Origin of the sequence: Nocardia mexicana NBRC 108244 (assembly GCF_001613165.1) — a bacterium.
GTDB lineage: Bacteria > Actinomycetota > Actinomycetes > Mycobacteriales > Mycobacteriaceae > Nocardia > Nocardia mexicana.
In genome coordinates, this window is the sequence record NZ_BDBV01000076.1 from 1 (window position 1) to 57671 (window position 57671).

At 68.5% G+C, this 57671-nt stretch carries 53 protein-coding genes, 1 tRNA gene and 1 pseudogene (1 of these 55 running past the window's edge); 16 read left to right on the plus strand and 39 right to left on the minus strand.

What is annotated here, in order from left to right; translation table 11 throughout:
• Window positions 1-32 precede the first annotated feature (32 nt).
• Complete coding sequence (gene purM, locus NM1_RS28235) at window positions 33-1133, minus strand: phosphoribosylformylglycinamidine cyclo-ligase (protein WP_068026439.1); 1101 nt, start codon at window positions 1131-1133, stop codon at window positions 33-35.
• A gap of 193 nt (window positions 1134-1326) precedes the next feature.
• Between purM and NM1_RS28240 the strand changes: the two genes are divergently transcribed.
• Together NM1_RS28240 and NM1_RS28245 are read left to right on the plus strand one after the other, a co-directional pair.
• Entirely contained in the window at window positions 1327-2193 is an 867-nt protein-coding gene (locus NM1_RS28240) for an alpha/beta fold hydrolase (protein ID WP_068026442.1), read from the plus strand.
• Window positions 2180-2812: a TetR/AcrR family transcriptional regulator gene (locus NM1_RS28245; protein WP_068026444.1), complete on the plus strand. Its 633-nt coding sequence runs from the start codon at window positions 2180-2182 to the stop codon at window positions 2810-2812. Before NM1_RS28240 ends, NM1_RS28245 begins: the two co-directional genes overlap by 14 nt.
• A gap of 124 nt (window positions 2813-2936) precedes the next feature.
• Here the strand turns inward: NM1_RS28245 and NM1_RS28250 are convergent, their stop codons facing one another.
• The 5 genes from NM1_RS28250 to purF form a co-directional block, all read right to left on the minus strand.
• Window positions 2937-4694 carry an ABC transporter ATP-binding protein gene (locus NM1_RS28250; protein ID WP_068026448.1) on the minus strand — a complete coding sequence of 586 codons (1758 nt, stop codon included), beginning with the start codon at window positions 4692-4694 and terminating at the stop codon, window positions 2937-2939.
• Window positions 4687-5673 carry an ABC transporter permease gene (locus NM1_RS28255; protein ID WP_068026451.1) on the minus strand — a complete coding sequence of 329 codons (987 nt, stop codon included), beginning with the start codon at window positions 5671-5673 and terminating at the stop codon, window positions 4687-4689. Before NM1_RS28255 ends, NM1_RS28250 begins: the two co-directional genes overlap by 8 nt.
• A complete protein-coding gene (locus NM1_RS28260) occupies window positions 5674-6684 on the minus strand; it encodes an ABC transporter permease (RefSeq protein WP_174556927.1) in 1011 nt (336 codons plus the stop codon).
• 86 nt (window positions 6685-6770) lie between these two features.
• On the minus strand, window positions 6771-8327 hold the full coding sequence (locus tag NM1_RS28265) for an ABC transporter substrate-binding protein (protein ID WP_068026454.1): 1557 nt from the start codon (window positions 8325-8327) through the stop codon (window positions 6771-6773).
• 350 nt (window positions 8328-8677) lie between these two features.
• Entirely contained in the window at window positions 8678-10285 is a 1608-nt protein-coding gene (gene purF, locus NM1_RS28270; protein ID WP_068026457.1) for an amidophosphoribosyltransferase, read from the minus strand.
• A gap of 61 nt (window positions 10286-10346) precedes the next feature.
• Here purF and NM1_RS28275 point away from each other — a divergent pair, with 61 nt between their 5' ends.
• Window positions 10347-11678, plus strand: a complete 1332-nt coding sequence (locus NM1_RS28275) for a YhgE/Pip domain-containing protein (protein WP_255286235.1) — start codon at window positions 10347-10349, stop codon at window positions 11676-11678.
• Between the two features lie 10 nt (window positions 11679-11688).
• Here the strand turns inward: NM1_RS28275 and NM1_RS28280 are convergent, their stop codons facing one another.
• From NM1_RS28280 to NM1_RS28290, 3 genes are all read right to left on the minus strand, one after another.
• Window positions 11689-12075 (minus strand): sterol carrier family protein, encoded by a 387-nt coding sequence (locus NM1_RS28280; RefSeq protein ID WP_068026460.1) that lies wholly within the window; start codon window positions 12073-12075, stop codon window positions 11689-11691.
• Window positions 12076-12147: 72 nt separating this feature from the next.
• Window positions 12148-12762: a CPBP family intramembrane glutamic endopeptidase gene (locus NM1_RS28285; protein WP_246011508.1), complete on the minus strand. Its 615-nt coding sequence runs from the start codon at window positions 12760-12762 to the stop codon at window positions 12148-12150.
• A 77-nt stretch (window positions 12763-12839) separates the two neighbouring features.
• Window positions 12840-14597 (minus strand): alpha/beta hydrolase, encoded by a 1758-nt coding sequence (locus NM1_RS28290; protein WP_068026463.1) that lies wholly within the window; start codon window positions 14595-14597, stop codon window positions 12840-12842.
• Between the two features lie 138 nt (window positions 14598-14735).
• Between NM1_RS28290 and NM1_RS28295 the strand changes: the two genes are divergently transcribed.
• Window positions 14736-15026 carry a YiaA/YiaB family inner membrane protein gene (locus tag NM1_RS28295; RefSeq protein WP_068026466.1) on the plus strand — a complete coding sequence of 97 codons (291 nt, stop codon included), beginning with the start codon at window positions 14736-14738 and terminating at the stop codon, window positions 15024-15026.
• 25 nt (window positions 15027-15051) lie between these two features.
• Here NM1_RS28295 and purL read toward each other — a convergent pair whose 3' ends face one another.
• Window positions 15052-17343: a phosphoribosylformylglycinamidine synthase subunit PurL gene (gene purL / locus NM1_RS28300; RefSeq protein WP_068026469.1), complete on the minus strand. Its 2292-nt coding sequence runs from the start codon at window positions 17341-17343 to the stop codon at window positions 15052-15054.
• A 160-nt stretch (window positions 17344-17503) separates the two neighbouring features.
• On the opposite strand from purL, the gene NM1_RS28305 reads away from it, so the two are divergent.
• On the plus strand, window positions 17504-18844 hold the full coding sequence (locus NM1_RS28305) for a glycosyltransferase 87 family protein (protein WP_246011507.1): 1341 nt from the start codon (window positions 17504-17506) through the stop codon (window positions 18842-18844).
• Between the two features lie 15 nt (window positions 18845-18859).
• Here the strand turns inward: NM1_RS28305 and NM1_RS28310 are convergent, their stop codons facing one another.
• The 3 genes from NM1_RS28310 to NM1_RS28320 all read right to left on the minus strand — a co-directional run bounded on the left by NM1_RS28310 (window position 18860) and on the right by NM1_RS28320 (window position 21697).
• Entirely contained in the window at window positions 18860-20149 is a 1290-nt protein-coding gene (locus NM1_RS28310; protein ID WP_068026471.1) for a M18 family aminopeptidase, read from the minus strand.
• Between the two features lie 10 nt (window positions 20150-20159).
• The gene (locus NM1_RS28315; protein ID WP_068026474.1) at window positions 20160-21137 is read right to left on the minus strand and encodes an aliphatic amidase; all 978 of its coding nucleotides are present in this window, start codon (window positions 21135-21137) and stop codon (window positions 20160-20162) included.
• A gap of 104 nt (window positions 21138-21241) precedes the next feature.
• Window positions 21242-21697, minus strand: coding sequence for a MarR family winged helix-turn-helix transcriptional regulator (locus NM1_RS28320; protein WP_307719339.1), 456 nt, complete (start codon window positions 21695-21697; stop codon window positions 21242-21244).
• 29 nt (window positions 21698-21726) lie between these two features.
• Between NM1_RS28320 and NM1_RS28325 the strand changes: the two genes are divergently transcribed.
• Window positions 21727-22785: a substrate-binding domain-containing protein gene (locus NM1_RS28325; RefSeq protein WP_068026476.1), complete on the plus strand. Its 1059-nt coding sequence runs from the start codon at window positions 21727-21729 to the stop codon at window positions 22783-22785.
• A 135-nt stretch (window positions 22786-22920) separates the two neighbouring features.
• Window positions 22921-23991 (plus strand): ABC transporter substrate-binding protein, encoded by a 1071-nt coding sequence (locus NM1_RS28330; RefSeq protein ID WP_068026479.1) that lies wholly within the window; start codon window positions 22921-22923, stop codon window positions 23989-23991.
• Between the two features lie 39 nt (window positions 23992-24030).
• Here NM1_RS28330 and purQ read toward each other — a convergent pair whose 3' ends face one another.
• On the minus strand, window positions 24031-24708 hold the full coding sequence (purQ, locus tag NM1_RS28335) for a phosphoribosylformylglycinamidine synthase subunit PurQ (RefSeq protein WP_068026482.1): 678 nt from the start codon (window positions 24706-24708) through the stop codon (window positions 24031-24033).
• Window positions 24705-24941 carry a phosphoribosylformylglycinamidine synthase subunit PurS gene (purS, locus tag NM1_RS28340; protein ID WP_068026485.1) on the minus strand — a complete coding sequence of 79 codons (237 nt, stop codon included), beginning with the start codon at window positions 24939-24941 and terminating at the stop codon, window positions 24705-24707. The genes purQ and purS overlap by 4 nt, the downstream gene beginning before the upstream one ends.
• Before the next feature lie 94 nt (window positions 24942-25035).
• On the opposite strand from purS, the gene NM1_RS28345 reads away from it, so the two are divergent.
• Window positions 25036-25680 (plus strand): MBL fold metallo-hydrolase, encoded by a 645-nt coding sequence (locus tag NM1_RS28345; protein ID WP_068026488.1) that lies wholly within the window; start codon window positions 25036-25038, stop codon window positions 25678-25680.
• 27 nt (window positions 25681-25707) lie between these two features.
• Here the strand turns inward: NM1_RS28345 and NM1_RS28350 are convergent, their stop codons facing one another.
• The 4 genes and pseudogenes from NM1_RS28350 to glsA form a co-directional block, all read right to left on the minus strand.
• Complete coding sequence (locus NM1_RS28350) at window positions 25708-27078, minus strand: dipeptidase (protein WP_068026491.1); 1371 nt, start codon at window positions 27076-27078, stop codon at window positions 25708-25710.
• Window positions 27079-27084: 6 nt separating this feature from the next.
• Entirely contained in the window at window positions 27085-27531 is a 447-nt protein-coding gene (locus NM1_RS28355; RefSeq protein WP_068026495.1) for a hypothetical protein, read from the minus strand.
• On the minus strand, window positions 27528-28967 hold the full coding sequence (gadC, locus tag NM1_RS28360; RefSeq protein WP_068026498.1) for a glutamate/gamma-aminobutyrate antiporter GadC: 1440 nt from the start codon (window positions 28965-28967) through the stop codon (window positions 27528-27530). The genes NM1_RS28355 and gadC overlap by 4 nt, the downstream gene beginning before the upstream one ends.
• A 283-nt stretch (window positions 28968-29250) precedes the next feature.
• Window positions 29251-30252 (minus strand): annotated as a pseudogene (gene glsA, locus NM1_RS44690) (glutaminase A); the annotation flags it as partial.
• Here glsA and gad point away from each other — a divergent pair.
• Together gad and NM1_RS28375 are read left to right on the plus strand one after the other, a co-directional pair.
• Window positions 30169-31584 (plus strand): glutamate decarboxylase, encoded by a 1416-nt coding sequence (gene gad / locus NM1_RS28370; RefSeq protein ID WP_068026505.1) that lies wholly within the window; start codon window positions 30169-30171, stop codon window positions 31582-31584. The pseudogene glsA and the gene gad overlap by 84 nt on opposite strands.
• The gene (locus NM1_RS28375) at window positions 31581-33110 is read left to right on the plus strand and encodes an amino acid permease (protein ID WP_068026507.1); all 1530 of its coding nucleotides are present in this window, start codon (window positions 31581-31583) and stop codon (window positions 33108-33110) included. The genes gad and NM1_RS28375 overlap by 4 nt, the downstream gene beginning before the upstream one ends.
• A gap of 87 nt (window positions 33111-33197) precedes the next feature.
• Here NM1_RS28375 and NM1_RS28380 read toward each other — a convergent pair whose 3' ends face one another.
• Window positions 33198-34094, minus strand: a complete 897-nt coding sequence (locus NM1_RS28380; protein ID WP_068026510.1) for a LysR family transcriptional regulator ArgP — start codon at window positions 34092-34094, stop codon at window positions 33198-33200.
• 73 nt (window positions 34095-34167) lie between these two features.
• Here NM1_RS28380 and NM1_RS28385 point away from each other — a divergent pair, with 73 nt between their 5' ends.
• On the plus strand, window positions 34168-34932 hold the full coding sequence (locus tag NM1_RS28385) for a LysE/ArgO family amino acid transporter (RefSeq protein ID WP_246011503.1): 765 nt from the start codon (window positions 34168-34170) through the stop codon (window positions 34930-34932).
• 81 nt (window positions 34933-35013) lie between these two features.
• On the opposite strand, the gene NM1_RS28390 is transcribed toward NM1_RS28385, so the two are convergent.
• From NM1_RS28390 to NM1_RS28400, 3 genes are all read right to left on the minus strand, one after another.
• A complete protein-coding gene (locus NM1_RS28390; RefSeq protein WP_068026513.1) occupies window positions 35014-35715 on the minus strand; it encodes a DUF2334 domain-containing protein in 702 nt (233 codons plus the stop codon).
• Between the two features lie 144 nt (window positions 35716-35859).
• The gene (locus NM1_RS28395) at window positions 35860-37986 is read right to left on the minus strand and encodes a S9 family peptidase (protein WP_068026642.1); all 2127 of its coding nucleotides are present in this window, start codon (window positions 37984-37986) and stop codon (window positions 35860-35862) included.
• 136 nt (window positions 37987-38122) lie between these two features.
• Window positions 38123-38335 (minus strand): hypothetical protein, encoded by a 213-nt coding sequence (locus NM1_RS28400; RefSeq protein ID WP_147289055.1) that lies wholly within the window; start codon window positions 38333-38335, stop codon window positions 38123-38125.
• A gap of 489 nt (window positions 38336-38824) precedes the next feature.
• Here NM1_RS28400 and NM1_RS44210 point away from each other — a divergent pair, with 489 nt between their 5' ends.
• Window positions 38825-39037, plus strand: coding sequence for a DUF397 domain-containing protein (locus NM1_RS44210; RefSeq protein WP_246011502.1), 213 nt, complete (start codon window positions 38825-38827; stop codon window positions 39035-39037).
• 6 nt (window positions 39038-39043) lie between these two features.
• Here NM1_RS44210 and NM1_RS28410 read toward each other — a convergent pair whose 3' ends face one another.
• The 5 genes from NM1_RS28410 to NM1_RS28430 all read right to left on the minus strand — a co-directional run bounded on the left by NM1_RS28410 (window position 39044) and on the right by NM1_RS28430 (window position 44202).
• A complete protein-coding gene (locus NM1_RS28410) occupies window positions 39044-40003 on the minus strand; it encodes an alpha/beta hydrolase (protein WP_068026517.1) in 960 nt (319 codons plus the stop codon).
• A gap of 123 nt (window positions 40004-40126) precedes the next feature.
• Window positions 40127-40564, minus strand: coding sequence for an HIT family protein (locus tag NM1_RS28415; RefSeq protein ID WP_068026521.1), 438 nt, complete (start codon window positions 40562-40564; stop codon window positions 40127-40129).
• A gap of 60 nt (window positions 40565-40624) precedes the next feature.
• The gene (gene purB / locus NM1_RS28420) at window positions 40625-42046 is read right to left on the minus strand and encodes an adenylosuccinate lyase (protein WP_068026524.1); all 1422 of its coding nucleotides are present in this window, start codon (window positions 42044-42046) and stop codon (window positions 40625-40627) included.
• 96 nt (window positions 42047-42142) lie between these two features.
• Window positions 42143-42847 (minus strand): TetR/AcrR family transcriptional regulator, encoded by a 705-nt coding sequence (locus NM1_RS28425; protein WP_246011501.1) that lies wholly within the window; start codon window positions 42845-42847, stop codon window positions 42143-42145.
• Window positions 42848-43041: 194 nt separating this feature from the next.
• Window positions 43042-44202, minus strand: coding sequence for a pyridoxal phosphate-dependent aminotransferase (locus tag NM1_RS28430; RefSeq protein ID WP_068026527.1), 1161 nt, complete (start codon window positions 44200-44202; stop codon window positions 43042-43044).
• 220 nt (window positions 44203-44422) lie between these two features.
• Here NM1_RS28430 and NM1_RS28435 point away from each other — a divergent pair, with 220 nt between their 5' ends.
• On the plus strand, window positions 44423-45424 hold the full coding sequence (locus NM1_RS28435; protein ID WP_084520137.1) for a M23 family metallopeptidase: 1002 nt from the start codon (window positions 44423-44425) through the stop codon (window positions 45422-45424).
• A 15-nt stretch (window positions 45425-45439) separates the two neighbouring features.
• Here NM1_RS28435 and purD read toward each other — a convergent pair whose 3' ends face one another.
• Window positions 45440-46741, minus strand: a complete 1302-nt coding sequence (gene purD, locus NM1_RS28440) for a phosphoribosylamine--glycine ligase (protein ID WP_068026532.1) — start codon at window positions 46739-46741, stop codon at window positions 45440-45442.
• 101 nt (window positions 46742-46842) lie between these two features.
• Here purD and NM1_RS28445 point away from each other — a divergent pair, with 101 nt between their 5' ends.
• A complete protein-coding gene (locus NM1_RS28445) occupies window positions 46843-47268 on the plus strand; it encodes an HIT family protein (protein ID WP_068026535.1) in 426 nt (141 codons plus the stop codon).
• Between the two features lie 95 nt (window positions 47269-47363).
• Here NM1_RS28445 and NM1_RS28450 read toward each other — a convergent pair whose 3' ends face one another.
• The 5 genes from NM1_RS28450 to NM1_RS28470 all read right to left on the minus strand — a co-directional run bounded on the left by NM1_RS28450 (window position 47364) and on the right by NM1_RS28470 (window position 51140).
• Window positions 47364-48860 carry a sensor histidine kinase gene (locus NM1_RS28450; RefSeq protein ID WP_084520138.1) on the minus strand — a complete coding sequence of 499 codons (1497 nt, stop codon included), beginning with the start codon at window positions 48858-48860 and terminating at the stop codon, window positions 47364-47366.
• A complete protein-coding gene (locus NM1_RS28455; RefSeq protein ID WP_373864075.1) occupies window positions 48857-49594 on the minus strand; it encodes a response regulator transcription factor in 738 nt (245 codons plus the stop codon). Before NM1_RS28455 ends, NM1_RS28450 begins: the two co-directional genes overlap by 4 nt.
• Before the next feature lie 138 nt (window positions 49595-49732).
• A tRNA-Thr gene (locus NM1_RS28460) sits at window positions 49733-49804 on the minus strand.
• A gap of 149 nt (window positions 49805-49953) precedes the next feature.
• On the minus strand, window positions 49954-50196 hold the full coding sequence (locus NM1_RS28465) for an MbtH family protein (RefSeq protein ID WP_019931522.1): 243 nt from the start codon (window positions 50194-50196) through the stop codon (window positions 49954-49956).
• 104 nt (window positions 50197-50300) lie between these two features.
• The gene (locus tag NM1_RS28470; protein ID WP_068026541.1) at window positions 50301-51140 is read right to left on the minus strand and encodes an alpha/beta fold hydrolase; all 840 of its coding nucleotides are present in this window, start codon (window positions 51138-51140) and stop codon (window positions 50301-50303) included.
• 281 nt (window positions 51141-51421) lie between these two features.
• On the opposite strand from NM1_RS28470, the gene NM1_RS43150 reads away from it, so the two are divergent.
• The gene (locus tag NM1_RS43150; protein ID WP_169814336.1) at window positions 51422-51589 is read left to right on the plus strand and encodes a hypothetical protein; all 168 of its coding nucleotides are present in this window, start codon (window positions 51422-51424) and stop codon (window positions 51587-51589) included.
• 132 nt (window positions 51590-51721) lie between these two features.
• On the plus strand, window positions 51722-53197 hold the full coding sequence (locus NM1_RS28475) for an alpha,alpha-trehalose-phosphate synthase (UDP-forming) (RefSeq protein ID WP_068026651.1): 1476 nt from the start codon (window positions 51722-51724) through the stop codon (window positions 53195-53197).
• A gap of 15 nt (window positions 53198-53212) precedes the next feature.
• On the opposite strand, the gene NM1_RS28480 is transcribed toward NM1_RS28475, so the two are convergent.
• The 5 genes in view from NM1_RS28480 to NM1_RS28500 are tightly spaced (each overlapping or abutting the next) and all read right to left on the minus strand, a layout consistent with a single transcriptional unit that may run on beyond the window.
• Window positions 53213-53701, minus strand: coding sequence for an Rv1363c family protein (locus NM1_RS28480; RefSeq protein ID WP_068026545.1), 489 nt, complete (start codon window positions 53699-53701; stop codon window positions 53213-53215).
• Window positions 53698-54573, minus strand: coding sequence for an Rv1363c family protein (locus NM1_RS28485; RefSeq protein ID WP_068026548.1), 876 nt, complete (start codon window positions 54571-54573; stop codon window positions 53698-53700). Before NM1_RS28485 ends, NM1_RS28480 begins: the two co-directional genes overlap by 4 nt.
• The gene (locus NM1_RS28490; protein ID WP_068026551.1) at window positions 54570-55979 is read right to left on the minus strand and encodes an MCE family protein; all 1410 of its coding nucleotides are present in this window, start codon (window positions 55977-55979) and stop codon (window positions 54570-54572) included. The genes NM1_RS28485 and NM1_RS28490 overlap by 4 nt, the downstream gene beginning before the upstream one ends.
• Complete coding sequence (locus NM1_RS28495) at window positions 55976-57211, minus strand: MCE family protein (RefSeq protein ID WP_068026554.1); 1236 nt, start codon at window positions 57209-57211, stop codon at window positions 55976-55978. Before NM1_RS28495 ends, NM1_RS28490 begins: the two co-directional genes overlap by 4 nt.
• Window positions 57208-57671: the end of an MCE family protein gene (locus NM1_RS28500; protein ID WP_068026557.1), read on the minus strand. Its footprint extends 790 nt past the window's final position; only the last 464 of its 1254 coding nucleotides appear in the window; its start codon lies off the right edge, out of view; it ends in the stop codon at window positions 57208-57210. Before NM1_RS28500 ends, NM1_RS28495 begins: the two co-directional genes overlap by 4 nt.

The following is a 57671-nucleotide window of genomic DNA, read 5'->3' on the forward strand; positions in this document are numbered from 1 at the left end:
AAACCCGCCGGAGCGAAGCGGAGGCCAAAAACTCAGAACCGCGGATGCTCCCCCACCAGCGAGACCCGCTCCGCCCCACTCTCCTTGGCCTTCTTCACGGTCCCCAGCGTCCAGCACTCGATGTGCCGCGCGGTGAGCACCGCCAGCGCCCGCTCCGCATCCTCCGGCGCGACGATGGCCACCATGCCGACGCCCATGTTGAACGTCTTCTCCATCTCGACCCGCTCGACCCGTCCGCGCTGCGCGATCATCTTGAACACCGGCGCGGGATTCCAGGTGCCGCGGTCGATTTCGGCGACGAGTCCGGCGGGCAGCACCCGGGCCAGGTTGTTGGCGAGCCCACCGCCGGTGATGTGCGAGAAGGTGCGCACATCGGTCTCGGCGACCAGGGCCAGGCAGTCCTTGGCGTAGATGCGGGTCGGCTCGAGCAGTTCTTCGCCGAGGGTGCGGCCGAACTCCTCGACCTGTCCGGCCAGTGACATCCGGTCGATCTCGAGCAGGACGTGGCGGGCGAGGCTGTAGCCGTTGGAGTGCAGGCCCGAGGAGCCCATCGCGATCACGACGTCGCCGGGGCGCACCCGGTCCGGCCCGAGCACGGCGTCGGCCTCGACCACGCCGACGCCGGTGGCGGAGATGTCGTAGTCGTCGGCGCCCATCAGGCCCGGGTGTTCGGCCGTCTCGCCGCCCAGCAGCGCACAGCCGGCCTTCACGCATCCCTCCGCGATGCCGGACACGATCTGCGCCATCCGTTCCGGAACGACCTTGCCGACGGCGATGTAGTCCTGCAGGAACAGCGGTTCGGCGCCGCAGACCACCAGGTCGTCGACGACCATGGCGACCAGGTCCAGGCCCACGGTGTCGTGCTTGTCCATCGCCTGCGCGATCGCGATCTTGGTGCCGACCCCGTCGGTGGAGGAGGCGAGCAGGGGCTCGCGGTAGTCGCCCTTGAGCGCGAACAGTCCGGCGAAGCCGCCGAGTCCACCCTGCACCTCTGGCCTGGTGGCCTTCTTGGCCAGCGGCGCGTACAGCTCGACTGCGCGGTCACCGGCCTCGATGTCCACGCCGGCCGCGGCGTACGAAGCACCGGCGTCACGGCCGTCCACACCGGCACCAGTCGGGGTCTGCTCAGTCATTTTCGGGGAAAGCTCCAAACCGAATCGGCGGATAGATGCCTGATCACGCTACCGGAGCCGGATAACGGGACTGCACCGGTATTGGCTTGACCACTTGACAATCCGGGCAATTTCGAAGGCCAACCATTGACGTACATACTGTATGTATGTAAATCTGTGCGGACCTTGACAGCACGCATCCGGGAGGCACTCCATGGGAATCAGCAGCACACTCGGCCCGATCCACGAGCTGGACCTGCCGGGCGGCCGAATCCGCTATCACGACACCGGCTCCGGGGCACCGGTCGTCTTCGTGCACGGATTGCTGGTCAATGCGGATCTGTGGCGCGATGTGGTGCCCGGCGTCGCCGCGGCCGGTCATCGGTGCATCACCCCCGATCTGCCCTTCGGGGCGCATTCGATCCCGGTGCCCGATGCCGACCTCTCGCCGACCGGTGCCGCCGATATGATCGCGGCCTTCCTGGAACGGATGGACCTCGAGGACGTCACGCTGGTGGCGAACGACACCGGCGGCGCGATCACGCAGATCATGCTGACCCGCGACCGGTCCCGCGTCGGCCGCGTGGTGCTGACGAACTGCGATGCCTACGACAAGTTCCTGCCGCAGCCGTTCACGGCGCTGCCGCGGCTGGCCGCGATTCCCGGCCCCTTCCGGAGCCTGCTGGAACTGATGCGGTTCCGACCGGCGCAGCGGCTGCCGATCGCCTTCGGGCTGGTGACCAAGCGGCCGGTGCCGCCGGAGTTCGCCGACTCCTATCTCCTGCCCAGTCGGGGATCCGCGGCCATCCGGGCGGATCTGTACCGGTTCGTCCGGGGCATCCACAAGCGCTACACGCTGGCGGCCGCCGAGCGGTTCCCCACCCTCGACCTGCCGGTGCTGCTGGCCTGGGCGCCGGAGGACAAGGTGTTCAAGGTGTCGTTCGCGGAGCGGTTGGCCCGCGACCTGCCCGACGCCACGCTGCGGCTGATCGATGACTCGTACACCTTCAGCGCCGAGGACCGGCCGGAGTTGCTCACCGAGTTGATACTGGAGTTCACTCGGCTGCATGCCACGCCGTAGCCAGGAGGATCGTTCGCGCACCACCAGGGCCGCGCTCGAGGACGCCGGCCGCCGGTTGTTCGCCGAGCGCGGCTACGCGGGTGTCTCGGCCGAGGAGATCGTCTCCGCGGCCGGGGTCACCCGCGGCGCGCTGCACCACCACTACGGCGACAAGCGCGGGCTGTTCCTGGCCGTCCTCGAGCTGGTCGAGTCGGAGGCCACCGCGGAGGTGACCAGGGCCATCGAATCACTGTCCGAGACAACCGATCCGACCGATCCGGCCGCCAACCTCGCGGCCATGGCCGTCGGCCTCAACACCTTCCTGGAGGTGTGCCAGCGCCCCGAGGTCGCCCGGATCTCGATGTCGGACGCCCCCGCGGTGCTGGGCTGGCCCGCCTGGCGCGAGATGGAGGCGCGATACGGGCTGGGTTTGATCACCGACCAGCTCGAGCAGGCCCGCGAGGCCGGACTGATCGCCGACGTCCCGGTGCGGATACTCGCCCAACTCATCCTCAGCGCGGTAACGGAGGCAGGCATGATCGTCTCCCACGCCACCGACCCGGACTCCGCCCGCGCCGAGGCCCAGCAGTCCCTCATGCTCCTCATCAGCGGCCTACTCCGCCTCCCCCAGACCCCCTGAGAGACAAGCGGCGAGCACCCGGTCATATCGTCCGGCACCGACCGGCCGGGTGCTCGCCTAGGGTTGTGCCGTCAGTTCGTCGGCTCGCCCCCGACACGGCGCGACGACACAACCCGGCTCCGGATTACCCGCTGTGGTCCGTGGCGAAAAGTGCCGCCGTGGCCGCGCGGCGCCGGCGTTGTTCCACCGGGTCGGGGACCGGGACCGCGGCGACCAGACGCTGCGTGTATTCCTGGGTGGGATGGCGCAGGATTTCGTCACGGGTGCCCTGTTCGACCACGGAACCGTTGCACAGCACCGCGATTCGGTCCGCCAGCTGGTCCACCACGGCGAGGTCGTGGCTGACGAACAGGCAGGCCCAGCCGAATTCCCGCTGCAGCGCGGCGAACAGCTCGAGCACCCGCGCCTGCACCGAGACGTCCAGCGCACTGGTCGGCTCGTCGGCGATCAGCAGGTCCGGGTTGAGCACCAGCGCGCGGGCCAGGCTCGCCCGCTGCCGCTGGCCGCCCGACAGCTCGTGCGGGTAGCGCTGTTCGGTGCCGCCGGGCAGTTGCACGTCGTCGAGGAGCTTGCGCACCCGGGTCCGCAGCGCCTCACCGTTGGCGGCGCGGTGCACCACCAGCGGCTCGGCCACGCACTGTCCGACCGTCAGCCGGGGATTCAACGACGTTGCGGGATCCTGGAATACGAACCCCAGCCGTTTGCGCAGCGGCCGGAGCTGCCGCTCCGACAGCCCCGTCACCCGGGTGCCGAGCATGGTGATCGTCCCCGACGACGGCCGCTGCAGCGCCGCGACGCACCGCCCGATGGTGGTCTTGCCGGAGCCGGATTCGCCTACCAGCCCGAGGGTTTCGCCGCGGCCGATGCGCAGGCTCACGCCGTCCACCGCCCGGAAGGCCGAGCGGCCCAGGGCCCCGGGGAATTCCACCACCAGATCGGTCACCTCGAGCAACGAATCCTCGGCCGACTCCGGTCGTTCGGCCGTCTCCCCGGCGGGTCGTTCGGCCACCACCGTGGAGGCTTCCGAATCCACCTGTGGCGCAATGGGTGACACCGGTCCGGACGTCGGCCGCAGACCGGCGCCCAGATGCGGTACCGCGGCGAGCAGGTCCCGGGTGTACTGCTGCTGGGGATCGGCGAAGAGCTCGTCGACCGGCGCGGTTTCGACGACGCGCCCGGCGCGCATCACCACCACCCGGTCGGCGAGGTCGGCGACCACACCCATGTTGTGCGTGATGAGCACGATCGCGCTGCCGATGCGATCGCGCAGATCCCGCAGCAGTTCCAGGATCTCGGCCTGCACGGTGACGTCCAGGGCCGTCGTCGGTTCGTCGGCGATGATCACCTTCGGCTCGCAGGCGATGGCGATGGCGATCATCACGCGCTGTTTCTGCCCGCCGGACAGCTGATGCGGGTAGTAGTCGACGCGGTGCTCCGGATCGGGCAGCCCCACCGTGCGCAGCAGCTCGATCGCGCGGGCCCTGGCCTGTTTGCGGCCCGAACCATTGTGTGCGCGAAGGGCTTCGGTGAGCTGATAGCCGACGGTGAACAGTGGGTCCAGGGCGGCGCCCGGCTCCTGGAAGATCATCGAGATCTCGCCGCCGCGCAGCGCGGTCAGCTGCTTCTCGGTCATCGACGTGATCTTGTTGCTGCCCATCGTGACCAGGCCGGTGACCCGGGCGGTCGAGGGCAGCAGGCCGATCGCGGTGCGGGAGCTCACCGATTTGCCCGATCCGGACTCCCCGACGATGGCCAGCACCTCGCCGGGACATACCTCGTAGGACACATCGCACACCGCGTTCACCGGGCCCGCGTCGGTGGCGAAGGTGACCGACAGCGACTCGATGGCCAGGGCGGCCGCGCGGTCCAGGGTCTCAGTCACCGGTGGTCTCCTTCGGTGCGGCGGCGGTGGCCGCGCGGCGGGTGCGCAGCAGCGGATTGAGCACCTCGTTGAGGCTCTCCCCCACCAGCGTCATGCCGAGCACCACCAGAACGATTGCGACACCGGGGAATACGCCGGTCCACCAGATTCCGTTGGACACGTCGGCCAGCGCCTTGTTGAGGTCGTAGCCCCATTCGGCGGCCTGGGTGGGCTCGATGCCGTAACCCAGGAAGCCCAGGGCGGCCAGGGTGAGGATGGCCTCGGAACCGTTGAGCGTGATGATCACCGGCAGCGACTGGGTGACGTTGGGGAAGATGTGCCGGAACAGAATGCGCCCGACCGGCGCCCCGGTCACCCGGGCGGCGTCGACGTAGGGTTCGGTCTTCACCGCGAGCGTCGCGTTGCGCACCACCCGGAAGTACTGCGGCACGAAGATCACCGTGATCGCCACCGCGGCCGACAGCACGCCGCCGAAGCTCGACGAATTGCCCCCGGCCACCACGATCGACACCACGATCGCCAGCAGCAGCGTCGGAAACGCGTACATGGCGTCCATGAACAGCGTCAGCACCCGGTCGACCCAGCGCCCGACGTACCCGGACACCAAACCCAAGGGGACGCCGACGAACAGCGACAGCACCAGCGACACCGCGATGACCCACAGCGCGGTGCGCGCGCCGAACAGTACGCGGGAGAACACGTCCTCCCCGCGCACCGAGGTGCCGAACCAATGCTCCGCCGACGGGGCCTGCTGTCGCACGAAATCGACACCGTCCGAGGAGATCTGGGCGAATCCGTAGGGTGCGATCAGGGGTGCGAACAGCGCCACGATCACGAACATCGCGATGAGCGCGAGACCGAAGATCAGCGTCACCCGCTGCAGCCCCGACGTCATCGAGAACAACCGCAGGCCGGGGATGCCCCGGCGCGGCCCGGGCGGCACCACGACCGGGTCCGCCAGCAGTTCAGGTGCAGTCATCTAGAACCTCACCCTCGGATCGATCAGCGCCACGACGACGTCGACGAGGAAGCTCATCACCGCCACCACCAGCGCCAGGAAGGCCACGATCCCTTGCACCGCAACGAAATCGCGGGCCTGCAGATAACTCGCGAGCTGGTAGCCCAGGCCCTTCCACTCGAAGGTGATCTCGGTGAGCACGGCCCCGCCCAGCATCATGGCGATCTGCATGCCCATCACCGTGACGATCGGAATCATGGCGTTGCGGAAGGCATGTCGGCCGACCACCACCCGTTCGGTCAGCCCGCGCGCCCGTGCCGCGTCGACGAAATCGCTGTGCAGGGTCTGGATCAGGTTGATCCGCACCAACCGGAGGAAGATTCCCGCGGTGAGCAGGCCCAGCGCGATCGCGGGCAGGATGGCGTGTTCCAGCACGTCGGCCAGATAGCCCATGTCGCCGTACAGGATTGCGTCGATGGTGAGGATATTCGTCTTCGGCGAGACATGCTGCAGCGCCAGTTCGACATTGGTGCTGGCTCGACCCGCCACCGGCAGCCAGCCCAGCTGCACGGCGAAGATCAGCTTCAACAGCAGGCCGACGAAGAACACCGGGGCCGCGTAGACCAGGATGCCGAACAGCCGCAGCCCGACATCGGAGGCCTTGTCGCGGCGGCGGGCCGCGTAGCGCCCCAGGGGAACTCCGACCAGGAAGGCCACCAGCAGCGCCCAGAACACCAGCTCCAGCGTCGCCGCGCCGTAGCTGGCGACGATATCGCTGATGGCCCGATTGTCGGTGGAACGGCCGAAATCACCGCGCACCAGCCCGGTGAGGTAGTCCCAATACTGGCTCAGCACAGGCCGATTGAGCCCGGCGGCCTCCTTGCGGGCCTCGATCTGGTCCGGTGGTAGCCGCCCGCCCAGCGCGGCGCTGATCGGATCGCCCACGACCCGCATCAGGAAGAATACGACCGTCACCAGAATCCATGCCGTCGGCACGATCAGCAACAGCCGGACGGCCAGGTAGCGCAGCAGTACGCCGTAGCGAGATCGGCTGCGGCCCGGTGCATTCCGGGGAGCAGGAGCCGGGGCGGGCGGCTCCTGCTCGGTCACCACGGCTGTCACTTGCTCAGCACGCTGTAGCGGAACTTGGTGGACGGATCGAGCGTCGTCTCCGTGCCCTGGACGCCCTTGGTGGTGATCGCGATCTGCTTACCGGACAGCAGCGGCAGCGTCGAGATGTGCTTCTGCGCCAGGTCGCGCTGCACCTGCTCGAGGATCTTCACCCGCTTGGCCTCGTCGGGCTCGGTCACCTCCGCGGTCAGCTGTGCGGTGATGGCCGGATCCTCGAAGTGGTTCTGCAGGAAGTTGTTCGGCGCGAAGAACGGGGTCAGGTAGTCGTCCGGATCCGGATAGTCCGGGAACCAGCCCAGCTGGTACACCGGGTAGCCGTCGCGCGCCCGCTCGTGCTGGTAGGTCACCCACTCGGTGGACTGCAGGTTGATCTTGAACAGGCCGGTGGCATCCAGCTGGCTCTTGATGGCCGCGTACTCCTCGGAACTGGAGCCGCCGTAGTGGTCCGGGTTGTACTGGAGGTTGATCTCGACCGGCGCCGCGACGCCCGCGTCGGCGAGGAACTTCGCCGCCTGCTCCTTGTTCGGCTTGGCGCCGTAGATGTCCTTGAACGGCTCGGTCGCGCCGGTGAAACCCTGCGGGATAGGCGAATACGCGGGCGTGAAGGTGCCCTTGTACACATCTTTCGACAGCGCGTCGCGGTCGACGCTGGAGGCCATGGCCTTGCGGATCGCGAGCTTCTGCTCGGGGGTGCCGCCGGGCATGGTGTTCATGTTGAACACGATGTAGCGCAGCTCGCCGCCGAGCCCCTCGTGCACCGCCACCTTGTCGCTGCCGCGCAGCGACTCCATATCGGTGGGGCTCAGGCTGCGGTAGGCGACGTCGATATTGCCGTTCTGGATGTCGAGCTTCAGGTTCTCGCTGCTGGCGTAGTACTTCGTCGACACCGAACTGGTCTTCGGCTTGCCGAGGATGCCGTTGTAGTCCGGATTCGCCTGGTACTCGACGAGTTTGTTCTTGTCGTAGCTGGTGATCGTGTAGGGCCCGGAGTAGCCCTTGGCCTTGACGACCGAATCGTCGTCCACGAGCTTGTCGGGCGAGAACACCGTCTCGTCGACGATCGGACCGGCCTGCGTCGCCAGGATCGACGGGAAGGTCTGGTCGTTGGCGTTCTTCAGGGTGAACGTCACCGTGTAGTCGTCGACCACCTCGGTGCGGTCCAGGTGAGTCAGCAGCGCGGCGGGCCCGTTCGGATCGTTGATCTTGACCATTCGATCGAAGGAGAACTTGACGCTCTTGGCGGTCAACGGATTTCCGTTGGCGAACTTCAGCCCCTTCTTCAGCGTGCAGGTGTACACGGTGGGCTGGGTGAAGTCGCACTTCTCCGCGGCATCGGGCTCCGGCTTGGTCTGGCCGGGCGCGAAGTTCATGACGTGCTGGAAGATCTGCGTCTCCGGAACATAGGAGCCCTGGTCGTAGGCCGCCACCGGGTCCAGGGAGAAAATCTTGTCGGTGGTGCCGATCACCAATCCGCCGCCGTCGCCGCCGCCCCCGGTTCGCCCAGACCCGCACCCCGCCACCGCGAGTAGCGCTAGGCCCGCCATCCCCACTGCCGCAACACTTTTCACCCTGCCGCCGGGGCCGCGGCTCCTCCGAGCCGCCGACACCGCTGAAGCCGAAAACCGCATGAACTGTCCTCATCTCGCAACGCGGGCGCGCCCGGGGCCTGGATCACAGGCCGGGCGCGTACGCGGTGAACTTCGGTATGGCGGGGACAGTACCGCCGGGCCGTTGCAAATATGTTGCGTTTCGCAACAATTAATGGTCGCAAGTCCAAAAAGCGTCGGCGCAGGGGCATCCGCACCGGAACTATTGCAAGCTGCGCAATCCCGTGGCCTACCGCCTGCCGGGACAGCGCGCAACTATGTTGCAGGCAGGATCGGCGACCGAACCGTCAGGGCCGGCTGAGCGCGCTCGCATTCGCGTTGTCGCCCAACAGTTCCGACTCCCGCTTGCCGCCGAGGATGCCCTCCAGCACATTCTTGCCGATCGCCGCCTCGGTGGGCAGCGGAATCGGGTAGTTGCCGTCGAAGCAGGCGCTGCACAGCCGGGACCGGGGCTGCTCGGTCGCCGCGATCATGCCCTCCAGCGAGATGTAGCCGAGCGAATCGGCACCGATGGAACGCCGGACGTTCTCCACCATCTCGTCCACCGATTCGGTGTCGTCGGGGCCCGCGCCGTTCGCGATCAGCTCCGCCCGCGAGGCGAAGTCGATGCCGTAGAAGCAGGGCCACTTCACCGGCGGCGAGGCGATGCGGACGTGGATCTCCAGCGCGCCCGCCTCCCGCAGCATCCGGATCAGCGCGCGCTGGGTGTTGCCGCGCACGATCGAATCGTCGACCACGATCAGCCGCTTGCCGCGGATCACCTCGCGCAGCGGATTGAGCTTGAGCCGGATGCCGAGTTGGCGGATGGTCTGGCTGGGCTGTATGAAGGTGCGCCCCACATAGGCGTTCTTCATCAGGCCCTGGCCGTAGGGGATGTCCGAACCCTGCGCGTACCCGACCGCGGCGGGGGTACCCGACTCCGGCACCGGGATCACCAGATCGGCGTCGACCGGATGCTCCTTGGCGAGGCGGCGGCCGATCTCCACGCGGGTGCCGTGCACCGAGCGGCCCGCGATGGTGCTGTCGGGCCTGGCCAGATAGACGTATTCGAAGACACAGCCCTTGGGCTCTGGATTGGCGAAGCGCAGCGAGCGGACGCCGTCGGCATCGATCGCCAGGAGTTCGCCCGGTTCGATATCGCGCACGAACGAGGCGCCCACGATGTCGAGCGCCGCGGTCTCGCTGGCAACCACCCAGCCGCGGTCGAGGCGGCCCAGGCACAGCGGGCGCACCCCGTGCGGGTCGCGCGCGGCGTAGAGCGTGTGCTCGTCCATGAAGGTCAGGCAGAAGGCGCCGCGCAGCGTCGGCAGCAGCTCCATGGCCGCCTGCTCGATGCTCTTGTCGGCGGCGGTGTGCGCCAGCAGCGCGGTCATCACGTCGGAGTCGGAGGTGGCCGACATCGAGCCGTCGGATAGTCGGCCGCCGACCAGTCCGAGTTCGCGCACCCGGGTTGCGAGTTCGGCGGTGTTGACCAGATTTCCGTTGTGCCCCAGGGCAAGTCCGGTGCCGACGGCATTGGTGCGGAAGATCGGCTGGGCATTTTCCCAGGTGACCGAGCCGGTGGTGGAGTAGCGGCAGTGGCCGATGGCGACGTGGCCGGGCATGGCGGCCAGGGTCTGCTCATCGAATACCTGACTGACCAGGCCGAGGTCCTTGAACACCAGCACCTGCGAGCCGTCGGCGACGGCGATGCCCGCGGCCTCCTGGCCGCGGTGCTGCAAGGCATACAGCCCGTAGTAAGTGAGCTTGGATACATCCTCGCCCGGGGCCCAGACTCCGAAGACGCCGCACTCCTCGCGCGGCTCGTTCTCGGGCTGGTCCGCGGAGGGCGTATGTAGGGTCACCGTTTGCTCCCTGTTCGGCGGGCGGGGGGCACTGATCAGTCTACGGGTCATTCCGGCGAAACCTCGCGCGGGATCACCCGGTTGGCGGGCCGGTTGCTGCTACCGTTCGACCGTGGCGACGACCGACGGTTCGGAAGTGAGTCCTCCCCGGCGACACCTGACCCCGCTCAGGTGGGCATTCCCGGTGATCGTGATGACCCTGCTGGCCTCGCTGCTGGGCGTCATGTATCTCGACTACGTCGTCGATCCGGAAGAGAATCTGCACAACTTTCCGGTGGCGCTGGTCAATCAGGACGTCGGTGACAAGCTCGGCGCGCCGGGCCAGGAGAAGGTGGTCAACTTCGGCGACGAGGTCGCCCAGGGACTGCAGCAGGCGGTCCCGGCCGACAAGATCGATCTGCAGGTGCTGGGGCCGAGCGAGGCCCAGCTCGCGATGCAGTCGGCGCAGGTGTACGGCACCATCTACATCCCCAGCGACTTCTCCAAGCGGCTCGGCATCCTCGGCGTCGGCAGCATCGTGCCCGGGGATATCGAGCAACCGGTCATCACGCTGCAGACCAACCCCCGGACCGGCGCCTTCGCGACCGCCATTCTGGAGCGGTTCGGCGAGGAGGCGCTGACCCAGGTGCAGGCGCAGGTCGGCAAGCAGCTGACCGAACAGGTCCAGGCCCAGCTGCAGCCGCCGCCCGGCGGGCCGCCCGCGCCGGAGCTGTCCGGCGCCGCCCGGATCACGCTGGAACGTCCGCTGAACATCGTGGTCGAACAGTTCCGGCCGCTGCCGGGCGGCTCGGGCGAGGGCCTCACCGCCTTCTTCTACAGCCTGCTGCTCCTGCTGGTCGGGATGGTCGGCGCCATGATCATCCACCAGTTGATCGATGCGTCCCTGGGCTTCCTGCCGACCGAATGGGGCCCGTGGTACCTGCACTATCCGCGCGCCTCGATCTCCCGCACGACGACGCTGCTGATCAAATGGTCGGCCGTGGCGGCGATGGCGGTGATCGTCTCCGCGGCGCTGCTGGGCATCGGCAAGGCGCTGGGCATGCCGATCGACAAGCCGCTGGCGCTGTACCTCTACGGCGCCTTCGTCATGATCGCCGTGGGTTTCACCTGCACCTCGGTGCTGGCGGCCATCGGCACGTCGGGTCTGATCGTCAACCTGATCATCTTCGTCATCCTCGGCCTGCCCTCCTCCGGCGGCACCGTGCCGATCGAGGCGACGCCGAAGTATTTCGCCTGGCTGGCCGAATTCGAACCGATGCACCAGGTGTTCCTGGGCGTCCGCTCGCTGCTGTACTTCAACGGCAACGGCGCCGCCGGGATGACGCGCGGTGTCTGGATGGCGGTGCTGGGCCTGGCCATCGGCGTAGTACTCGGCCTGGTGATCACCCGCTTCTACGACCGCAAGGGTTTGGAGCGCAAGCCGGTGAACCAGGTGTCGGCATAACGCCGGGAACCTACAGCGGCACCAGCGGTAACCAGCGCGCCAGCTCCCCGGCCCGCAGGCCCGAGACGCTGAGCGCCCCCGACTCCACGGCGTCGTCGAAGTTCAACAGCCCGGTGGCCAGCAACAGCCAGGTGCGCGCATCGGTCTCCACCACATTCGGCGGCGTCCCCCGCGTATGCCGCGGCCCCTCGATGCACTGCACCGCCACGAACGGCGGCACCCGCACCTCCACCGAATGCCCGGGTGCGGCGGCGGCAAGGGTCCGCGCACTCCCCTTGACCGCCGCCGCGAGTTCGCTCCGCGCGGGTGCGGGCAACGAGTCGTCGCGCAGCCAGTCGCCCAGCGCCACCAGCGATTTGCGCAGTTCCTCCGGGTCTATCGCCGCCTGTCGTGCCACAAACCGAGCTTACTCAGCCATCGAAGGCGCGGTCGGTCCAGATCTCGAGCTGATTCGTGTCGGTGCACCGCATCATCCCGCAGGCGACCCGCTGGTCGGTCGACATGCACGGGCCAGGTGTGGGGCTACGGCGCCGCCTGCGTTGAGGGCCAGGTGGAGTAGGGCGGGGGCGGTGGCGCTGTCGGTGTGGCGGCGGAGCCATGACAGGAGTAGGCCGCCGGTTGCGGTTGCGGCTACCGATGCGGGGACGTTGTCGCCCGCGGCTCGGGCGGGGTGGACGTGCCAGAGGCCGAAAGTTGCTGCGCTCAGCCATTTTCCGGCTGGCCCGAGGGTGGTGCCGAGCAGCGGGTCGAGAGTGGCGCGGAAGACGAGTTCCTCGCTGTAGACGGTGCCCAGGGGGATGTGGATCGCGGCCCATTCGGCGAGCGGGACCTCCGGTGCGCGGTCGGCGAATTCGGCGAGGCGGCGGCGCAGCGGCGGAATCGCCAGGGCCGCGGCATAACCCGATGTGATCGTCGCCGCGGCGGCCGCGCCCCAACGCAATCCGCGGCGCGAGCACCAGTTCGGGCGCGCACCGAAAGCGGTGGCGTAGGCCGCCGCGAAGGCGACATTCGCGACGGTGCGGCCGCGCAGTCCCACGCCGAGGCGGGGCAGCACCACGTTGCTCCAGGCCAGCGGAACACTCACGGCAGCAACCGAAACCGTGGCCGCAGCCACCGGATCGCGTGCGGTGGAAGGAATTACCGTCACATCACCACCTGCACTCATTTCACCGCGCGTTCGAATTCCTCGGACAGGTCCAGCTGGGTGCGGATGCGGTCCAGCTCCTCCGGCGTCCAGTCCGGCGGCGGCAGCACCGCGACCCAGCCGTCCAGCACCATATTGCCGTAGTTGTGACCGTGCCCGTCGCTGACGCCCTGGGCGTTGGTCAGGTCGACCGCGACCTGCCAGAAGGTGACGAACGGCCACCATCGCATCTGCGAGGACACGTCCGCCCCGCGCGGCTCCGACAGCCAATCCGGTTGCGAGAAGATCAGATCCGTGGACCACCACACGATCGGATCGGAGGGGTGCTGCAGGTAGGCGATGCGCGGCCGGCGCCAGTCCGGCGACGGCTTGCTCAGATCGGGTGCGGCCGTGGCGAATCGCACCACCAGCCCGTCGGCGTACACCGGGTCCACCGCACGGGTACCCGGGTCGCGGCGCTCGGTGAACTGGCTCCACAGGCGATTCGAGTTCGGCGGGCCCACCCACAACGCCCCGTCCACCTTCGCGCGCAGGTCCGCCAGCCCGTCGAACGCCGCCTCCGACCCCTGCGAACCCAGGCTCTCCCCGTACACCAGCAGCTTCGGCCGCGACTCCGGCGGACGCTTCGACCAGGCCGCGTAGATCGCGTCGAACATCTTCTTGCCGGCCACCGCCACCTTCTGGCGGTCGGCCAGGAACGACAGCACGCTCGGCAGGTACGAATACTGCGAGGCGGCGATCGCGGTGTCGCCGTGATACAGGTACTCGATCGCCTCGGCCGTCTCGGAGTTCACCCAGCCGGTGCCGGTCGTGGTGACGACCACCAGCACCTTGCGATCGAACGCGCCCGTGCGCTCCAGCTCGTCGACCGCCAGCTGCTCCTGCGTCACACCGGCTTTCGCCGAATCCAGGCCGACGTAGACCCGAATCGGTTCGCGCGCGGGCGCTTTCGTCACCGCACCGATGCGGAAGGCGTCCGGTCCGTGCGAGACGAACCAGCGGCCCTCCGAACCCAGCGTCTCCCATTTCGCCAGCGAGGCCGGGCTGCCCGACCGTTCCGGCAGCTGCGGCTGCACCGCATAGTCCGACATCTTGTCGTTGCGCACGCTGAAGGCCGAGTTGGCGACCGCGAAGAACGCCCGGGTGGCGACGCCGTTGAACAGCGTCACCGCCAGCACGGTCAGCACGATCACGCCGACGGTCGGGGCGAACCGCGGCGGCACCCGCACCCACCGGCTCAGCAGCCGCGCGAAGAACCGCACGATCTCGCGCAGCGTGCGATACACCGCCACCGCGATGACCCCGACCGCCAGGCTCAGCGCGCCCGTGCGCAGGTACGCCGCGCGGGTGGTGCCCTCCATATCCATCAGCGCCGAGATCTGCCGCTGCCAGTCCGCCGACAGCACCAGCATCCAGATCGCGATCAGCACGCACGCGGTCAGCACGGCGAACTTCACCGCGTACTGCACGCCCAGCGACGGGCTCCGCACCGGCAGCTTGGGCCGAATCCACTTGCGGAACAACCACTCGAGCACGCAGCCGACGCCGTATCCGATCGCGGCGTTGAGGCCGCTGATGAGACCCTGGAACAGCCAGTCGCGCGGCAGCAGCGAGGGCGTCACCGACCACCCGAAGAACACCGTGGCCACCACCAGGCCGACGTAGTTCAGGTCGATGACGTCGTCCTCTAGGCGGCGCAGCAGATGCTTACCCTGCCGGACAGCAACAACGCCGCGCGTGCGCAGCGTTGTGAGAGTCTCGGCGGTATCGAGCACCCGTCAAGTATGGCGGCAGCCGCTCCGAAATCGGGGATCTGGTCGCGTGAGCATAATGACCTGCGGCGCGGGAATTACCCGTGTCGCTCGAGTAGTTCTACCGGCGATCGCGGGCGCCGCACGCCGCACTCTATACCCATGAGCAATGCCAACGCACCGCAGAAGAGCACTCCGGCTTTTCTCGCGCAGGCCGCGATCGCCTTCGGCATCAGCTTCTTCGCGGCCTGTGCGGGGATCCTCTACCTGCCCCTGGACATCTGGCAGCGCGGCTTCCTCCTGATGGCCGTGCTGTTCCTGGTCAGCAGCAGCTTCAGCCTGGCCAAGGTGGTCCGGGACCAGTTCGAGTCGACCAGGGTCACCCACCGCATCGACGAGGCGCGGATGGAAAAGCTGATGGCCGAACACGATCCGTTCAAGGTGATGGGCTGAGGATCACCGGCCCACCCCGCTCGTTTCAGTTCACATGCCCGAACAGCGTGGGGAGCGTCGCCTCGAAGGTCTCCCGCAGCTCGGCCATCGGCACCGTGAACTGACCCTGCACCTCAACGGAATCCGAACCCTGGTCGACCACGCCGATGCGCACCCACGGCAGCTGCCGTGCGGTGCACATCTTGGTGAACCGCGTCTCCTCCGAGCGCGGGACCGCCACCAGCACGCGGCCCGCCGATTCGGAGAACAGCATCACGAACGGGTCGGCGTCCTCCGGAAGCAGGATGCGGCAGCCGGTCTCGCCGGCCAGCGCCGCCTCGACGACCGCCTGAATCAGCCCGCCCTCGCTGAGATCGTGGGCGGCGCTGATCATTCCGTCGCGCGAACCCGCGGTGAGCACCTCGGCCAGCAACTGTTCGCGAGCGAGGTCGACCCGCGGCGGCACACCACCCAGGTGGTCGTGTTCGACCTGCGCCCAGATGGAGCCGCCGAATTCGTCACGCGTGTCGCCGAGCAGGATCAGCGTCTCGCCGGGCTCGGTGCCCAGGCCGGTCGGGATGCGCCGGTGCACATCGTCGATGACGCCCAGCACACCCACCACCGGGGTGGGCAGGATCGCGGTCTGCCCGGTCTGGTTGTAGAAGCTGACGTTGCCGCCGGTGACCGGAATGCCCAGGGCCGCACAGCCGTCCGCGAGCCCGCGCACGGCCTGCTGGAACTGCCACATCACGCCCGGATCCTCCGGGGAGCCGAAGTTGAGGCAGTTCGTCACGGCCTTCGGGGTGGCGCCGGTGGCGGCGACGTTGCGGAAGGCCTCGGCCAGCGCCAGCTGCGCACCGGTGTAGGGGTCGAGCTTGGTGTAGCGGCCGGAGGCGTCGGTGGCCAGCGCGATGCCGCGGCCGGACTCCTCATCGATGCGGATCACACCCGCGTCGGCGTGCTCGGCCAGCACGGTGTTGCCGCGCACGTAGCGGTCGTACTGCTCGACGATCCAGCGGCGGCTGCACAGCTGCGGGCTGGCGAGCAGCGTCAGCAGCGTCGCCCGCAGTTCGTCGCCGGTCTTGGGGCGCGCCAGCGCATCCGGGACGTCGGCGATCAGCGCGTCCTGGTCGGCGGGACGCTGCACCGGCCGCTCGTAGACCGGCCCCTCGTGGGCGACGGTGCGCGGCGGCACGTCCACCACGGTCTCGCCGTGCCAGGTGACCTGCAGCCGGTCGCCGTCGGTGACCTCGCCGATCACCGTGGCCAGCACGTCCCACTTCTTGCAGACCGCCATGAACGCGTCGACATTGTCGGGGGTCACGACCGCGCACATGCGCTCCTGCGACTCGCTCGAAAGAATCTCCGCGGGAGTCATATTCGCCGCCCGCAGCGGCACCCGGTCCAGCTTCACGTGCATGCCGCCGTCACCGGCCGCGGCCAGTTCGGAGGTGGCGCACGACAATCCGGCGCCGCCGAGGTCCTGGATACCGACCACCAGTCCGGCGTGGTAGAGCTCGAGACAGCACTCGATGAGCACCTTCTCCGCGAACGGGTCGCCCACCTGCACGCTCGGCAGCTTCTTCCGGCCGGTACCGGATTCGTCGCCGGAGAAGGTGTCCGAGGCCAGCACGGAGACGCCGCCGATGCCGTCGAGCCCGGTGCGCGCACCGAACAGGATGATCTTGTTGCCCTGCCCGGAGGCGAAGGCCAGATGCAGATCCTCCACCCGCATCACGCCCGCGCACAGCGCATTCACCAGCGGATTGCCCTGATAGGACGGGTCGAAGACGGTCTCGCCGCCCACATTCGGCAGACCCAGCGAATTGCCGTAGCCGCCGACGCCGCGCACCACACCGTCGACCACGCGCCGGGTGTCGGGATGATCGGCCGCGCCGAACCGCAGCTGGTCCATCACCGCGATCGGCCGCGCACCCATCGCCATGATGTCGCGCACGATGCCGCCGACGCCCGTCGCGGCGCCCTGGTAGGGCTCCACGTAGGAGGGGTGATTGTGGCTCTCCACCTTGAAGGTGACCGCCCAGCCGTCGCCGATGTCGACCACGCCGGCGTTCTCGCCGATACCGGCCAGCATGGACGCGCGCATCTCGTCGGTGGTGGTCTGGCCGAAGTAGCGCAGGTGCACCTTCGAGGACTTGTAGGAGCAGTGCTCGCTCCACATCACCGAGTACATCGCCAGTTCGGCGTCGGTGGGGCGACGGCCGAGAATCTCCCTGATGCGGGCGTATTCGTCGTCCTTCAGGCCCAATTCCTTATAGGGCTGCGGGGTATCCGGGGTGGCTGCGGCGGCGCTGACGGTGTCGACGTGGACAGTCACTGTGGGTACCGGGGTCCTTTCGGCCGGGCATACGACGGGCAACCGGCAGGCTCACCGGATGTGGCGCAACGCTCGAGCGGGTGGGGAGACGAGCCCAGTCTAGTGTGTGGCAAACCCCACCCGACCAGGCAGGCGTACTGCTATTGGATACGCTGCTCGAGTGACAGATCGATCCAGGGTCGCGGATCCGGACGAAGCGCCCGTGGCCACCTCCGTGGCGTCGTCCATTACCGGTCTGACAACCCGCCAGCTACGCCTGTTGTCGATCGCAATTGGCCTGTTCGCCGTCTCGGCGATCGCATCCTTGGTGTTCAAGCTATGGCACGGCTACATCGATCTCGAGGTGTACCGCAACGGCGCCCGGGTCTGGCTCGACGGCGGCGACCTCTACGGCCCGATGCCGAAGTCGGGCGGCATCGGCCTGCCGTTCACCTATCCCCCGCTGGCCGCGCTGTTCTTCACGCCCCTGGCTCTGCTGCCGCTGGGGGCCGCGCAGGGACTGGTGCTGGCCATCTCCATTGCGAGCCTGGGCATCACGCTGTGGCTGGTGCTGGACCGGATGCGGCCGTCGCTGGACCTGCCGACCCGGGTGGCGCTGATCATCGGCGCGGTCGCTGTGCTCGGTGTGACCGAACCCGTGCGCCAGACCTACAACTTCGGGCAGATCAACCTGGTGCTGATGGCCGCGATCGCGCTCGACGTGCTGGTGCGCAAGCCGCGCTGGCCCCGCGGCATGCTGATCGGAATCGCGGTGTCGATCAAGCTGATTCCGGCGGCATACCTGCTGTACTTCCTGCTGCGCAAGGACTGGCGCACGTCGATCACGCTGGTGCTGTCCGCGTTCGGCGCGATCGCGCTCGGATTCCTGCTGTTCCCTGGGGATTCGGCCGAATACTGGTTCGAAACGCTGTGGGACACCGATCGGATCGGACCGGCCGCCTACGCGGGTAACCAGTCGCTGAAGGGCTTCGCCTTCCGGCTCGGGTTCTCCGAGGACGTGGGCACGCTGATCTGGATCGCGCTGTCGGCCGTCGCCCTCGGGCTGGCGGCGCTGTGGATGAAACGGCTGCTCGACGCCGGTGCCGACGTGGCCGCGCTGCTGGTCAATGCCGCTGCGGTGCTGCTGATCTCGCCGATCTCGTGGTCGCACCACTGGGTGTGGGTGGCTCCGGCGATGCTGACCGTCGCCGCCGCCAACCCGCTGTCCGCGCAACCGAATCGCCTCCGCCGCAACCTGGTTACCGGCGCCCTGGCCGTGATCACCGTGATGTTCTTCATCGGACCGTTCTGGCTGCTGCCGCACCAGAACGACCAGGAGGCGGGCTGGTCGCTATGGCAACAGGTGATCGGCAGCAGCTACGCGCTGGTGACGTTCGCGGTATTGGCCCTGGGCGCGTGGACATCCCGGCCGAAAGCGTGCCGGGAAAACGAGGGGGAAGCGTGCCGGGAAAGTGAAGGGGCGGGTCATTCCGCGGAAAGCGAAGGGCGCGCCATTCCGTAGGTGCGAGCAGGCGGGTCATTCCGTCGGTGTCAGGAATGTCTCCAAAGCGGCGGAGTAGGAGCGCACGTCGGCCGCGCCCATCAGTTCCCGCGCCGAATGCATCGCCAGTTGCGGTGCGCCCACGTCGACGGTGGGCATGCCCGTGCGGGCCGCGGTCATCGGGCCGATGGTGGACCCGCAGGGCAGGTCGGCGCGGTGTACGTAGCGCTGCAGCGGCACCCCCGCCTGCGCGCAGGCCAGCGCGAACGCCCCGGCGCCGACCGCATCGGTGGCGTAGCGCAGATTCTGGTTCACCTTCAGCACCGGACCGCCGTTGATCGCGATGCGGTGCGCGGGCTCGTGCCGCTCCGGGTAGTTGGGGTGCGTGGCATGCGCCATATCGCCCGAGGCGCAGACCGAACCGGCAAGCGCCGCAAGGTATTCCGAACGCCCGCCGCCCCGGGCCAGCACGATCCGCTCCAGCACCGCCGGGAGCAGATCGGACTGCGCGCCGCGCTCGGACTGACTGCCGACCTCCTCGTGATCGAACATCGCCAGCACCGGCGCGGCCAGCCCCGGCCGGTCCGCGGCGGCCAGGAACGCGTGCAGGCCCGCGTAGCAGGTGCCCTGGTTGTCCAGCCGGGGCGCGCTCACCAGATCGCGGTCCCGCCCGACCAACCGGCTCGGCGACAGGTCGTGGGTCATCAGCTCCCAGCCGAGCACCGCGCCGGGATCGGCGCCGGCCTGCTCGGCCACATAGTCCAGGAACGACCGGGGCTCGCCGCCCACACCCCAGACCGCGTTGACATGGCGCTGCGGATCCAGCGTCACTCCGCGCCGGTCCTCGGACAGGTGGATGGCCAGCTGCGGCACCCGCAGCAGCGGCTCGTCGATGCGAACGAGCCGTTCCACCACGGTATTTCCGTCCCGCACGGTGAGCCGCCCGGAGATGCCCAGCTCGCGATCCAGCCAGGAGTTCAGCCAGGCGCCGCCGTAGGGCTCCAGCCCGACCAGCTGCCATCCCGCGGCCGCCAGATCCGGATGCTGTTTGACCCGCAGATTCGGGCTGTCGGTATGCGCGCCGACCACCCGGAAGGGATGGGCGGCGGAATCGTCGGCGGATCCGGCCCACGCCACCAGGGAGCCGCCGCGCACCACGAAATACCGGCCCGCGTCCCCGGCGGTCCACGGCCGCGATTCGGGCAGCTCGGTGAAGCCCTGGGCCGCCAGTTCGGTGGCGACGGTGTGGACGACGTGGAAGGGAGACGGCGAGGCGTCGACGAAGGCGCACAACCCGGACGCCGTCGCGGTGGTCGAGACGGACATAGCAGCGATCCTAGACATCGCTGATCTCGTGCACCTTCTCCTGCGCTTTGATCGCATCGGTCACCCAGGTGCGGTAGAAGTCCAGCGGGCACTCGGCCAGCCCGCGCACCCCGACCCCCACCTTGCCCAGTCCGGCCTCGCCCCGATGCAGCAGGTTGTACAGCGGATTGCGGGCGCGCTCGTAGCGCCGCGCGTCACGCAGCGTGCCGATCGACAGGTGCGCGAAGGACAGCCCACCCTGTTCGGCGCCGCATTCGCCGAGCAGCCGCCCGTCCCAGCCGACCAGCGCCGAGCGGCCGGAGTAGGCGTGCAGGCCGTCGAAACCGGTGGCACCGGCCGCGGCCACGTAGACGTTGTTGGCCCAGGCCATCGTCTTGGCCATGCCGATCTGCTGTTCGGCGTCGCAGCTGCGCAGCGCCATGCACCGCACCACGAGTTCCGCCCCGCGCATCGCGCAGTCGCGCCACAGTTCGGGAAAATTGCCGTCCTCGCCGAGCAGGAGGGAGATCTGCAGGCCCTTCGGGCCGGCGCTCACGTATGTGGCCTCGCCCGGCCAGGACAGCTCGCCCGCGGCCGCGGGCGCGATCTTGCGGTAGCGCTGCACGATCTCGCCGTCGTCGTTGATCAGCACCGCGGTGTTGTACGGGGGCCTGAGCGGATGCCCTTCGTGTCGCTCGCCGCCCAGGGCGAACGCCCCCCACACCCGGTTGCGGCGACAGGCGGCGGCGAATACTTCGGTTTCCTCCCCGGGAATCACCATCGCGGTCGAGTACAACTCGGTCTCGTCGTACATCACACCGGTTGTCGAATATTCCGGCATGACAATCAGGTCCAGCTCCGGATGGCCGGTTTTCAGGCCGTCTACGAGGTGTCCGATCCGATAGCAGTTGGCGAGCACTTCGGCCCGCGAGTGCAGGCGAGTCATAGGATGATTGACAACGGCAACGGAAACCGTGTCCGGATTCGATGCAACCGTTTCAAGGCTCATATCCGCTCCTCGCAATCGAATCGGTTTCTTCCATTCGGAAACATAAACCAGATTCGCGCAAGCCGCGCGGCGAGCCGAGAGCAAACCCTGTCGGTCGACAGGATTCAGTCGGCGACCGGAACCTCGGTGACGAGTTCCAGCAGCCGCAGCAGGTCGGCGTGGCTGCGGGCGCCGATCCGCTTGCGTAGCTCCTCCTCGGCCCGCAGTTCCTCGGACCGCACGGACTCGACCAGCTCCGAACCGCGCTTGGTCAGCCCGATCAGGATGCGCCGGCGATCGTCCTCGGCGGCGATCCGGAAGATCAGGCCGCGCTCGGCGAGCGCATCGGCATGCCGGGTGGCCGAGGAGGGCGGCAACTGCGAGCGGGCGGCCAGCTCGCTCATCGTGACGCCCACCTGGTCGGACAATTTCGACAACATCGCCCATTGATCGGCCGAAAGTTGCCTGGCACACAATGCGGCGTCCAGGTGACGTAACCAACTGCGTTCGGCAGCACGCAGCGCCCCATGCAGCGTGGAAAATCCGCTTACAATGGTCGACATATTTTCCCGCCCATTCATTTTCGCTCGGACGAGAAGAAGGGTACCGAATGTTCGCGTTGCGCGAGAGTCCGGATGATGTGATCGAGGTTCTCAACATCGTCCCGCTGCAGGGGTCCGGAGGAATTGTGGCCCCCTCGTGTGATGCTGCAATTTCGCTGGCCGTCGACGAGATCAACAGCGGCGCAGGAATTCTCGGGCGTGAGGTGCGGGTCACCACCATCGACGGCGGCCGGTCGCCGCACGAGGTGGCGCAGGAGGTGTCGGCGCTGCTGGCCACCGATATGGTGCATGCGATCACGGGTTGGCATATTTCTGCGGTTCGGCGCGCCGTGGCGCGCGCCGCCGGTGGGCGCGTCCCCTATCTCTATGCGACGACGCACGAGGGCCTGCCGGACGAGATGCCGGGCGTGCTGATGATCGGCGAGGATCCGGAGGGCCACATCCTGGCCGCCATGGGCTGGCTCCGCCGCGAGCTCGACGTGCGGCGGTGGGCGATCATCGGCAACGACTACATCTGGCCGCGGGTGACGGCCGCGGCCATCCGCTCCGCGCTCGGTACCCCCGAGACGATCGTGCTCGAGCAGTTCGTCCCGCTGGGCACCACGGATTTCGGCGCCTTCCTCGCCGATCCGCGCCTGGACAAGGTCGACGGCGTGGTCATGCTGCTGGTCGGGACGGACGCCGCCCGTTTCAACAGACAGTTCGCCCGCACCGGCAGAGCGGGCAGACAGGTGCGGGTGAGCCCCGCGGTCGACGAGACGGTGCTGCTCACGGCGGGCGCCGCGGCCAACGAGAACCTCTACGTATCCTCCTCCTTCTTTCCCGACCCGGATCGCCTGGACCGGTACCGAGCCATGCACGGCGAATTCGCGCCGCAGCTCACCTTCTTCGGCAATACCAGCTACGAGGCCATGCACACGCTGCGCGCGGTCGCCGAATCGGTCGGCGGCCTGGAGGTGCCGCGCATGCACGCCGCACTGACCGGCGGCGCGGTGCTCACCACCCCGTCCGGCGAGCGCAGCTTCCGCGGCAACCAGGCGGTTCAGTCGGCCCGGATCGCCCGCGCCGACGGTGTGGACCTACAGATCCTCGGCCGGATCGCCTGATTCACGTACCGTTCGGTACCTTCCGCAACACCCGCGATCCCCCCTCGAGCCACTGGCGATTTGTGAGTAAACTCTCGGTGAGCCAGGCATCGAGCAGTATCCGCCATCACCAGCGCAGCTGACGGAGAGTGCGATATGAGAACGCCGGGGGGTGAACACGACACCTTCGAAATCCTGAACGTGGTGCCCCTGCGTGGACCGGGCGGGATGATCGGGCCGTCCTGTGAGGCCGCCGCCGGGTTAGCGGAGCTCGAAATCAACAGCGGCAGCGGCATTCTCGGCCGCGAGGTGCGTATCACCACCGTCGACGGCGGTGCCCCGCCGCGCGAGATCGCCCGGGAGGTCTCGGCATTCCTCGCCACCGGCATGGTCGGTGCCGTCACCGGAATCCCGATGCCCGATGCCCGCGCCGCCGTCGTGCAGGCCGTGGACGGGCGGGTGCCCGCGCTGTTCGGCATCGGCGACGACGGCCAGTTCGGTTCCCGGCGCGGGGTGTTCATGATCGGCGAGAATCCGGGCGCCCAGACGGTGGACGCGCTGAACTGGCTGCACCGGGAGTTCGGGGCGCATCGATGGGCGCTGGTGGCCAGCGATTACATCTGGTCGCGCATGATGATTCCGGCCCTGCACCAGATGCTCGACCGGCCGCACTCCATCGTGGCCGAATACGTCCTCCCCCAGGGCTGTGCGGATTACGACGAGGTACTGACCGATCCGCGGCTGGATCTCGCCGACGGCGTCGTGGTGCTGCTGGTCGGGGCCGACGCGGCGCGCTTCAATCGGGCCTTCGCGGCGGCCGGGCGGGCCGAGCGGCAGTTCCGCACCGGACCGACCGCCGACGAGAATCTGTTGGCCGCGGGCGGTTTCCGGGCCAACGCCAATATCTATGTGCCCTCCAGCGTGATCCCCGATTCGCGCCTGCGACCCGACCGCGAGCGAATCGAGCGCTATCACCGGCTGCACGGCAGTTTCGCGCCGTCGTTCAGCCGCTTCGCCACCTGTATCTACCAGTCGCTGCACACCCTGCGGTCGATGCTGGCGGCCGCCGGGTCCAACGACGTGGAGCGCATTCACACGCGAGTCGGCTCGGGCACGGTCTTCGAGCACAATGCCGGGGAGTTCCGGCTGCAGGGCGACCAGCTGCAACAGCCGGTCCGGATCTTCCGGGCCAACGGCGCCGAATTCGAGGTACTTCTCCGGGTCTGATTCCGGCCGCGAGCGCGCCGGAATGACGAGGGATTCGCTCTAGGCCGAGACCAGGCTGTCGAGCACCGACAGGAAGATGCCCAGCCCGTCGTCGCTCGGACCGGTGAGGGGCTCGGTGGCGTGCTCCGGGTGCGGCATCAGGCCGACGATGCGGCCGTCGGCGGAGGCGATACCGGCGATATTGCGCTGCGAGCCGTTCGGGTTCTCCCCCGCGTAGCGGAACACCACGCGGCCCTCGCCCTCCAGCTCGTCGAGCACCGACGGCGCGGCCTGGTAGCGGCCCTCCGCGTTCTTGACCGGGACGAGGATCTGCGCGCCCGGCTCGTATCGGGAGGTCCAGGCCGTATTCGTCTGCTCCACCCGCAGCCATTCGTCGCGACAGACGAAGTGCAGGCCCTCGTTGCGGGTCAGCGCGCCGGGCAGCAGCCCCGCCTCGCACAGCACCTGGAAACCGTTGCAGATGCCCAGCACCGGCATGCCCTTACCGGCCGCCTCGACCACCTTGCCCATCACCGGGGCGAAGCGGGCGATGGCACCGGCACGCAGGTAGTCGCCGTAGGAGAAGCCGCCGGGGACGACGACCGCGTCGACACCCTTCAGGTCGGCGTCGGCGTGCCACAGGCTGACCGCCTCGGCGCCCGCCAACCGCACCGCGCGGGCGGCGTCGACGTCGTCGAGGGTGCCCGGAAAGGTGATGACCCCGATGCGGCTGCTCACGAGACCCGAACCACTTTCCAGTCCTCGATCACGGTGTTGGCCAGCAGCGCCTCGGCGATCTTCTCGAGCTCCGCGTCGTCCACGCTGTCGTCCACGTCGAGTTCGAATCGCTTGCCCTGCCGCACATCCGAGACGCCGGGAAAACCCAGGCGCCCGAGTGCACCGACGATGGCCTGGCCCTGCGGATCCAGGATCTCGGTCTTCGGCATGACCTCGACCACGACTCGTGCCACGCGCTGCTCCTCACGCTGGTGGGGGTTACCTGAACAGCCTAATGGGGGTGGTGGGTCGCGGGCCCGCCGGGGCACACGGAGTTACGGTGAACACATGCGCATAGCCCACTTCGGTCATTCCTGCGTTCTCGTCGAGATCGACGGCACCAAGATCCTGTTCGATCCGGGTACGTTCTCGCACGGCTTCGAGGGCATCACCGGGCTCGACGCGATCGCGATCACCCACCAGCATCCCGATCACATCGATCCGAACCGGATCGAGGCGCTGCTCGAGCAGAATCCGGGCGCGCGGCTGCTCAGCGACCCCCAGACCGCGCGGCTGCGCGGCGAGCCCTGGGAGGAGGTGCCCGCGGGCCGGGTGCTGACCGTCGGCGGCGTGCAGATCACCGGCGGCGGCGGACGGCACGCGGTGATCCACCCCGAACTCCCGGTCATCGACAACACCGTCTTCCAGCTGGGCACACCCGACGATCCGGCGCGGTTCGTCCATCCCGGCGACTCGCTGTGGGTGCCGCCGGTGCGGGTCGGGGTGCTCGCCATGCCGGCGGTGGCGCCGTGGATGAAGATCAGCGAGGCCGTCGACTACCTGCGCGCCGTCGGGCCGCGCGCCGCCTTCCCCATCCACTACGGGATCATCGCGCCCGAGGCGCAGGGCATCTACTTCGGCCGACTGTCGGAGATGCGGCCCCCGGACACCGACTTCACGGTGATCCAGGCCGAGGACCACGCCGATCTGTGACGGTACGCCCGCACCCGAGCCGGACGGTCAGCCGGAGTAGGTGGCGAGGAACAGGGCTTCGGTGAGGGCCATGTGCTCGATTTCTGTCGGGTCCACGCTCTCGTTGGGGGCGTGGATGAGGCATTTGGGTTCCTCCACGCCGATCAGCATGATCTCCGCATTCGGGTAGGTGTCGGCGAAGACGTTGCACAGCGGGATGGAACCGCCCTGGCCCTCGGTGGTCGCCTCGCGACCGTAGGAGGCCTGGAAGGCGGCCTCCATGGCCCTGCGGGCCGGGCCGCTGGTGCCGGAGCGGAACGGGGAGCCGACGGACTCGCAGTCCACCGTCACCTTCGCATGCCACGGTGTATTCGATTCCAGGTGTGCGGTAAGGGCTTTCAGCGCCTTGTCCGCCTCGACCCCCGGCGGTATCCGGAGATTCAGCCGGGCACGGGATTTGGGCTGGATGGCGGCCGACGAACCGACCACCGGCGGCACGTCTATGCCCAGCACCGTGATCGCCGGGCGCGCCCAGACCATATCGGACACGGTGCCGTCACCGAGCAGGTCGACACCGTCGAGCACGCCCGCGTCGGCACGGAACTGCTCGACGGGGTATTGCGCGCCGTCCCAGACCTGATCGCCGGGCAGTCCGGCGATCGTGGTGTTGCCCTTGGCATCTCGCAATGTGGCGAGGATATGGATCAGCGCGGCCAGCGCATCGGGCGCGGGACCGCCGAACATGCCGGAATGCATGGGGCCCGCCAGGGTTTCGACGGTCACGACGACATCGATGGCACCGCGCAGGGTCTGGGTGAACGTCGGCACGCCGACCGCGAAATTGCCGCAGTCGGCGATCACCAGTGCGTCGGCGCGCAACAGGTCGGCATTCTTCGGGACGAACGCCTCCAGTCCGCCGGTGCCCTGCTCCTCCGAGCCCTCGGCGACCAGCGTGATGCCGACCGGATAGTCGCTGCCGCCCAACGTTTCCCGCAGTGCGCGCAGCGCCGTCAGGTGCGTGACGATATTGCCCTTGCAGTCGGCGGCGCCGCGGCCGTACCAGCGACCGTCCTTCTCCGTCAGCTGCCAGACCGGGGTGTGCCAGGCCGCGTCGTCGAGCGGCGGCTGCACGTCGTAGTGGCAGTACAGCAGCACGGTCGGCGCACCGGCCGGAGCGGGACGCCGGGCGACGACGGCCTTACTGCCGTCGGGTGTCTCGTGCAGTCCGGCATCCGACAGGCCCACGGCGGCAAAGGCATCGGCCACCCACTCGGCGGTCCGGTGGCATTCCTCCGCCGGGAACTGCCGCGGATCGGCCACCGATCGGTACGAAACCAGTTCGGTCAGATCGGCTTTCGCCTGCGGCATCAGCGAGTGCACCTGCGTGCGCAGGGCGGACGTACGGGAATCGTCGGTCATATCAGCTCATTTCGTCGTCTCGCCGAGCTTCAGATCGCTCATCTGCTCGAGGTAGGCACGCAGCTTGTCCGGGCAGTAGGTATCGATGGCCAGTTCGGTCGCCGCGATCGTGTCGACGTCGGCGATCACCGGCCGGTTCCCGGGTCCGCTGGCGCCGTTGGTGATCGCCGCCTGGTACCGCGCCTTGATCAGCGGCGAGGACGGATCCTGGCAGATCAGGCCGCCGTCACGTCCCAGCGAATCCCGGATCACGTCCGTCTCCGGAGCCGGCAGTCCCGCGGCGACCAGCCGTCCGTGGAGCTCTCGCGCCCGCTCTGTGGCAACCGAATCGCGCTTGTTCTGCTCGAACAGCACCAGTCCGATCACCACGATCAGTATCAGCACGACCGCGACCACGGCGTTGACGATACGCCGGCGCCGAGTCTGCTCCGAGGTCTCCAGATGCTCGCTCATGGCTGCACCTCCCCCGGCACCTCGGTCTTCCAGCTCGGTTTCCGGAACCGGAAGAACAGGTAGGGAATCAGCAGTCCGACGATGCCCATGCCGAGGCCGATCAGCAGCACATAGCTCAGCGCATTGCCGCTGCCGTACTGCGAGGGCGGCACGAACCCGATCAGGAAGGCGGCGACCGAGGACACCGTTCCCAGCCCGCACAGCGCGATCAGGGCGGGCGCGCGGTAGCCGCGCGGATGGTCGGGTTGCTTGCGCCGCAACCGGATCGCGGCCACGAACATCAGCACGTACATGATCAGATAGACCTGGGTCGTGATCACCGACAGGATCCAGTAGGCGCTGGACACGTCGGGGATGAATGCGTAGAGCAGCGCCAGGATCGTGGTCACGACCCCCTGCGCCATCAGCATGTTCTGCTGCACGCCGTGCCTGTTCACCCGGGTGAGGATCGGCGGCAGGTAGCCCTCGGTACGACCGATCAGCAGCAGGCCCTTCGACGGACCGGCCAGCCAGGTCAGCATGCCGCCCAGCGCCGCGGCCACCAGCATGACGCCGAGAACCGGTGTGAGGAAACCGATTCCGAAGTGATTGAAGAAACCGTCGAAGGCCTGCATGACACCGGCGGTGAGGCTGAGGTTCTTCGAGGGCACCACCCAGCTGATCACCACCGCGGGGATGATGAAGATCGCCAGCACCAGCGCCACGGCCAGCGCCATCGCCTTCGGATACTCCCTGCCCGGATCCTTCAGCGACGACACGTGCACGGCATTCATCTCCATGCCCGCGTAGCTGAGGAAGTTGTTGACGATCAGCACGAGGCTGGCCAGGCCGGTCCAGGCGGGCAGCAGATGCGACGAGTCCATCGGGGCGGCCGACGAATTGCCCTGCGCGAGAAAGACGATACCGAGCACGACGAGGAGCACGCCGGGGATCAGGGTGCCGATGATCAGACCCATACTCGACAGTCCCGCAACGGTTTTCGTGCCCTGAGAGGATACGTACACCCCGGCCCAGTAGATGACGATGATGACGATCGCGACGTAGAGGCCGTTCGTCGCCAGCGACGGATGGATGATGTAGGCGAAGGTGCTCGCCACATACGCCAGCAGGCTCGGATAGTAGAAGATCGTCATCGCGAACTGGCACCACACCGCGAGGAAGCCCAGCGGCTGCGACAGTCCCTCCCCCACCCACTTGTAGACGCCACCGGCCCAGCCCGACGCCAGCTCGGCCGCGACGAACGCCGTCGGCAGCAGGAACAGGAGCGCGGGCAGCAGATACAGGAATACGCACGCCAGCCCGTACACCGCCATGGTCGGCGCGGCGCGCAGGCTGGCCACGGAACTGGTGGTCATCAGCGCCAGCGTCACCCAGGAGATGTACTTGGTGACCACGGCCGTCTTGGCCGCCTTCGCCGTCGGCACCGCTGTCGCCATCACCGCTCCTTCTTCTGCCCGCTACCCACTGGGATCCAGAGATCGAGCAAACGGTCGAAACGGCACCGTTCCAGCTCACTGTGCCATCCGGGATCGCGGATCGGCCATACTTCGCGACCGTTCGGCGACACTTCGTTAACAATCCGCAATCGCCGGGATCAGAACACCGAGAACCGGCCCGACCGCGCGAAGGCCTCCAGTGCCGTGGCGCCCGACACCGAATTCCCCTGCTCGTCCAGTCCGGGCCCCAGGCGGCCACCGCGCACTTGTCCGGGACGATCGCCAGAATCCCGCCGCCCACGCCGCTCTTGCACGGCAGGCCGATCCGATAGGCGAATTCGCCTGCCGCATCGTAGGTTCCGCAGGTCGTCATCAGCGCCATGATGTGCCTGGCATCGGACCGCGACAGCAGCCGCGTGCCGTCGGCGCGCAGCCCGTGGCGGGCGATGAGCAGGCCCGCCCGGGCCAGCTCCGCGCACGTGATGCTGAACGAGCACTGCCGGAAATAGTGGTCGAGGGCGAGATCGACGGGATTGACCATATTGCCGAAGCTCGCCATCAGATACGCGATGGCCCGGTTGCGGTCGCCGGTGCGCAGCTCGGATTCGGCGATCACGCTGTCGACGTCGAGCTGCGGATTCCCGGTCTCCGCGCGCAGCAGGTCGCGCAGCGCGGAGACGCCGTCGCCGGTATCGGCCAGCAATTGGTCGGCGACCACGATCGCCCCCGGATTGATGTACGGATTGCGGGGGATCCCCTGCTCCACCTCCAGCTCGATGAGGTCGTTGAACGGGGTGCCCGAGGGCTCCCGGCGCACCCGCTTCCAGATCTGGCAGTCCTTGCGCCCGAGCACCAGGGCGAGGGCGAAGACCTTGGAGATGCTCTCGATGGCGAACGGAACATGCACATCACCGTCGCCGTGGACGGCACCGTCGACCGTGGCGACGCTGACGCCGAACTGGTTCGGGTCGACCTGCGCCAGGCCCGGGATGTAGTCGGCGACCTTTCCGGCGCCGATCTGCGAGCTCGTGGCGGACATCGCCTGCGCTAGCACACGCTGATAGTCCATTCCGGCAGTGTAAACTGTCAGCAACTTCGATTGAGTGACGAATAGACCGGTACAACAACCAGTTTCGCGCTCGATGAAACTGGCTCTAGTCGCGCGGCAACCCTCGAGCGAGCGTCTGCCCAGGAGGCCAGGATGTCCGACCGTCCCAGCGATTCCGAAGACCTGTTCGCGCTGCCGCAATTGGAGTCGGGCGCGCCGAAGTCCGGATTCCCGCATCCCGAGATGTTCCCGCTGGCCGCCTACCAGATCGTCCACGACGAGCTGCTGCTCGACGGCGTCTCCCGGATGAATCTGGCCACCTTCTGCACCACCTGGGTCGACGACCAGGCCCGCCGCCTGATGAACGAATCCATCGACAAGAACATCGTCGACAAGGACGAATACCCGCAGACCGCCGAGCTCGAGCGGCGCTGCGTGCGCATGCTCGCCGACCTGTGGCACTCCCCCGATCCGGCGACGACGATGGGCACCTCCACGACCGGCTCCAGCGAGGCCGCCATGCTCGGCGGGCTCGCTGCCAAGTTCCGCTGGCGCAAGCGCGGCGGCAAGGGCATTCCGAATTTCGTGTGCGGTCCGGTGCAGGTCTGCTGGGAGAAGTTCGCGCGCTACTTCGATGTCGACATCCGCCAGATCCCGCTGCGCGGCGACCGGTTGACGATGCACCCCGACGATGTCGCGGCGCACTGCGACGAGAACACCATGATGGTGATGCCCACGTTCGGGCAGACCTTCACCGGCCTGTTCGAGGACGTCGCGGGCATCAGCCAGGCCCTCGACGACCTGCAGGACAAGACGGGCCTCGACATACCCATCCACGTCGACGCGGCCAGCGGCGGCTTCCTCGCGGCGTTCACGGCGCCGGAGCTGGTGTGGGACTTCCGGCTACCGCGGGTGAAGTCGATCAACGCCTCCGGCCACAAGACCGGTCTCGCGCCGCTCGGGGCGGGCTGGGCGATCTGGCGGGAGGCCGAGGATCTGCCCGAGGAGCTGGTGTTCAACGTCGACTATCTCGGCGGCAACATGGGCACGTTCAACCTCAACTTCTCCCGGCCCGGTGGGCAGGTCGTCACCTCCTACTACGAGTTCATCCGGCTCGGCCGGGTCGGCTACAACCGGGTGCAGTCGGCGACGTACTCGGTGGCCCGGCATCTGGCCTCGGGGATCGATGATCTCGGGCCGTTCGAACTGATTCACGACGGAGATCCGCTGCGCGGCATCGCGGCGGTGTCGTGGAAGCTGCGCGCGGACCAGACGTTCAACCTCTACGACCTGTCCGATCGGCTGCGCACCCGTGGCTGGCTGGTCGCCGCGTACCCGCTGCCCGCCGACCGCAACGACGAGACCATCATGCGCGTGCTGGTCCGGCACGGGTTCAGCCGCGATATGGCCGATCTGCTGCTGGCCGATATGCGCCGGTCGCTGGGGCAGTTGGACAAGCATCCGCCCACGGTCCCGCTCACGCGCGAGGAGGCCGGTGGGTTCACCCACAGCGCCACGGCCGTGGTCAGCACCGAGACCCTGCGGCACGCGGCCGGACTCGACAGGTGACCGCCACCGAGCAGACCGCGAAACCCGCCACCACCAGGTACCTGTCCACGGTCGCACTCGGCTTCACCACCGCCGCGGCCATCGTGACCAGCCTGCGCGGTCTTCCGGCGATGGCCAAGGAAGAGCTGACGATGTTCTTCTACATCGCCTTCTCGGTGGTGCTGTTCCTGATTCCGGCCGGGCTGGTGGCCGCCGAGCTGGGCAGCGCGTTCGGGCGGCAGGCCGGCGGCTTGTACGCGTGGATCAGCGGGGCCTTCGGCAAGCGGGTCGGATTCTGGGCGATCTTTCTGTCCTGGCTGCAGGCCATGGTGTTCTATCCGACCGGCCTGAGTTTCGCCGCCGCCGGTGTCGCCTTCGCCATCGATAAGCCGCATCTGGCCCAGGACCACATCTATGTCGGCATCTTCTCGGTCGTCGCGTACTGGGCCTGCACGGCGGTCGCGCTGGTGGGTAATCAGTTCGCGGCCAAGGTGACTCAGGCGGGTTTCCTGCTCGGCACCGCCGTTCCGGGACTGATCCTGGTGGCGCTGTTCGTCTGGTGGCTGGCGAGCGGGCATTCGATCGGCTGGGAGCACACGACCGATCCGGCGGTGACCGTGGAGCACGACGGTCACGATGCGCCGCGGTATATGCCCTATATCGCCGGGCTGTCGGCCCTGGCCTTCCTCGGCAATATCCTGGAGAACTTCACCGGCGTCGAATCGCAGGCGGTGCACGCCACCGAGCTGCGCAATCCGGGCCGCCAGTATCCGATCGCGATCATGATCGCGGCCGTCGCCTCGGCGGCGATCTTCACCCTCGGCGCGCTGGCGGTCGCGGGCATCCTGCCCTATGACCGGATCAACCTGAACTCCGGCGTATTCGACGCGCTCCGTTCGGGTTTCGACTCCCTCATGCACGTCGGCTGGCCGGTGTTGATCCTGGCCGCGATGATCGCGTACGGCGCGCTGGCCGGAACCCTGGCCTGGATCACGGGCCCGAGCCGCGGCGTGCTGGCCACCGCGCACGACGGGATGCTGCCGCCGGTGCTGCAGAAGGTGAATCCCCGTGGCGTGCAGGTGAACATCCTGCTCACCCAGGGCGTGGTGGTCACGCTGCTGTGCCTGCCGTACTTCCTCATGTCCGATGTCAGCAGCGCCTTCTTCCTGATCACGGCGATGGCGGTCGGCATCTACATCATCATCTACCTGTTCATGTACGCCGCCGCGATCCGGCTGCGCTACACCCGGCCGGATCTCCCGCGCAGTTTCAAGGTGCCCGGCGGCCCGGCCGGGATGTGGATCATCGCCGGAATCGGCTTCGCCGCCATGGCTTTCGCTCTGGTGACGGCCTTCGTGCCGCCCTCTCAGCTGCCGATCGGGAATCCGGCGACCTACGTCATCCTCGTCGCGGGCGGAACGGTGCTGTTCTGCGTGATCCCCCTCGTCGTCGAGCGATTGAAGAAGCCCGGCTGGGCGGCGCCGGACGAGGAGAAGGTGAAATCGCATGGGCCCAGCAGCGAACTGCGGCAACGCCTTCAGCGCTAGTTCCCCGCATTCGGCACATCCGTGCGGAATCGCCGCCCGTCTTTTCCGGCATGCCGGGAATGACAAGAGGTGGCGCCAAGGGCAGTGTCAGCGGAGGGATTGCGCTGCGGCGGCGGCTATCACGGCGGCAACGGCGCTCAGGGCCGGGGAGTCCAGGCGCCACTGCTGCCAGTAGAGCGGGACATCGATGTGCAGGCCCCGGCCGAGAGCGACTATGCGGCCGGACTTTTCGTCGGCGGGAGTCTGCAGGTCCGGCAGCAGGCCCCAGCCGAGGCCGAGGCGGACCGCCTCGTAGAAGCCAGACGAAGACGGGATGTAGTGGCGGGGCGGGTCGAGCGGCCGCCGGGCGCGGCGGCGCATCAAGCGGTCCTGCAGGTCGTCCTTGCGGTCGAACAGGACCACCGGCGCGGCCGCGAACGCGCGGGCGGTGGCCCCGTCGGGGAACCAGGTGCGCACGAAATCCGGTGTGGCCATGGCCCGGTAGCGCATCGCGCCGAGCCGCTCGGCCCGGCAGCCCTGCACCGGCTGCGCGGTGGCGGTGATGGCCGCCATGACGGTGCCGTCGCGCAGCAGCCGGGTGGTGTGCTCCTCGTCCTCGCGGTGGATCTCGAAGCAGATCCCGGCGGGCGCCCGGCCGAAGGCGGGCATCACCCAGGTCTCGAGCGAATCGGCATTGACCGCGACGGGAATGCGAACCGGCCCGGCCGTGCTCTCGGATTCCGTTGCGGCAGCACCGAGTTCACGAGCCGTGTCACCGGTGAGCAGTTCGATCTGGCGGGAAAGCCGGAGCACGGCGAGCCCGGATTCGGTGGGCCGCACCGGTTTCGATCGCTGTAGCAGAATCCGCCCGACGGTCCCCTCCAGGGCCTTGATGCGCTGGCTCACCGCGGACGGCGTGACCCGCAGGCGGCGGGCGGCGGCCTCGAGGGTGCCCTCGGCGACCGTCGCGTCGAGGGCGCGGAGCTGGTCCAGCTGCAGATCCATGCTTAGAAATTCTAATGGTCCCTGAAAATCTTTAGCTTGTCTGACTACTGACGGCTTCTTAACGTCGAAAGGTGTGAATACCTCCTCCGCGCTGACGGCGACCCTGTCGGGCCTGGGCTTCGGGCTGTCCCTGATCGTGGCGATCGGGGCACAGAACGCGTTCGTGCTGCGGCAGGGTATTCGCGGCGAGCACATCCTCGCGGTGGTCGCGGTGTGCTCGATCTCGGACATCGTGCTGATCGCGGCCGGTGTCGGCGGCCTCGGCGCCCTCGTCGCCTCAGCCCCGGCCCTACTCATGGTCGCGCGCTACGCGGGCGCCGCCTTCCTCCTCGGCTACGCGGCCCTCGCCGCCCGCCGCGTCCTGTCCCCCAGCGCCCTCATCCCGGACGCGACAACACCCACAACGGAAACAGCGCAGGCAACGACGGCCTCGGGTGTGGCCCACTCCGGGTCTGTACCCCCGGCGGCTACACAAGGGACCGCAACCATTTCGACAAAGCCAGCGAGCGCAATTACAGCGGTGCCGCGCCGGGTAGCCGGGACCTCCCTGGCGCTCGGGGCCACGGTGCTCACGTGCCTGGCGCTGACCTGGCTCAACCCGCATGTCTACCTGGACACCGTGGTGCTGCTGGGCTCCTTCGCGAATACCTATGCGGGGCCGGACCGCTGGTTCCTCGCGGCCGGAGCGATGCTCGCCAGCGTCCTCTGGTTCACGGCTCTCGGGTACGGCGGTCGCCTCCTCGCTCCGCTCTTCGCCCGCCCCACCGCCTGGCGCGTCCTGGACTCCGCCATAGCCCTCATCATGCTCACCCTCGCCCTGGGCCTACTCCTCACCTGACCCCCGCCGCACCCCGCGCATGCTCACGCACCCCGTACAAGCTTTGCAGGGGGTGCGAGAACGAATGCGGGGTGCGGGGGTTCAGGCGGCGCGGGCGGGGGCCAGGGGTTCCCAGCGGTAGGTGTCGGGGGTGGCCTCGTGGAAGAGGGCCAGGTCGATGGCGTCGAGCATGGCCTGGCGGGGGCCGGAGCGGTCGAGCTGGGCGGCCGAGATCGCCAGGCGCAGCACGGCGCGGCGGCGGGCGGTGCGCGCGGCGCTCATCACCAGCGCGTGGCACCACCACGGCTCGGTGCGGAAGCCCTCGCCGATGCCGTGCACCCAGGCCCGCTGTGCCGCTTGACGTTCCAGGTCGTGGACCGCGCTCAGGCTCAGCGCGAGCCGGAAGCCGACTTCCGGCAGCGCGGCCATGGCGCCGTCGGAGGCGTTCCAGCGCGGCGCCGCGAACAGCCGGGTTCGCAGGCCGACCCCCTCCATCACCCGGTCGGCCGCCATCAACCGCAGCCGCGCCTCGTGGGCGGGCAGCGCCGCGAACTCCGCCCGGCGCCGCTTGGTGGCGGCCTGGTCGTAGCCGTGCAGCACGATCGCATCACCGGACTCCCGGCGCGAGCGCAGCCAATCCTGGGTCCGTGGATCGTCGGCGAGCCGGTACTTGCCCTTCAGTCGCGGTGCCACCAGCAACGACAACGGAACGTCGCGGCGGTCCATCTCCTCGGCGAATGCCATCGCCGTCTCCCGTGTGGTGTCACGGATGCCCGACACCGAGACGATCAGCTGTGCACGCATATTCGCGCGTACCCCCTTTCGGTGCTGCCAACCACACCCACTGTGGGTGCGGCAGGTGTCGGCACCGTGCTGCGCGGGTGACGCTGCGGCGAATTCGCGCTACCGAATCAGCTGATCATCGGACGACAAGGTCAACGCCCGGTTTCATTCGGGCCGGACATCGGCGAGGCCGACGGTGTCCAGCACCCAGGCGTACTCGAACGCCACTTCCTTCCACTTCTCGTAGCGCCCGCTGACGCCGCCGTGGCCCGCGCTCATCTCGGTCTTCAGCAGCAGCTGCGCATCGCCGGTCTTGGTGGCGCGCAACTTCGCCACCCACTTGGCCGGTTCCACGTACAGCACGCGGGTGTCGTTGAGGCTGGTGATCGCCAGGATCGCCGGATAGTCCTTGGCCTCGACGTTCTCGTACGGCGAATAGGACTTCATGTAGTCGTAGACCTGCTTGTCCGCCAGCGGATTTCCCCACTCGTCCCATTCGATGACGGTCAGCGGCAGCGACGGATCGAGGATCGAGGTGAGCGGATCCACGAACGGCACGTTGGCGAGGATGCCGGTGAACAGCTCGGGCGCCAGGTTGGCGACCGCGCCCACCAGCAGGCCGCCCGCGCTGCCCCCGTCGGCGATCATCCGGTCCGGCGCAGTGGCCCCGGTGTCGACGAGATGCCTTGCGCAGGAGACAAAGTCGGTGAAGGTGTTCTTCTTGGTGAGCGTCTTGCCGTGCTCGTACCAGAGCCGGCCCATCTCACCGCCGCCGCGCACGTGCGCGACCGCGAACACCATGCCCCGGTCCAGCAGCGACAGCCGCGAGACCGAGAAGGCCGGGTCGATGCTGGCCTCGTAGGAGCCGTACCCGTACAGCAGCAACGGTTTCGGCCCCGGACCGTCGAAGCCCTTCCGCCACACGAGCGAGATCGGAATCCGGGTCCCGTCCTCGGCCACCGCCCAATCCCGGTGCTGCTCATAGTCGTTCGCGTCGTAGCCGCCCAGCACCGTCTGCTGTTTGCGCAGCAGCAGCTCGCCGGTCGCGGGCACGTAGTCGAAGACCTGCACCGGGGTGATGAAGGAGGTCAGCCCGACCCGCAGTGTCGGCTGGTCCCATTCCGGGTTGGAGCCGACACCGGCCGCGAACAGCTCCAGCCCGAAGTCCAGTTCCTCCGGCTCGCCGTACCCCTCGGAGGTCAACGGCCACACAGCGACTCGCGACAGCGCCTCGCGCCGGTAGGACAGCACCAGATGGTCGGCGAAGCAGTCGATGTCCTCGAGCCGCACGTCGTCGCGATGCGGGATGAGCGTCGTCATATCAGCCGGATCGTCGACGGGCGCGTCGGCGAGCACGAAGTTCTCCGCCTTCACACCGTCGACAACGTCGTTGTGCAGGATGAGGAATCGATCCCGGCCACCGACCACCGCGTGTTCGGCCGAATACTCGACGCCCTCGCGCCGCGGCAGCAGCACGCGGAATTCGCCCTCGGGATCGTCGGATTCGAGAATCCAGCCCTCGCTGGTGATCTTCGAGCCCACCCAGATCATCAGGTACTTCTCGGAGCGGGTGGCGCCGATGCTCACCCAGTAGCGCTCATCCGCCTCGTGGAAGACCTTGACGTCCTGCTCTTTCGGCGTGCCCAGCCGATGCCGCCAGACGGTGTCGGGCCGCCAGGATTCGTCGACGGTCTGGTAGAAGACGTGGGTTCCGTCCAGCGACCAGGTCGCGCCGGGCGCGGTGCCGGGGATCTCGTCGCCGAGCAGTTCGCCGGTGCGCAAGTCCTTGAACCGCAGCACATATCGCTCGTCGCCGACGGTGTCCATCGAGTACGCCAGCAGCGTGCCGTCGTGGCTGATCGAGAAGGCGCCCAGCGCGAAGAAGTCGTGCCCCTCGGCGAGGACGTTGCTGTCCAGCAGGATCTGCTCGCCGGGGATTTCGGCGCCCACCTCCAGCTGCGGCGGCGTCCAGTCGTCGGGGTCGGCGATCGGGCAGCGGCAGTGCACGCCGTACTGCTTGCCCTCGAAGCTGCGGGAGTAGTACCAGTACTCGCCCATCCGCGCCGGAACCGACAGATCGGTTTCCTGAGTCCGGGCCTTGATCTCGTCGAAGATCTTGTCCTGCAACGGTCGCAGCTGCGCGGTCTGCGCGTCCGTGTAGGCGTTCTCCGCCTCGAGATGGGCGATGACGTCCGGATTGTCCTTGTCGCGCAGCCATTCGTACTCGTCGACGACCGTATCGCCGTGATGCACGCGCTCGGTCGGTACTCGCTGCGCGGTCGGCGGTGTCACCTCGCCGGGCCGCGACGGAGACCCGGCGGACGCTGTGCCGCCGACGTTCGGGGTCGTTCCGGTACCACTGTCGAGAGCCATGCGCTCCACCGTAGTGCGCGGCTCGTGGCGACCAGCGCCAACCCCGGCCCGCGGGTCAGCTCAGCCCGGGCGTGCGCGGCGCCGGTCGACGCAGGTCGCGACCGCTGTCGCGGGCCGTGCGGCGGGAGTCCATGAGGAAGTACAGGGCGGCCTTGCGGCGGGGGCATTGATCGGTGGGGCAGCTGCGGTGGATGTGCAAGATGTTGTGCGCTTGCTCGACGGTGAGGTGCCGGGGCACCACCGCGCAACTGTCGAAGACGGGTGCCATGCGGTGCTCCATCCTTATCGTGCCTGGGGTGTGGCGCGGCGCACACTTTCCGGCTTCTCGGTCCAGTCGACGCCGTATATCCGCCACAGTGAGCTGGGTTTCCGATTCACTTGCCGGGTAAACCACGAGAATGCCGCGACCCGCCGACAAATGCCGCCACTCGCCGGTACTCGGAGATCATTTGCCAGCGGCGGCTATGACCAGCGGTTTTCCCGAACCCCGGAAGCCGCGAGGCGCAGCGCGAGCAGACCCTGTCGACCGGGCTGGATCCGAACATCCGCCCCTCCCGCCCCAAGCGCACCACCAGTCACAGGAAATTCAATTCCCTCGTGCTCGGAATGCCTTTTCCCATCCGCGCACCGGCATTTCTGCGAAGGATCTGCGGCATTGGAGAAGAATGTCGTATCACGGATTTCGGCCGCGGCGGAACCGGCTACTGTGGCTGCGATACCGCACGGCGAACGGACACCCACCCGCACAGGAGCAGATGTGGAAGCGAAGAACCGCGAGATCGAGCCCGACGCCGTATGGCACCGCAGCAGCGAATCCGGCGGTGTCGAGGTGGCCTTCCTCGCCAGCGGCAATATCGGCCTGCGCGATGCGAAGAACCCCGACGGTCCGACGCTCATCTTCACCCCCGGCGAATGGTCGGCCTTCGTCGCGGGGGCCAAGGACGGCGAATTCAACCGTCCGGGGCGATAACCCGCGTCACGCCCCGATAGCGGCGGCGATCGTGGGCCACGAGGCGTGCAGGGTGTCCTGCCAGTAGGACCACGAATGCGTGCCCACCGGGCTGCGATCGATGCGGGCGGGGATGTTCAGCGCGCGCAGTCGCTGCTCGAACGAGGTCACGCAGCCGTCCACTCCGGCCTCGATCGGCGCGCCGAAGAAGATGTTCTCCGGGAGCTGGGGCTTGATCTCGGTCTCGTGCGGGCCGGGGATGCCGGTGCCGGTCGACAGGTAGATCGTCGTGCCGCGCAGGCGATCCGCCAGCAGCGCCGGATCGTGTTCGCCCCAGGCCGGGCCGCCGGGCGCGCCCCACATATTGCCCGGACTGCCGCCGCGATTGGCGATGGAGAACAGGATCGGTCCCTGCGCCATGCCCAGATCCGGGCAGGCGCTGTAGCCGGCGACCGCGCGGTACATGCCCGGGTTGCGCACGGCCAGCACGAACGCTGCGATGCCGCCCATCGAGAGCCCGCCGATCGCGTTCACGCCGTTGCCCGCGAAGTGGGAATCGATGATCGGGGGCAGCTCCCGGGTCAGGAACGTCTCCCACCGGTAGCGGCCGAACCGGGGATCGTCCTGCTGCCAGTCGGTGTAGTAGCTGGCCTGGCCGCCCATCGGCAGCACCACGTTGACATCGCGACCGGCGAAGAACGGCTCGGCGTCGGTGGCATTGGTCCAGGTGCTCTGCTTCTCCCCCGGGTCCAGGCCGTCGAGCAGGTAGTAGGACGGGCGCGAGCCGCCGCCCGCGGGATGCAGCACCTGCACCTGGATCGTGCGGCCCATGGCGGCGGACTCCACGAATACCGCGGACCTGGTCGGACTCAGCTCATCGATGCCCACGACCCGGGCCGCGGACGCGCGCGGCGCCTGCCCCACCCAGGGCGCGAGGGCGCCCAGCATCCCAGCGAGCACAACAGCAGCAACGGCTCTGCGCCGCATAGCCCACCTCCATCAGCCCACCACACGTACCCTCAAAAGTAGCTCACGCCTTGACAAGACGAGGCGCATTGGCAGTCTGGCGTTTCCTTGGCAAACCAAATGGTTCGTGTCACAGCACGTGGGTCACCGCCGCGGGACGGCTCGCTCCAGCGCGCCGCGGATGGATGTCGCCAGATAGTCCAGATCGGCCCGGGCCGGGCTGGTCGGGCGGCCGCGCAGCCCGAACCCGTCGCCGGGGGTGCGCGGAATGACATGCAGGTGCACATGGAACACCTCCTGGCCCGCCGTCACCCCGTCGGCGAGAAAGAAGTTCACTCCGTCGCAATGCACCTCGGAATCGCGCAGCGCCGCCGCCAGCCGCTGCCCGACCCGGAACAGCTTGCCCCCCATCTCCGGATCCAGTTCGGCGAGACTACGCGCCGGGACCTTCGGTATCACCAGTAGATGTCCGGGCGTCATCGGCCGAATGTCCATGAACGCCAGCACATCCGCGTCCTCGTACACCTTCGACGCGGGGGCGCGACCGGCAACGATATCGGCGAAGATCGTGTAGGGGTCCATGGACGACCAGCCTACGTCCCGGCGACCGGCCGCACGACGCGACAGGAACCGCCGGTGGCGCTAGAGGATCGGCGACGGCGTGTAGCGGGCCGCCTCCGGGTCGGCGTCGGCCAGCTTCTGCACCTGCGCGACGACGTCGGCGACCTGGGCCTCCGCGGCGCCGATGAATGCGGACCTGTCGGCCAGCGCCTCGTCCAGGGCGGCCCGGTCCAGCGGCATGCGCTCGTCGGCGGCCAGGCGGTCCAGCAGATCCGGCTCGCGGCCCTGCTCCCGCATGGCCAGCGCCACGGCGACGGCGTGCTCCTTGATGACCTCGTGCGCGGTCTCCCGCCCGACTCCGGCGCGGACCGCGGCCATCAGAATGCGGGTGGTGGCCAGGAACGGCAGGTAGCGGTTGAGCTCGCGCTCGATGACCGCCGGATAGGCGCCGAATTCGGCCAGCACCGTCAGGAACGTCTCGATCATGCCGTCGACGGCGAAGAAGGCGTCGGGCAGCGCGACGCGGCGCACGACGGAGCAGAACACGTCGCCCTCGTTCCATTGCGCCCCAGCCAATTCCGCGGCCATCGACGCGTATCCGCGCAACACCACCTGCAGGCCGTTGACGCGCTCGCAGGAGCGGGTGTTCATCTTGTGCGGCATCGCCGAGGAGCCCACCTGCCCCGGCTGGAAACCCTCGGTGACCAGCTCGTGCCCGGCCATCAGCCGCACCGTGTGCGCGAAAGACGAAGGGCCCGCGCCCAATTGGACCAGCGCGGAGAGCACGTCGTGGTCCAGCGAGCGCGGGTACACCTGCCCGACGCTGGTGAGCACGGTGGCAAAACCCAAGTGCCGCGCCACTTTCTGCTCCAGCTGGGCCAGCTTCGCCGGATCGCCGCCGAGCAGGTCGAGCATGTCCTGCGCGGTGCCCATCGGACCCTTGATGCCGCGCAACGGATATCGCTCGATCAGCTCCCGCAGCCGGGTCAGCGCGATCAGCACTTCGTCTGCGGCACTGGCGAATCGCTTGCCGAGCGTGGTGGCTTGCGCGGCCACATTGTGCGAACGGCCCGCCATCACCAGCGCCTGGTACTCCGCCGCCCGCTCGGCCAGTCGCGCCGCGACCGCGACACCGTGCCCGTAGACGTGCTCCAGCGACAGCCGGACCTGCAGCTGCTCCACGTTCTCGGTGAGATCGCGGCTGGTCATGCCCTTGTGGATGTGCTCGTGCCCCGCCAGCGCGTTGAACTCCTCGATGCGCGCCTTCACGTCGTGCCGGGTCACGCGCTCGCGCTCGGCGATCGAGGCCAGGTCGACCCGGTCGATGACGCGCTCGTAGTCCTCCACCACGCCGGGCGGGACGTCCACGCCGAGCTCCGCCTGGGCCCGCAGCACCTCCAGCCAGAGGCGGCGCTCGAGCACGATCTTGTTCTCGGGTGACCACAGCCGCACCAGTTCGGGGCTGGCGTATCGGGTGGCGAGGACGTTCGGAACAAGGCTCACACGAGGAAGTCTAGAGCGGCGCGGAGCGTCCCCGTTGAGGGTGGTGGGGGGGACGCGGCGGGCTTAATGTTCGGTCGCTGATCGATTGCCGGTGGCTCAGGCCGTGGTGTGCTGCGGGAGCGTGTGCGGAGTCGCGGGATGCGGCGGGGCCGGATGGGTGGGATGCGACGGCGAGTGCTGGGATGCGGGGTGCTGGGGCGTGGGCGGGGCGATCACGTCGATCACCTCGAGTAGGGCGCCGCGGGCCACCCGTCGCGGCTGCGGATCCAACTCCGTCAGGGCCGTCACCACCGCGCCGTCGACCACCGCGACCAGCCGCCGCAACTGCTCGATCCGCACCACCCGATCGGACCGGCGCAGCACATCGGCCAGCAGCTCGTCGAGCTGAGCGCGTAGTCGTAGCTGCACCTCCCGTAGTTCGGGGTGGCGGGCCGAGGCCACCGACCGCTCGTAGCGCGCGATCAGCTGGCCGCGCTCGAACTCGTCGTGGCCGTCCACCCCGACCAGTAGGTCCAGGAGTAGGTCGACGGTCGCCTCGGCGCCGCGGCGGCGGTGGGTCACCTCGCCGACGCGGCGGCGCATGGCCTCGAGTTCGGCGTTGCCGCTGAACTCGACCGCGCGAGCGATCAGGTCCTCGAGGGACTCGAAGTAGTAGGTCGTCGACGCCAGGGGCAGGTCCGCGCGGGTGGCCACCGAACGGTGGCGCACGGCGTCGAATCCGCCCTCCAGCAGCAACTCGGCCGCAGCCGCAACCAACGCTTGGCGACGCCGTTCGCCTTTCGGTGTCGTCGCGGTGATCACCGTGTCATCGTGCCAGTCATCATCGGTTCATCCGTGCCAAATCGGTGCGATCTATGACAAATCCGGTTCCGCGTGGGCAAATGTCCAGGCGGCATTGAAAAAACAACCAACGCTTTTCTACCCCATCCGGGCACCCCCGGTGGGCCAGAACGAAAAGTCTTTGCGCGTCGGTGCTGCTCAGGCGTGTCGACTGTTCAGTTGTCCAGATACGCCCGCAGCCGCGCCAGTGCCTCTTCGATATCGGCGGTCGCGCCCGCGAACGAGAAACGGACCGTATGGTTTCCGTTGTTGGTATCGAAATCGATGCCCGGTGCGATCGCAATGCCGGTGTGCGCCAACAGGTCCGCGCACCAGCGGATCGAATCATCGGTCAGGTGCCCGATATCGGCGTAGGCGTAGAACGCGCCGTCGGCCGGTGCCAGCTCGGTGATGCCCAGCTTGGGCAGGCCCTGCAGCAGCAGGTCGCGATTCTGCGCGTAGCGCCGGACGTGGCCGTCCAATTCCGCCTCGGCCTCGGGGCCGAACGCGTGCACCGCGGCGTACTGCGAGATGGCGGGCGGGCAGACGGTCATATTGGAGGCCAGCCGCTGCAGCGCCGGGCGCAGGCCCGGCGGCACCAGCATCCAGCCCAGCCGCCAGCCCGTCATCGAGAAGTACTTCGAGACCGAGCCGACCACCACGGACTCGCGCGAGGTCTCCCAGGCCGAGGCCGTCGGCTCGGTCTCGGCGTAGACGATGCCGTGATAGATCTCGTCGGAGATCAGCAGCGTGCCGTGGTCATCGCACCAGCGCGCGAGGGCGGCCAGTTCGTCGGGCGCGATCATGGTGCCGGTCGGGTTGGCGGGGCTGGCCACGATCAGTCCGGCGGGCGGTTCCGGCAGCGCCTCCAGCATGGCGACCGTCGGCTGGAATCGGGTCTGCGGGCCGCAGTCCAGCTCGACCACCCGGCAGCCCAGGGCGGCCAGGGTGTTCCGGTAGGCGGGATAGCCGGGGCGGGCCACCACCACGGTGTCGCCGATATCGAAGGCGGCCAGGAAGATCAGCGTGAAGGCGCCGGACGAACCGGTCGTGACCACGACGTCGTCGGGATCCACCGCGATGCCGTAGGTGCGGGTGTGGTGCTCGGCGATCGCCTCGCGCAGCGGGAGAATGCCGAAAGTCTCGGTGTAGCCGAGCAGTTCGCCGTCCAGCGCCGCCCGCGTGGCCCGCAGCACCGGCGCGGGCGCGGGGGTGGACGGCTGCCCGGCCGCCAGCACCAGCACGTCACCGTGGGTGCGGGCCCGCTCGGCGGCAGCCTTCCAGACATCCATGACGTAGAACGGCGGGACACTCGACCGGCGGGATTCATTGCGCACCCGACGACGGTAGAACACGCGGGGGCGACGCAGCGCAGGTATTCCCGGCCCTGCCCCCACGGCGACCGATCGCGCGGGATCCGGCCCGGGCGGACACGATCGGCCCTCAGGTGGCGATTTCTGCCGCGGCGATCGGATTTGTGTCCGACCAGGCCGCATCGGCGCGCATACCGCCTTGCCCCGCTGCGGTGTGGACTAACGCCCTGTTATCGTCGGCAGAATGCCTGACCAGGCACGCAGTGCGAAGGTTGTACCAGGGGGTGGGACGGCGCTCCGGCCCGACTGGCGTTCCGCGCTGCGACGGGAACGGGGTGCGCGGCGGCGTCACCTGCGACGAGCGGCCGTGCGGGCGCGGCATACGGACAGGCTGATTCGAGGGCGGGCGCGGAGTCTGTGGCAGGCGCTCGTGAACTTCGACTGGCGGGAATTCCTCCGTCGAGACTGGCGGGCCTACGCCCGGGAACAGTGGCCGCGATTGCGCGGCTGGCTGATTCGGCACCGCGTCCTGGTGGCCGGAGTGGTCGTCGTGGCGCTGTTCGCCGCGGCGGATGCCACCGCGCCGCGCCCCGTCGAGACGGCCGTGGCACAGGGCAGTGAGCAGCGCATCCCGGTCGCGTACCCGCTGCAGGTGAAGTCGGCGCCGGAGTCGAGCAAGCGCTATCTGAATGCCATCAACAACGGCGAGCGCATCCGCGAATCGCAGGTGGTGGCCGCGGCGGCCCGCGCCACCCTGGAACGCGCCAAGGCCGAGGCGGCGGCGGCCGTCTCCGGGCAGCCGGCGCCCTGGCTGGGCGGCACGGTCACCTCCATCCCCGGCGGAATCCTGCCCGGGATCGGCGGTTTCGTGCTACCCGCGCGCGGGCTGTTCACCTCCGGATTCGGGCAGCGCTGGGGTACCTTCCACGCCGGAATCGATATCGCCGCGCCGATCGGCTCGCCGATCTACGCGATCACCGACGGCACGGTCGTCGACGCCGGGCCCGCCCAGGGCTTCGGGCTGTGGGTGCGCGTGCGCCACGACGACGGCACCATCTCCGTCTACGGCCACATGTACGACTTCTCGGTCTCGGTCGGCGAACGCGTCCGGACCGGCCAGCAGATCGCCCGCGTCGGCAATCGCGGCGACTCCACCGGCCCCCACCTACATTTCGAGATCCTGATCAACGGCCAACACGTAGACCCCCAGCCCTGGCTGGCCCTACACGGCCTGCAACTGGGCTGAGCGCGGGCATTCCGCCTACTCCACCGCTGTTGTTTCCGGGGTGCTCTCGGCCGGAATCGCTATGGCGCCCTCGACGGCGGACAGGGCTATGTCGGTGCGGTAGTGGCTGCCGGGGAGCTTGATCTTGGCTATGCGGGTGTAGGCGCGCTCGCGGGCCTCGGTGAGGTCGGCGCCGGTGGCGACGACGTTGAGGACGCGGCCGCCCGCGGACAGCAGCGCGCCGTCGTCGCGCAGGGACGTACCCGCATGCAGCACTTCGGTATTCGGGTCGGAGCCGTCGGTACCGGCGATCACGTCGCCGGTGCGGGGGCGGCCCGGATAGTTCTCGGCGGCCAGCACCACGGTCACCGCCGAACCGGACTTCCACCGCGGCGGCTCCGACTGGGCGAGGGCGCCGGTGGCGGTGGCGTGCAGCAGCGCGCCGAGCGGGCTGTCCAGCAGCGCCAGCACCGCCTGGGTCTCGGGATCGCCGAAGCGGCAGTTGAATTCGACCACGGCGGGCCCGGTCTGGCCGATCGCCAGCCCGGCGTAGAGCAGCCCGGAGAATGGAACGCCACGCCGGACCATCTCCGCCGCAACGGGTTTCACGACGCCGTCGACGATCTCGGCAACCGTCTCGGCGGGCAGCCAGGGCAGCGGTGTGTAAGCGCCCATGCCGCCGGTGTTGGGTCCGGTATCGCCGTTACCGACGCGCTTGTGGTCCTGCGCGGGCAGCAGCGGCACCACCGTATCGCCGTCCACCAGGCAGAACAGCGAGACCTCGGGGCCGTCGAGGAAGGATTCCAGCAGCACCGGATGTCCCTGCTCGAGCAGTTCGGCGCCGTGGTCGCGGGCGGCCGACCGGTCGGCGGTGACCACCACGCCCTTGCCTGCCGCGAGGCCGTCGTCCTTCACCACCCAGGTCGGGCCGAAGCGGTCGAGGGCGGCATCCAGCTCACCCGGGTGGTCGACGATCTCGCTGTGCGCGGTGCGGACCCCGGCCGCGACCATCACATCCTTGGCGAACGCCTTCGAGCCCTCGATCCGGGCCGCGGCGGCCGACGGGCCGAAACAGGCGATCCCGGCCGCGCGGACCGCATCCGCGATGCCCAGCACCAGCGGGACCTCCGGCCCGATCACCACCAGGTCGATCGCCAGCTCGCGGGCCAGCGCGACCACCGCCTCGGCGCTGCACGGATCCACCGGGCGAATCTCGGCATGCTGCGACATTCCGGGGTTGCCGGGCGCGGCGACGACGGCGCTCACCCCCGGATCCCGCCGCAGGGCCAGCACTAGGGCGTGTTCACGGGCTCCGGCACCGATGACGAGTACGCGCACGGAGGACAGCTTAGGCGACGCGTTTGCGGGCCTCAGCAGGTATCGACCGGACAACCACCTGCCCCGCCGCGTCCCCGACCCGTCGCCCATAGACTCGGCTCATGGCTTCTGTTTTCAGCGCGATCATCGACGGCCAGTTGCCCGGGCGGTTCGTGTGGGAGGACGACGAGTTCGTCGCATTCCTCACCATCGCCCCGATCACCCAGGGGCACACGCTCGTCGTGCCCCGCAAGGAGATCGACCAGTGGCAGGACATCGACCCCGACACGTTCGCGCGGCTGAACGGCGTCGCCCAGAAGATCGGCCGGGCGGTGCGGGCGGCCTGGGAGGCGCCGCGCGCGGGCCTGCTGGTCGCCGGACTGGAGGTGCCGCACCTGCACGTGCACGTGTTCCCGGCCTTCGAGCTCGGCGACTTCAACATCTCCCAGGCCGATCCCGAGCCCAGCAAGGAATCCCTGGACGAGGCCCAAGCCAAGATCAAACAGGCCCTCCGCGACCTCGGCTACGGCGCCAACGTCCCCGCCTGACCCACTTCGCGCACCCCTTGCGTGTTCCCGCACCCCTTCCAGGGCCCTGTAGACGGTGCGGGAACATGCAAGGGGTGCGCGAATCCTCGCCGGGGTTATGGGGGGCGGGGGAGGCGGACGGTGAAGGTGGTGCCGGTGGTGGGGGTGGGGTGGGCCGAGACGGTGCCGCCGTGGGCGGCCACCAGTGCCTCGACGATGGACAGGCCCAGGCCGGTGCCGCCGCTGTCGCGGCTGCGGGAGCTGTCGGCGCGGTAGAAGCGTTCGAAGATGCGGTCGGCGTGCTCGGGCGGTAGTCCGGGACCGGTATCGGCGACCTCCAGCAGCACCTCGTCGGGCGCGGGGGTGAGCCGCACGGTCACCGCGGCCTCCGGCGGCGTGTGCACGAGGGCGTTGCCGACCAGGTTGGACAGCACCTGACGCAGCCGCGCCTCGTCGCCGCTGATCTCCAAAGTTCCTTTACCGGAACGTATTTCGAGGTCGATCCGACGACCGGGCCCGTCCGGACGCTGCGCGGTGTCGATCGCGCGGGCATTGTGCACGGCATCGCTGGCCAGCGCCAGCAGGTCGACCGGGCGGCGCTCCAGCGGGCGCTGCGCGTCCAGCCGGGCCAGCATCAGCAGGTCCTCCACCAGCAGGCCCATGCGGTGGGATTCGCGTTCGATCCGGTCCATGAACAGTGCCGGATCGGCCAGTGCCCCTTGCCGATACAGCTCGGCGAAGCCCTGCACGGTGGTGAGCGGCGTGCGCAGCTCGTGACTGGCGTCCGCGACGAACCGCCGCATCTTCGCCTCGGAGCGACGCGCGGCCTCCTCCGACGCCTCGGTGGCGGCGAAGGCCTGCTGAATCTGCGACAGCATGCCGTTCAGTGATTGCGACAGCCGGTCGACCTCGGTATCGGTGCCCCGCACGGGAACTCGCCGATGCAGGTCGCCGCCCGCGATCGCGGCGGCCGTGCGTTCCACCTCGCCCAGCGGCCGCAGGCTGCGCCGGATCACGATCCGCGCGACCAGCGCCAGCACGGCGAGCACGATCGCACCGACCACCAGCTGCAGTCCGATCAGCCGGTCGACGATGGTCTCGGTTCCGCTCAGGGGTATCGCCACCACGCTGGTTCCGGCGGGGCTCTCGTATCGCACTGCGCGCCAGTGCTCGTCGGGGTCGCCGACCGAGCCCACGGTGCGCGGACGGCGGCCCAGGTCGGCCGGTATGTCGGGGACGGCGTCCTTGGCGTCCAGCTTGGTCAGGAGCGTGCCCGACGAGTCCTGCACGCGCACATAGAACGGCTCCAGCGTCCGACGCGGCTGGAACGGCGGGGGTGGATCCGGCGGCGGGGTCCCGGGTCGCGCGAAACCGTGTACGGCATCGGAGATTTCGCGATCGACGCGGTCGATCAGGGTGCGCTGCATCACCGATGTCACCACGATCCCGGAGGCCAGCAGACCGAGCCCGGCCAGCACCACCAGCGCCAGCACCAGCGTCACCCGCAGCGGCACCCGCGCCGTCCGATGCGAAATCGCCTGGCGCGCAGCATGAATACGTGGGGCGGACGGCACGGCCGCGACCTCGGAGCCGCCGCCCTGCCGGGTGGTCATTTCACCGACGACCGGGGGCGGCTCGGGACGCGCATGACGTAGCCGACCCCGCGCAGCGTGTGGATCAGCCGGTCGGGTCCGGTGTCCACCTTCTTGCGCAGATAGGAGACATAGGTCTCGACCACGCCGACCTCGCCGCCGAAGTCGTAGCGCCACACGTGATCCAGGATCTTCGGCTTGCTGAGCACCGTGCCCGCATTGACCATGAAGTACCGCAGCAGCGTGAACTCGGTGGGCGACAGCGCCACCGGCTCCCCCGCCTTCCACACCTCGTGCGTGTCGTCGTCGAGTTCGATGTCCTCGAACCGGATCCGCGAGGACTTGCGCTCCTCCACCGTGTGACCGGAGCGGCGCAGGATGACCCGCAGCCGCGCCACCACCTCCTCCAGGCTGAAGGGCTTGGTGACGTAGTCGTCGGCGCCGAGCGTGAGCCCGGTGACCTTGTCCTCCACCTCGTCGCGGGCGGTGAGGAACAGGACCGGGGCGTCGATACCGTCGGCCCGCAGCCGCCGCAGCAGCCCGAACCCGTCCATCCCGGGCATCATGACGTCGATGATCAGCGCATCCGGCCGGAAGGTCCGGGCGCGGTCCAGCCCCTCGGCCCCGTTCGCCGCGACAGCGACCTCGAATCCCTGGTAGCGCAGGCTGACCGACAGCAACTCGACGATCATCGGCTCGTCGTCCACCACCAGCACACGCGCCTCGGGCGCCGGTTCCGCAGGCTTACCACTCATGAAGCCCATGGTCCCCCCGCACTGTCCCGAGGACGCTGTGGACCGGCTGGGAGTTTCCTGGGAACGTCGACCGGCGATCGCGGTCGCGTCAGCGCACGAAAACGGCTCCGACCGGGTCGGAGCCGTAGTCTCGTACCGAGCCCCCTGTCAGGATTGAACTGACGACCTTCGCTTTACAAGAGCGGTGCTCTACCACTGAGCTAAGGAGGCGGAAAGCGGTGCCATCATAACCGGGTCACCCGGCCGCACCGAAAATCGACGGAAGCCGGCCCGAGCGACGGCGGCTGCGCAACCCCCGGAAAAGGGCATCACGCAGCCACCGGTCGTGACCGTTGCCGCGCAGTATCGGGTACCGCGGGTCAGGACTGGGCGGCCTGCCGGGCCGCGTCGTCGGCGGCCATCGCGTCGCGCAGGCTCTTGGGCCGCATATCGGTCCAGTTCTTCTCGACGTATTCGACGCAGGCAGCGCGGCTGTCCTCGCCGAACACCACTCGCCAGCCGGCCGGAACCTCGGCGAAGGCGGGCCACAGGGAGTGCTGCTCCTCGTCGTTCACCAGAACGAAGAAGCGGCCGTCCTCGTCGTCGAACGGGTTGGTGCTCATTTCACCTCACTGGATACGTGCGCTGTGTACGGGGAACACGGCGGGACCGGAAATCCCCCGTGCGTTGTGTCGACCCTAGCAAGGCCGACGTTACGGTTGGGCAGTTACCTCGAGCCCCCGAAGAAGTCGAGCAGAACCTTGTTGACCGCCTCGGGCCGCTCCAGGTAACCGTAATGCCCGGCATCGGGAATCTCCTGGTAGCGCGCGCCAGGAATCACGTCCGCGACCTCGCGTGTGAGGTATGCCGGAATCATCCGATCGTCGGCGAAACCCATGGCCAGGCAGGGCACCTTGATGCCCCGGTACGCCTGCAGCCGGTCGAAGTCGTGGTCCATGCGGCGCTGCGCGCGAATGCCCGGGGTGACCGGGCCGCCGGTGAATTCGAACAGGTCCAGCCAGTCCCGCGCGGAGTTCGGATCGGCCAGGGTGGCCGGGGAGAGGTTCATCACGGCCGTGGTCGCGGCCTCGTACTTGGCCGGCAGCTGCACACCGGAGGCGTCCAACTCGTGCTCGCCCAGCGACAGCGTCTTCTGGAACTGGTCCAGGCGGCCGTGCCCGGCCATGAACACCGCCTTGCGCACCAGATCCGGGCGGGCCAGCGCCAGCTCCTGCGCCACCCGCGCACCCATCGATGTACCGGCCAGCAGCGCCGGGCCCTCGTCGAGGAATTCGATCAGCGCCGCGGTGTCGCGCACCAGATCATCGATGTGCATGCCCTGGGCGGCCTCGTAGGTCGGGGCGATGCCGCGATTGTCGAAGGTGCACACCCGATATCCGGCGGCCAGCAGCGCGGGCACCTGGTGCAGCTCCCACACCCGGCCCGGGCTGCCCGTGCCCATGATCAGCACGACGAGCGGCGCGGCGCCCTTGGTATCGGTGCCCTTGGCCTTGTCCCCCTTCACCTGGTAGTTCAGCGAGATTCCGTTCACCGTGGCCAACGGCATAGTGCTGGGACCCTTCTTTCCATAACGATTTCTCTGCTCCCACGGTATAGATGGGGGAGGCAACGATTGCTCTCCCGCGGTGTGGATCGGGAGGCAACGATTGCTCTTCCCACGGTATAGACCAGGGAGGCGACGATTGCTCTCTCCCCACGGTATAGGTATCGGGGAGGGCAACGTTTCGGTGCGTCGGATCGGGGGCCGAGCGAACTGCGCGGATTCCCCCGCCCGATACCATTGACTTCTCACAACGAGTAACGACCCCGAGCCGAGAGGATACGAAGATGGCCGCGAAGGGCGCCAACGACATCGCGGACGACGATCTGGAGCCGCTCGCCGACGAGACCGCACGACAGGCCCAGCGCGTGGTGGCCGCCTACGCCTCCGACGCCGACGAGTGCCGCATGCTGCTGTCCATGCTCGGGATCGGGCCCAGCACTCGGAGCGAGTAGCCGCCGATCTTCCCCGATACAACTTCACGGGCTCGACAACCGGAGGATCCAGCAGTGGACCAGAAGAGCGATTCCCAGGCCGATCTATCGACGCGCGCTCTACCGGATGCCGACCCCACCCCATCGAGCTACCTGAGCGGCGACGCGGGCTCCGGCTTCGTCGTCGTCGCCAATCGGCTGCCGGTGGATCTGGAGCGATTGCCCGACGGTTCCACGCGTTGGAAGCGCAGCCCCGGCGGGCTGGTGACGGCGCTGGAGCCGGTGCTCCGCAACAACAACGGCGCCTGGGTGGGCTGGGCCGGGGTGCCCGACGTCGATGTCGATCCGATCATCGAGGACGGCCTGGAGCTGCATCCGGTGCCGCTGTCGGCCACCGAGGTCGCCGACTACTACGAGGGGTTCTCCAACGGCACGCTGTGGCCGCTCTACCACGACGTGATCGTGCGGCCGGAGTATCAGCGCCGCTGGTGGAGCGCCTATGTCGACGTCAACCGCCGCTTCGCCGAGTACACCGCGAAGGTGGCCGCCGAGGGCGCCACCGTCTGGGTGCAGGACTACCAGCTGCAGCTGGTGCCGAAGATGCTGCGGATGCTGCGGCCCGACCTGACCATCGGCTTCTTCCTGCACATCCCGTTCCCGCCGGTCGAGCTGTTCATGCAGCTGCCGTGGCGCACGGAGATCGTGGAGGGCCTGCTGGGCGCGGACCTGATCGGCTTCCACCTGCCCGGCGGTGCGCAGAATTTCCTGTATCTGGCGAGAAGGCTTGCCGGACAGCCGACTTCGCGCGGCACCATCGGTGTGCGCTCGAAAATGGGTGTGGTGCAGGTGGGTTTCCGCACCGTGCGGGTGGGCGCGTTCCCCATCTCGATCGCCTCGGCCGAGCTCGACGAGCACTCCCGACGAAAGTCGGTGCGCGAGAGGGCCGCCCAGATCCGTAGCGAACTCGGCAATCCCAAGCACATCCTGCTCGGCGTGGACCGGCTCGACTACACCAAGGGCATCGACATCCGCCTGGAGGCGCTGGAGGAGCTGCTGCAGGAGGGGCGCATCGATCCGTCCGATACGGCGATGGTGCAGCTGGCCACGCCGAGTCGCGAGCGGGTCGAGAGCTACATCCAGATGCGCGGCGATATCGAGCGCCAGGTCGGCCGCATCAACGGTGAATTCTCGCGGGTCGGCTTCCCGGTCGTGCACTACATCCACCGGCCGATCCCCCGCGAGGAGCTGCTCGCATTCTTCGTCGCCGCCGACGCCATGCTGGTGACGCCGCTGCGCGACGGCATGAACCTGGTGGCCAAGGAGTACGTGGCCTGCCACAGCGGCCTCAACGGCGCACTGGTGCTCAGCGAATTCACCGGCGCCGCAGCGGAATTGCGCCAGTCCTACCTGTGCAATCCGCACGACCTCGACAGCGTCAAGGACGCCATCATGGCCGCCCTCGACGACGATTCCGACACCCGCCGCCGCCGCATGCGCGCGCTGCGCCGCCAGGTCCTCACCCACGACGTGGACCGCTGGGCCCGCGCCTTCCTGGAGGCCCTGGCCCAGGACCAGGTAGCAGGCAGCGCCCTACTCAGCGACGACGACGTAGACCCGGCGCGCCGATAAATCGGCCCTCGCTGATCAGATCGGATTCACCTGTCCGACCAGCCAGTGCCCGTCTTCCTTGTCCAGCGAGACGCGGACGCGGCTGGGCGTCACATTGCCTTGCGGCGCATCCTTGCTCGTGGTGACCTGGTTCAGGTAGAGCAGCACGACGGCGTGTGAGCGGTCGGCGGAGACGACGCCGGCGGCCTGGGTGTTGGCCTGGACGCTGAGCTCCTTCTCCTTGGCGCCCTTGGCGATCACGTCGTTGACGAGCTTCATGTAGTCCTTGCGGAAGGTGGGGGTGAGGCTGTCGCCCACCTTGGGCAGCTCGGTATCGACGGTGTGGAAGTCGTAGGTGAACATGGCCTGCACGGTGCGGCGCGCCGCGGCGACGGAATCGCTGCGGGCGCTGTCGGCCTGGTTGTCGGACCAGACCTTGAAGCCGGTGAGCCCGCCGACGACGGCAGCGGCGACCAGAAGGACTGCCGCACAAGCGATCAGGATGGGGCGCAGTTTGTCTTTCATGCCACGAACTCCGCTTGCGAGGCGGTGAGGTTGCCGTCGTCGCCGCGGGTGACCGTGACCCGGAAGCGGTAGTACCGCTGCTGCGGGTCCGGGGAGGCGGCGTTCGTCAGCGTCTGCTTGGCGGCGACCAGCACTCGCGCGGAGTGGTCGTCGTCGCTTTCGACGGCGGTCTCGATGATCTCGCCGCTGGCCTTCACCTGGGCCTGCTGCACAACCTGCGCATAGGCGTCCTTGCGCTCGGTGTACTCGGCCTTGAGCTGGCCCGACGCCACCGCCAGGACGCGATCGATGTCCTGCGGCGCGGTATCACCCTTGATGTTGGTCAGGTTGAGTACCGCCTGCTTGGCGGTCTGGGCGTAATCCGCGCGGCGTGTGTCCTGCGTGTTCACCTGATTCTGGTGGTAGAGGAAGAACCCGCCGGAGCCGAGCAGCACCAGCGCGGACAGCACCGCGACCACGGCGGCGGCCCAGCCGAGCTTGCCCAGCGAGCCCGCCTTCTTCGCAGACGGGTCGGCGGAATCCGGTTGGTCGGCGGCGACCTCGGAGTCCTCGACGGGTGCGTCGAGCGGCACGGCCCCGGCGGTCTTCGCCGTGTCGTCCTTCGTGCCGAGCTCACCGTCGGACACGGTGGACTTCACGGTCGGCGAATCGTCCGCAACCGCGCCCTTCACGGTCGGCGCGTCCGTGTCGGCGGCGGCATCCACCGGGGCCGGCGCTGCGGTATCCGCGGCCGATGCCTTATCGGACTCGACGGCAGCCGCTGCGGGCGCGCGTGCCACGGTCTGCGCGGCCTCGCCGCCCTCGACCGGTGGCCCCGCCGACCGCACCACGCGACGGCGGGCCCGACCGGCGGTTCCCTTGTTTTCGCTCATTTCTGCTGCTCCTCGAGCATCGACTGCCAGCTCGACGGTACCGTTCCCGATCCGTTACCAGCCACGTCGCCCTGTCGGTACGTGCGACCGTCGGGCCCCAGGAAGGTGCCACTGCCAGGATCCATCGGCCTGGTGACCGATGCCGGATGAGTCTCGGTGGCCGGTGCCGGGGGTTCTCCCGAGGCCCCGAAGTTGTTCGGGTTCCCGAACGGCGGATTGTTCCCCTCCGGCACGTAGCCCTGCGGATCGCGGCACAGCTCCGGCGTCGGTGCCCGCTTGCCCGGCACCTCCGCGCACGGGTAGTTGCGGATGCCGCGCACGGCTTCCTTCGCGTCCTGGGCAACCTTGCAGTACAGCTCCGGGGTGTCCGGAACCGAGAAGTCGTTGGCGGACCGTCGCTGATCGGGCGGCAGGAAACCCGTGATACATCCTGGCGGGTCGTTGAGCCCGAGCATGAAGTCCACCATGGCCCCGTATTTGGTGGGCCCGGTCTTCGCGGCGGTGAACAGCGCCGAGATCATCGGCGGCAGCACGACGAGAATCTGCTCCAGCCCGGCGTGGTAGGTGACCCCGACCTGACCCACGCTGACCAAATTCGACAGCAGCAGCGGCAGTGTCGGTTTCAGGTCCTGGAAGGTCGAACTCACCTTCTGCGCAGCCGCCGGGGTCTTATCGATCAGACCGCGCAGCGCCGGATCGTGTTCGCGCAGTTGGTCGGTCACGGTGGCCAGGTCCCGGGTCCACGATCGGACGGCGGCATCGGACTGGTTCTGGGTGTCCAGCAGCGGCCCGAGCTTCTCCAGCAGATCCTTGGTCGCGCCGGTGTTCGCCTTCGCCTCCTGCACCAGCAGCGACGCGGAGTCGATGAACTTCTGCAGATCCGGACCGGCGCCGTTGAACGCCGTGAACGCGTCGTCGATGACCTCGCGCAGTTTGGTATCGGAAATGCTGTTCAGCAGCCGGTCGGCCTGATCGAGCATCGCACCGACGTCCTGCGGAAGTTTGGTGCGCTGCACCGGAATCACCGAACCGTCGGACAGGTTGCCGCCGTGCGGGCTCGCCGCGGGCACCAGATCGACGTACTGCTCGCCGATCGCGGACACGCTGCGAATCCACGCGTCCACATCGGAGGGCACCTTGTAGTCGCTGTTGACCGACAGCTTCGCGTCCACACCGTCCGGAGTGAGCCGAACCTCCTGCACCTTGCCGATGTTCGTGCCGCGATAGGACACGTTGGCGGTCGGATACAGGCCGCCGGTCGCCGCCAGCTTGACGGTCACCTCGTAGCGCCCGAATCCGAACATCGCCGGGAGGTGCACGTAACTCGCGGACATCACCACCAGGCCGATCACCGTCAGCACGGAGAAGATGATCAGCTGTGTCCGGACGAACTTGGTGAGCTTCACTGCCCCGGACCTCCTTGCGGCGCACCGGGAACCGTCAACCCGGGGATGGCGGGCAGGCCCGGAATCGGCGGCAGCCCGGGAATGGTCGGCTGCGCCGGTGGCGGTTGCAGCGGCCCCTGCACGGGATCGCCCTTCTCCCCGGCCGTCCCGGCGATGGTGCCGAGCGCGCCCTCCACGCCGTAGAGCGCCTGCACGCCACCGAGGCTGCCGCCGAGCGGCGTTCCCGTGAGGAAGTTGGAATCCATTCGCTTGCCGGTGATGTCGTAGGTGACGAACAGATTCATGTAGTCGCCCTTGACCGCCTTGTTGATGCCCTTGATCGGGAACGGGAACGTCAGCAGCATCTGCAGCGAATCCGCGAGGCGGTCACCGGTGGAGGCCAGCGACTCGAGGGTCGGTCCGAGGTCGGCCAGCTCGGCCTTCAGGTTCTCGCCGCCCTGGGCGATCAGCCGCTGCACGACCTCGCTCAGATCACCCAGTGCGGTAATGGTTTTCGTGATGTTCTCGCGCCGATCCGCGAGCACCGTCACCGCCGGGTGGATGTTCTCGATCGCCGACGCCAGCTGATCCTTCTGCCGGGAGAGCTGACCGGAGAACCGGTCGAGCCCGTCCATCGCGCCGATGATGTCACCGGTCTGCTGATCGAGCGTCGTGGTCAGCTGGTTCAGCTGCGGCAGCAGGTCGCGGATCGCGTCCTCGCGTCCGGTGAACGTCGCATTGAGTTCGTGCGTGATGGTCTCCAGCTGCGAGATACCACCGCCGTTGAGCACGACCGACAGCGACGACAGGGTCTGCTCCGTGGTCGGGTAGGCGCCCGCGCGATCAAGCGGAATGACATCGTCGGGCCGCAATTGCCCCTGCGGCGCAACACCTTCGGGCGCGGCCAGCTCGACGTGGTTGCTGCCGAGCAGACTGGTCTGCCCGATGCGCGCGACCGCGTTGCCCGGCAGCTGCACGCCCTTGTCGAGGCTGACCGTGACCAGCGCGTGCCAGTTCTCCACATCGATCCCGGTCACGGTCCCGACGGTCACGTCGTCCACCTTGACCGGCGAATTGCGGGTCAGCGTGGTGACATTCGGCATCTGGATGCGCACCTGCCAGGCGCCCTCGCCGGTCCCGGCCGCACCGGGCATGGGCAGGGTGTTCAGGCCGTCCCACTGACAACCCGCCAGGCCCAGCGTCAGCGCGAGGCCGATGGCCATTCCGGCCGCTCGAATCCTGCGGCGTCTCATCGCCCACCTCCCGGAACGGCCAGGCCCGCAATGCCACTCGGCACCGCAACGGGCGGAGCACTGGGGACCCGCTCCGCGAGATCCGGTGTGCTGTATTCGAGCTGCTGCGGGAACGCCGTCTGCAGCGAGGCCGGATTCGCTATCAGCGGCGGGTAATTCATCATCAGCGTGTTGAGCACCGGCGCCAGGTACTGTCGGCACAGTTCCCCGGATTTCTGCGAGTCGTTGGCGCCGATGCCCTCGACCGCGCCACACAGGAACTCGACCGGGTTGGAGAAGTTCGTGCCGGTCACGTTGCCGGCCAGCGACCCCTGGGCGGGCTTGTAGATCTGGTAGAAGTTCACCAGGCCGTTCGGGCCGGAGTGCAGCACGCGTTCCAGTTCGGGGCGCTTGTCGGCCAGCAGCTGCGTCACATCCTGCAGCCGCTCCACGCCCTCGGTCAGCGCGCCCCCGCGCTCGT

Coding starts and splice junctions, on each gene's coding strand:
- NM1_RS28380 (WP_068026510.1), bottom strand. CDS start 34,094: ATGGATCTGCAGCTGGACCAGCTCCGCGCCCTCGACGCGACGGTCGCC.
- NM1_RS28345 (WP_068026488.1), top strand. CDS start 25,036: ATGCGCATAGCCCACTTCGGTCATTCCTGCGTTCTCGTCGAGATCGAC.
- NM1_RS43150 (WP_169814336.1), top strand. CDS start 51,422: ATGGCCGCGAAGGGCGCCAACGACATCGCGGACGACGATCTGGAGCCG.
- NM1_RS28415 (WP_068026521.1), bottom strand. CDS start 40,564: ATGGACCCCTACACGATCTTCGCCGATATCGTTGCCGGTCGCGCCCCC.
- NM1_RS28485 (WP_068026548.1), bottom strand. CDS start 54,573: ATGAGCGAAAACAAGGGAACCGCCGGTCGGGCCCGCCGTCGCGTGGTG.
- gadC (WP_068026498.1), bottom strand. CDS start 28,967: ATGGCGACAGCGGTGCCGACGGCGAAGGCGGCCAAGACGGCCGTGGTC.
- NM1_RS28320 (WP_307719339.1), bottom strand. CDS start 21,697: ATGAATGGGCGGGAAAATATGTCGACCATTGTAAGCGGATTTTCCACG.
- NM1_RS28435 (WP_084520137.1), top strand. CDS start 44,423: ATGCCTGACCAGGCACGCAGTGCGAAGGTTGTACCAGGGGGTGGGACG.
- NM1_RS28255 (WP_068026451.1), bottom strand. CDS start 5,673: ATGACTGCACCTGAACTGCTGGCGGACCCGGTCGTGGTGCCGCCCGGG.
- NM1_RS28330 (WP_068026479.1), top strand. CDS start 22,921: ATGAGAACGCCGGGGGGTGAACACGACACCTTCGAAATCCTGAACGTG.
- NM1_RS28265 (WP_068026454.1), bottom strand. CDS start 8,327: ATGGCGGGCCTAGCGCTACTCGCGGTGGCGGGGTGCGGGTCTGGGCGA.
- NM1_RS28445 (WP_068026535.1), top strand. CDS start 46,843: ATGGCTTCTGTTTTCAGCGCGATCATCGACGGCCAGTTGCCCGGGCGG.
- NM1_RS28325 (WP_068026476.1), top strand. CDS start 21,727: ATGTTCGCGTTGCGCGAGAGTCCGGATGATGTGATCGAGGTTCTCAAC.
- NM1_RS28470 (WP_068026541.1), bottom strand. CDS start 51,140: ATGCCGTTGGCCACGGTGAACGGAATCTCGCTGAACTACCAGGTGAAG.
- NM1_RS28295 (WP_068026466.1), top strand. CDS start 14,736: ATGAGCAATGCCAACGCACCGCAGAAGAGCACTCCGGCTTTTCTCGCG.
- NM1_RS28480 (WP_068026545.1), bottom strand. CDS start 53,701: ATGAAAGACAAACTGCGCCCCATCCTGATCGCTTGTGCGGCAGTCCTT.
- NM1_RS28355 (WP_068026495.1), bottom strand. CDS start 27,531: ATGAGCGAGCATCTGGAGACCTCGGAGCAGACTCGGCGCCGGCGTATC.
- NM1_RS28400 (WP_147289055.1), bottom strand. CDS start 38,335: ATGGCACCCGTCTTCGACAGTTGCGCGGTGGTGCCCCGGCACCTCACC.
- NM1_RS28240 (WP_068026442.1), top strand. CDS start 1,327: ATGGGAATCAGCAGCACACTCGGCCCGATCCACGAGCTGGACCTGCCG.
- NM1_RS28455 (WP_373864075.1), bottom strand. CDS start 49,594: ATGAGTGGTAAGCCTGCGGAACCGGCGCCCGAGGCGCGTGTGCTGGTG.
- NM1_RS28495 (WP_068026554.1), bottom strand. CDS start 57,211: ATGAGACGCCGCAGGATTCGAGCGGCCGGAATGGCCATCGGCCTCGCG.
- purF (WP_068026457.1), bottom strand. CDS start 10,285: ATGACCCGTAGACTGATCAGTGCCCCCCGCCCGCCGAACAGGGAGCAA.
- NM1_RS28450 (WP_084520138.1), bottom strand. CDS start 48,860: ATGACCACCCGGCAGGGCGGCGGCTCCGAGGTCGCGGCCGTGCCGTCC.
- purM (WP_068026439.1), bottom strand. CDS start 1,133: ATGACTGAGCAGACCCCGACTGGTGCCGGTGTGGACGGCCGTGACGCC.
- NM1_RS28245 (WP_068026444.1), top strand. CDS start 2,180: ATGCCACGCCGTAGCCAGGAGGATCGTTCGCGCACCACCAGGGCCGCG.
- NM1_RS28390 (WP_068026513.1), bottom strand. CDS start 35,715: ATGCGTGCACAGCTGATCGTCTCGGTGTCGGGCATCCGTGACACCACA.
- NM1_RS28310 (WP_068026471.1), bottom strand. CDS start 20,149: ATGTCCGTCTCGACCACCGCGACGGCGTCCGGGTTGTGCGCCTTCGTC.
- NM1_RS28465 (WP_019931522.1), bottom strand. CDS start 50,196: ATGAGCACCAACCCGTTCGACGACGAGGACGGCCGCTTCTTCGTTCTG.
- gad (WP_068026505.1), top strand. CDS start 30,169: ATGTCCGACCGTCCCAGCGATTCCGAAGACCTGTTCGCGCTGCCGCAA.
- NM1_RS28410 (WP_068026517.1), bottom strand. CDS start 40,003: ATGCGGCGCAGAGCCGTTGCTGCTGTTGTGCTCGCTGGGATGCTGGGC.
- NM1_RS28350 (WP_068026491.1), bottom strand. CDS start 27,078: ATGACCGACGATTCCCGTACGTCCGCCCTGCGCACGCAGGTGCACTCG.
- NM1_RS28315 (WP_068026474.1), bottom strand. CDS start 21,137: ATGAGCCTTGAAACGGTTGCATCGAATCCGGACACGGTTTCCGTTGCC.